The following is a 55,916-nucleotide window of genomic DNA, read 5'->3' as shown; positions in this document are numbered from 1 at the left end:
CGCTCCGTTCCCGCCCGGTCCCGCAGGTCGGCGGAGCAGCACGACGCCCGCGGCTGCCGACACGGCGCCGAGGAGCATCTCCAGTGCGCCGAGCAGCGGCGCCGCCCGGACGTGCAGCGCCGGCACCACCACCGATCCGAACACGGCGGTCATGACGACCGTGACGACGAAGACGCCCGAGGTGTAACCCGCTGTGTAGAGCACGGCGGGACCGGCGCCGCGCCCACCCAGGAGCAGCGTGAGCACGCCGATGACGGGGACGGAGCTCAGGGCACCCGCGATGACGAGGGGCAGCATCTGTCCGATCGTCGCGAGCATGCGTCGACACCGATCACGAGGTCGTCCTGGTGACGTCCCCGGCCTTCCAGGTGCGGTCGAAGTAGGGCTCGAGGGGGCCGTAGAACCGCAGGTACGAGAACCAGTGCCGCCCGGGGATGGTCTGCACCCAGTTGCTGGCTCCTGCGGCGGGTTCGGTCGGCCCGAAGTGCAGCACGACGGAGCCGTCCGGTTCGGTCACGAGGTCGTCGTCGCGACTGCCCCGGTCACCGCGCTGCTGCTCGTTGTCGATGAGGCACCGTGTGGCGACGTCGTAGACGGTGACCGACCAGAAGAGGGCGGCGGGCACGTCGGCAGGAACGGTGAGCGTGTAGTCGACGCCCCCGTCGAGCCAGGCACCGTCCGCGTCGACGTACGCGCCGAGGTAGGCCTGGCCCTTGCCCGGGACCGTGCTCTTCATCGCAGCCGAGAAGCTCACCGCTTCGTAGAACCAGGAAGCCCGCTCGAGCAGCTCGTCGTACCAGGGCCCGCGCTGGGACGAGTTGGTCAGGACGACCGCGGTGTCCCACTGCCGGTCCGGCCAGTACTTCGCTCCCGGGAACCGCTTGGCGAAGGTGTTCGCCTGCGCCATCCGCTCGCCGTCGACGGTTGCCCGCTCGAGGATGCGCCGCAGGCGGTCGTCGGGCGCGAACGGCGTGCCGGGTTCGATGCCGAGCTGGCGCAGCACGGCGAGGAAGAACCGGTCGCGTTCGTCGACGACCTCGGTCTGGTAGATCTCGTGCAACCGTTCCCAGTAGGCGATGCCGCGTGGCTGGTCACCCGACCATCGCCGGCCACCGGGGGAGACCAGCCGCGTGGTCGGTGGATCCGCGTGCACCGCGAGCGGATGGACGCGCACCGCCTCGGCGAGGGACGCGCTCCGATCCGGGTCGGGGTCGAGGGTCCGGAAGCCGAACATCACGTTGACACCGGTGCTCTCGACGACCGTCCAGTCCGACGGGTGGTCGGGGACGTCCTGGCCCGGTCCGACCACGAGGGTCGTCCCGCCTCGACCGGCGTCCGCTCCCATCTCACCCAGCACCGCGACCTCCCGTTGCCAGAAGTCGGAGATCCCGCCGGCAGTCGGGCCGGGTGGGAGCTCGATCACCAGCGGGCCGGTCGCGGACAGGTCGAAGAAGTTCAGGATGTACGGCGTCGTCGCGTTCGCGGTGATCAAGCCGAGCCGGTCCTGGTAGGTGAGGTAGCGGACGAGGTCGTGGTCGGTCGCGCCGAAGACGTCGCGGTGCTGTGTCCGCCACTGGGCGTAGGACACGATCGGCAGCGCCCAGAGGTACGCCTGGCACGCGAGCTGGTGGTCGAGTTCGTCGAAGATCCCTGCGAGGTCCTCGCGGGGCGGGATGTCGGCGGCCGTGGGCGAGACGTCAGTGGTCATCCCCGGATCGTCGTCGTCTCCGCCGTGCACGGCATCACCCGGGGTGGGTGAGCCAGACCCGCCGACCGGATCACCCCGTTGGGGTGGTCCTGCGGGCCCGGCCGGCCGGGTAGACCTGCTCCCATCAACCGCGGAGGGAACCGACCATGGACTTCTGGACCACGTTCTGGGCGATCGTCTGGTACGCATTCTTGGCATTCACGTTCGTCGCGGCGCTCATGGCGCTTTTCTCGGTCATCGCCGACCTGTTCCGGGACCGCGAGCTGAGCGGGTGGTGGAAGGCCGTGTGGGTGCTGTTCCTCGTGTTCGTCCCGTTCCTGACGGTGTTCGTCTACCTCATCGCGCGCGGCCGGGGCATGGCCGAGCGGAGTGCTCGAGCGGCACACCAGGACCAGCAGGCTGCCGAGGGGTACATCCGGCAGGTCGCCGGGACGTCACCGGCTGACGAGATCGCGAAGGCCCAGGCACTGCTCGACGCGGGGACGATAACGTCGAGCGAGTTCGCGAGCATCAAGGCACACGCCCTCAGCACGACGCGCACGTCCGCGACCGCCGGGGCGGTGTGAGCGATGCGCACGTTCACCTACGGTCCCGCCGAAGCCTTCGTGGTCCTCCACGACGGCAACCTGCCGGACCGTGCCGTCCTCGGGGCGCTCACCGACCTGATCGCGACGGACACCCTGCGGCTCCTCGACATCCTGCTGATCAGTCGCGCTCCTGACGGCTCCGTCCGGGTGCGCGAGATCGACGACGTCACGGACCCCGGGCTCGCCGGACCGATCGTGCTCGAGGCTCGTGGTCTCGCCGCCAACGACGACGTGGACGAGATCGCCGACTCGTTGGCACCCGGGACCTCGGCGGCGATCGTCGTCGTCGAGCACGTCTGGGAGAAAGCCCTCGCCGAACGGTTCGCCGCGAGCGGTGGGCAGCTGCTCTGGAGCGCGCGCATCCCGGCACCGGAGCTCAACGAACTCGCCGCCACGGCACACATCGGCTAGGAGCGACGACCATGTTGTTCAGACGTTTCGGTCGACCCGGACTCCTCGGCCTCGCCGCTCGCACCGCGGTCGTGGCCGGTACCGCCGGCGCGGTGGGCGGCGCGATCCGCACCCACCAGCAGGCAGCCGCGCAGGAGCGTGCAGCTGCCGACGCCTGGGACGCCGAACAGACCGTTCCCGTCCCACCGACGCCCCCGGCACCGCGGGACGACGGCGGGAACCTGCTGCGCGAGCTGGAACGGCTCGGCCAGATGCACCAGCAGGGGCTGCTCGACGACGCGGAGTTCGCAGCCGCGAAACAGCGGCTCCTCGCCGGCTGACCACGACCGACACCACCGAACCACCCAACGGAAGGAACACCATGGCAGACCTCATCGTCATCTCGTTCGACGACGACGCCCGAGCCACCGCAGCGTACGACGAGATCCAGCAGTTGCAGGACGACCTCGTGGTCGAGCTCGCCGGCCTCGCACTCGTGCACGTCGACGACAAGGGCAAGACACACGTCGAGACCCCGGGACCGGTCGGGAACGTGGGCGCCGGCGCAGCCGGGGGAGCGCTCTTCGGCACGCTCCTGGGCCTGCTGTTCTTCGTGCCGTTCTTCGGCCTGGTCATCGGCGGGGCGCTCGGCGCCCTCTTCGCCGGACTGGACAAGACCGGCCTGAACGCGGAGTTCCGCGACCGCGTGAAGTCCGCGGTCGCGGACGGGCGGTCCGCGGTCGTGGTCTACGCGACCAAGATCACCGAGGACAAGTTCGGCGAGGCGCTCTCCCGGTTCGGCGGCGCGGTCGTGCAGACGTCGCTGTCCGAGGCCGACGAACACGAACTCGCGCACGACATGACGGGTGCTCGCTGAGCTCCCTCCGGTGACGCGCCGCCGGTCCTGGACGGGCGGCGCGTCACCATCTCCTCCGACGACACGGAAGGGTCCGGGCCATGGGCGTACTCATCGCCGACCTCATCGCCCCGGCGCTCGGTATCCTCCTGAGCCCGCTGGCGATCATGGCCCTCGTCGCGGAGCTGCTGTCCCGGCGGAACCGTGCCAACGGCATCGCCTACTCCGCCGGCTGGCTGCTGGGTGTGATCGTCGGGGTCGGGGTGTCGGTCGCGGTGTTCACCGCGGTCGACTTCCACCCACGGACGGACACGTCGTCCTGGTTCGCCCTGGTCCGGCTCGTGATCGCGCTCGTCCTCCTGCTCACCGCCGTGTGGGTGTTCCGTCGCGGCGGCAAGGACCTGCGGAAGATGGCCGCCGCTGCGACTCCTGAGCAGATCGCTGCCGCTGCTCCACAGCTCCCCGGCTGGTTGCAACGGGTCAGCGAGTTCACCCCGGGACGGTCGTTCGCGCTCGGCTTCGGACTGTTCGTCCTCAATCCGGTCGACGCCTCGTGCGCGATCATCGCCGGGCTCGACATCGCGAGTGCACCGGTGGGCACGGCTGCCGGTGCAGCGGTCGCCGTCGGGTTCGTCGTCGTCGGCGTGGCACCGATCGCCGTCCCGGTGTGCTTCGTCGCGGTCCGTGGCGCCGCGGCCGCACCGGTCCTCGAAGGACTCCGGACCTGGATCGCCGGGCACACCAGCGTCCTGAACGGTCTCCTCATCCTCGTCATCGGTGCGCTGCAACTGCAGAAGGCCCTCGCAGCGCTCATCCCGTGACGCCACGTCGAAGGGCGCATCCATGACCAGCACCGCCGACGAACTCACGACCCTCCGCGCTGAGAACGCCGCACTCCGTGCGCGGTTGGCTGCCCGCGACGGAACGTCGACCCACCCTGGACCACGACGGCGCTGGCGACGGGCCGTCCCCGCTGCCGCGCTGATCATCATCGGCGCGCTGCTCGCCCCCGTGACGGTGGTCGCCGTCTGGGCCGAGCGCGAAGCGTCCTCGACCGAGGCCTTCGTGGAGACGTTCGCCCCGCTCGCTCACGACGGCTCGGTGCAGGCCCTCGTCGCATCGAGGACGGTCGCGGTGATCAACGAGCGACTCGACGTGTCGCAGCTCACCGGAACGGTCTTCGACGGGATCGCCCAGCTCGACCTCCCACCACGCGCGAAGGACGCGCTGGGCGCGCTGCAGGCGCCTGCGACCGCCGGCATCGAGGGACTGATCACCAGCACCGTCGACCGGTTCGTGGCGTCCGAGCAGTTCGCCGAGCTCTGGGACCGGCTCCTGCGGACCGGGCACACCCAGATGGTCGCCTCCCTGCGAGGAGACCGGGACGCCGCCGTTTCCATCGGTGGAGACGGCGCGATCGGCATCCAGCTCGGTCCGGTCGTCGCCGAGGTGAAGAGTCGACTGATCGAGCGCGGGCTCACGTTCGCGGTGCGGATCCCGAGCGTCGACCGGACTCTCGTGATCGCGACCTCGGACGCCGCGGTGCGGGCGCAGACAGCGTTCGCGGTGGTGCAGATCGTGGCCGGGTGGCTGCCGTGGATCCTGGTCGCCACCATCGGACTCGGCGTCGTCACGGCAACCCGACGAGCACGCGCGCTCACGCTCGCAGCGGTCGGCGTCGCCGTGACGATGATCGTGACCCTGGTCGCCGTCGGGGTCGGGCGGGTGCTGACCGTCCACGCCCTTGCCCCTGACCTGATGCCCAGGAACGCCGCTCGGACGATCTACGACAGCGTGGTCGCCTTCGTCGCGAGCGCCGCCGTCGCCGGAACGGTCCTCGCCCTGTCCGTCGCACTCGTCGCGTGGTACGCGGGCTCGTCGTCGTCCGCGCGGACGGTGCGCGGGTCGTTCGTCCGCGCCGCGGGATCGCTGCGTGCCGCCGCAGAACGACGTGGTCTGTCGACGGGGCGGGTCGGCGTGCTGGTCTGGCGGGGACGCGTCGTCATCCGGACACTGCTCGCGATCGCAGCGGCCGCGGTCATCGTGACGCACCGTCCGCTCACCCCCGGGCTCATCGCCTGGACGCTAGTGGCTGCGCTCGTCGTCGTCGCCGCCACCGAACTCGTCGGGCGACCCTCGGCGCCGCGCACCGGGGTCTCACCCGGAACGGACGATCCCGCGCCCTCGTCCGCTCACTAGCGTCCGACGTGGTGGTGCGCAGCGCATCCCGGCAGCAGGGAGAGGGCACGATGCCGTTCTGGAAGCACCACGCTCAGCCGACGCCGTCACCGTCACCGACACCGACACCGACACCGGGGTCGACCTCCGGGTCCACACCTGTGACTGGAGGGGAGCAGGGAGCCACCCCGGACCGGGGGCTGCGGATCATGCTGGGTCTCGCCGCCGCGGTCGTCGTCGCCGTCGGCTGCGCCCGGTTCTCGGGGATCATCGCCCCGACCGTGCTCGCGCTCGTCGTGACGATCTGCGTGCAGCCCGCCCGGGTGTTCCTCGAACGGCTGGGGTTCGCCCGCAGCCTCGCCTCCGCCGTCGTGATCGTCGTGATCCTGGTGCTGCTCGTGGGCTTCTCGGCCGCCCTCGTGCTCTCCGTGGCCCAGTTCGCCACGTTGTTCCCGCAGTACGCAGCCCAGATCCACGCCTTCGAGGAGCAGCTCGGCGACTGGCTGACGTCCCTCGGCATCGGGCAGGAGCAGGTCCAGGCGCTCCTCGCAGGACTCGACCCCGGGAAGGTCGTCGGTGCCGTCTCGGGTGTCGTGGGCAGCGTGTTCAGCCTCGGCGTCGGACTCCTCGTGGTGCTCGCGCTGATCGTCTTCATGACGCTCGACGCCGGGTACGGGCGACTGATCGCAGACCGCGTCCGTCCCGGACGACCGCAGCTCGTCGACGCGCTCGCGTCGTTCACCGCGAGTGTCCGGAAGTACATGGTCGTCACGGCGGTGCTCGGTGCCGCCGTGGCCGCCCTCGACGCCCTGGCACTGGTCGTGCTGCAGGTCCCCGGCGCCGCGCTCTGGGGGCTGCTCGCCTTCATCACCGGGTTCATCCCGAACATCGGGTACTGGATCGGCATCATCCCGCCGGTCGTGCTCGCGCTCCTCGCGAACGGGTGGGGGAGCGCCGTCGCCGTCATCATCATCTACGCCGTGATCAACGGAGTCATCCAGTCCGGCCTGCAGCCCCACATCGTCGGCTCTGCGGTGTCGCTCAACCAGACGATCGCGTTCCTGTCGGTCGTGTTCTGGTCCGCGGTCCTCGGCCCGCTCGGCGCCGTGCTGGCGATCCCGCTGACGCTCCTGGTCCGGGCGCTCCTCGTCGACGCGAACCCGGACGCCCGGTGGATCCGGCCGGCGCTCGGCGACGTCGCCGGTCTGTCACCGCCGACGTCACGGGAGCGTCGTCGGCGCGAGCGGAGCACGTCCCACCACCCAGACAGGAGCACACCGTGAACTTCGCGTCCCTCTTCGGCGAGATGCTGCCGCAGGCAGTCACCATCGCCATCAGTCCGATCCCGATCATCGCGGCGATCCTCATGCTCCTCTCGCCACGTGCGCGCACGGTCGCACCCGCGTTCCTGGTCGGGTGGGTCGCCGGAATCGCCGTCGCGGTCGTCGTCGTGACCCTGCTGTCCTCGTCGATCCCGGCGGCGGACCCCGACGCGTCGAAGCCGGTGGCCGGCATCGTCAAGATCGTGTTGGGCGTGCTGCTGCTGCTGCTCGCCGTCCACCAGTGGCGCGGTCGACCGCAGCGCGGGACGACCCCGGCGCCGCCGAAGTGGATGACGGCCATCGACACGATCACCCCGGCCAAGGCCGCCGGCCTGGCGTTCCTGCTCGCGGCGGTCAACCCGAAGAACCTCATGATGGCCGTGGCGGCGGGCGTCACCGTCGGCACGAGCGCTGCCGCCGGCGGCACCGTCGTGTGGTCGGTGGTCGTGTTCGTCGTGATCGCCTCGCTCAGCATCGGGATCCCGGTCCTCGGCTTCCTGGTGGCGGGGGACCGGGTCGCGGGTCCGCTCGAGAACCTCCGCGACTGGCTCACCGACAACAACGCGACGATCATGGCCGTCCTGCTGCTCGTGATCGGCGTGACGACCGTCGGCAAGGGGATCGGGGCGTTCTGATGCGGATCCTCCCGGGCGTGACCCGTCGCTCCTGGCGGACCGAAGCCCTGGCGGGCATCACCCTCGCGGCGATCGCCATCCCGTTGAACATCGGGTACGCGCAGATCGCGGGTCTGCCACCCACCGCCGGCCTCTACGCACTGATCGTGCCGGGCGTCCTCTTCGCCCTCCTCGCGTCGTCCCGGCAGCTCGTCGCCTCGCCCGACGCGGCAGCGGCGGCGTTGGTCGGGTCGTCCCTGGCCGGGCTCGCGGTGGCCGGCAGCGGTTCCTACCTGCAGTTCGCCCTCGCGCAGGCACTGATCGGTGCGGTCGTGTTCGCGGCCTGCGCGGTGCTGAAGCTCGGGTTCCTGGCGAACTTCCTGTCGGCGCCGATCCTGGTGGGGTTCGTCGGCGGCCTCGCGCTCGACATCCTGCTCAGCCAGGTCGCGAAGATGCTCGGTGTCAAGGTCGACAGCGGCGACGAGTTCATCCCCCGGCTGGGCGAACTCGTCAGCGGTCTGGGGCACCTGAACGTCTGGTCCGTGTGCATCTCGGTCGCGTCGGTCCTCGTCCTGGTGGTCGGGCGCCGCTTCCGTGCGGTGCCGTGGGCGCTGGTGGTGCTCGTCGTCACCACCGTCGTGCTCGTGCTGTTCCGCCTCGACGACGCCGGCGTCGCGGTCCTCGGGGAGGTCCCAGCCGGCCCGCCGACCTTCACCTGGCCGCAGATCTCCTGGCAGCAGTGGCTGCAGCTCGTGCCGAGCGCCGTCGCGCTCACCCTCGTGGCGATGGCCGAGGGGCTGCTCGTCGCACGTCGGTACGCCGAGCAGCACAGCTACGCCGAGGACGCCAACCGAGACCTGTTCGCCTTCGCCGCGGCGAACGCGGGATCCGGACTCACCGGCGGTTTCACGGTCGGCTCGTCGGCGTCGCGGACCGCAGCGATGGACCAATCCGGGTCGAGGACCCAGCTGCCCTCCGTCGTCGCAGCCGTCCTGACCCTGCTCGTGGTCTGCTTCGGCACCGCGCTGCTGCAGGACATCCCGTCGCCGGCCATCGGGGCGATCGTCGCCGTCGCCGTCACACCGTTGCTCGGGATCGCGGAGTTCGCACGGCTGTGGCGGCTCCGGCGCTTCGAGTTCGTCGTCGCCGCCGTCTGCTTCGCAGCAGTGCTCCTGCTCGGTCCGATCATCGGCGTGCTCATCGCGTTCGTCCTCTCGCTGGTGAACGTGGTCCGTTCGGCGGCGAACCCGCCGGTCGACGTGCTCGTGCCGAGCGGCGAGCCGGTCGACGTGTTCCGCGCGGCCGAGGACGGTCGAGTGACGACGGCGCCCGGTGTGGTTGTCCTGCGGTTCGCGGGGCCGCTCTTCTTCGGGAACGCGCAGGTGTTCTCGTCCGCCGTGCACTCGGCGGTGACCGCCGGACTCGCCGACGGGGCACGCGCACTCGTCATCGACTGCGAAGCGGTCACCGGGGTCGACACCACCGCGGCCGACGTTGCGGGCGAGGCCATCGAGTGGGCGCGGGCACAGGGCGTCACGGTCGGGTTCAGCCGCGTCCGCTCGGCGACGCGGGCGGAGCTCGAACACTTCGACCTGCTCGGTGACAGCGCCGTCTACACGAGCAACCGGGCGGCGGTCGAGGCGCTGACGTCACGGTGACCGGCGCCTCGGCCGATCACCGTTCCTGGCGGAGTTCGGCGATCTCGAGCCCCAGCTCGGCGATGCGGGCGAGCAGCGCGTGCAGGGCGGTCTGGTCCTCGAGCGTCCCGATCAGCAGGGTCTGGGCCGGAGCCACCTGGACCAGTTCGAACTCGGGGAACGCCGCCTCGAGCGTCGGCGACGACGCGTAGGGCAACCGGACTTCGTATCGGCTCATGGCGACCTCCTGCTCCAGGCCGAGCATCGCACCGAGGAGCCGACGGCGAGTCCCCTGAACCGGGTGAAGTCGTCGTGGACCGGCCGCTCAGAGCAGCCCGTGCAGTCGTGCCGCCGTGACGGCCTCGGTACGGCCGGAGGCGGACAACTTCGCGTACACGCTCCGGAGGTGCGTCTTGATCGTGTTGACGCTGAGGTGGTGCTTCGCGGCGATCTCGGCGATCGTCTGGTGGGCCGGCAACTCGAGCAGCAGCTCCTGCTCCTTGGCGGTCAGCGCCACGGCCATCTGCTGTTGGCCGGTCCCCGCGTCGCCCGCGGCCGTGGCGGCGAGCGACGTGATGTGGGACGCGTAGTCCTCGAGCGGGCCGAACGAGCCACGGAGTGCGCGGACGAGGTCCGCTCCGGCGTTCCGCGACGCCAGGAACTCCCGGGCGAAGCCGAACTCCTCACTGATGTCCAGTGCCCGTCGGACGCGGTTCGCAACCTCGAGGGGCCGGACCTGCTGCTCCGCGTGGGCGGCGAGGGCGAGATGGGCGTGCACGACGCTGACCCCGGTCCACGCTGCGTCCCGGCCGTCGACGGCTTCGGCGACCGCGGCCGATGCGAGGTGGTCGGTGCGCCCGGCCGCGAGCAGCCGGAGCGTGTTCGCCTCGAGTGAGTCGGGGCCCAGGATCCCGGCGACGAGACGACGGATGTCCGCCGCCGCTGCCGGCCCGTGCAGGGTCTGCGACCAGGAGTGCAAGCGCGTCGAGACCGCTGCGACCGTCCGGGGGTGAGCACGCCCGTCCGTCCGGACGAGCTGCACGAGTCGGGCGAGCGGCTCGCGGGGAGCCGCCGACGCATCGACCGCCGCGACGCAGAGCACCACCCGTACCTGGAACAGCAGCCCGAGCTCGGCGCCGGTCGGGTCTGCTGCTTCGATGCGGTGCAGCGCAGCGAAGGAGACCGGCTCGCACCGCGCGTAGGCCTGCATGGTCGTCAGCAGCATCGCGCGTGCGGTCGCCCGGTTGTAGGGCGGCGTGGTGTCGAACCGGACGATGTTCATCCGCTCCTCGTGCGCACTGGCCGTCCGCCAGTCGCCGGCACGGACCGCGAGGGTGGCCGAGGCGTCCACCGCGATCACGTAGAGCCATCCGTAGCCGGCGCGGAGGGCGGCTGCCTGCACCGACCGGAGCAGCTGTTCGGCGTCGTCGCGCTGCCCCGTCGCGATGAGGCACCAGGCGACCGCTGCGCGGAGGACCAAGGCGGTGTCGAGGGACGGGATCGGCGTTCCGCGGAGGAACTCGCCCAACTCGCGCAGCCGGGCCCCGGCAGCGACGTCGTCCGTGATCAGGAACGTGCTGAGCGCCAGGACCACCGGTCGCCAGCGCCGGTCCTCCGTCGCGCTGGCGGTCGCCAACAGTGACTCGGCCCGGGTGAGGCACTCCTCGGCCCCGATGCGGTCCGGGAACGCCGGGGCGTCCATCGCGAGCCGGATCGCCGCGACCGGCAGCGTGTCCCGCCCGTGGGGGAGTGCGCTGAGCGCCGTCCCGACCAGGGTCGTGCGTCCCTGCATCAAGAGGACGCTGCCGGAGCGTTCGACCTGTGTCGCGATGGTCAGGGGATCGCGGGAGAGCAGCGCCTGTTCCATCGCGAGGTCGTGGGCGCCGAGTTGCTCGTACCACTCGGCGGCCGTCGCGTGGTTGCGCACCGCGCTGCACTCGTCACGGCGACGGAACTCGGCCCGCATGTACGCGGCGAGGACCGGGTGGATCCGGAACCCGTCGCCGTCGGCTGCAGACTCGACGAAGAGGTGCCGGGCGCTCAGCCGTTGCAGGACTGCCCCGACGTCGTTGCGGCCGGTGAGCGTCACGGCGAGGTCCAGCGGCACCTCGGACGCGACTGCCGCGCGCATGACGACGGCGCGGTCGGCTGCGCTGAGGGTGTCGAGGATCCGCACCGTCAGGTAGTCGGCCACCTGGTGGTGGTCACCGCCGAACCGGGCGACCGCGGCGGCACGGTCCGTCTGGGTGAGCAGGAACGGCATCGCCAACACGACACCGGCGGCCCACCCGCCGGTGCGCTGCGCCAGCGTCTCGGCGTCCTGCACCGGCAGGACGAGGTCGAAGCGGAGCGCGAGGGCGAGGGTCTCGTCGACGGTGAAGGCCAGTGCCGCGGGCGGCACCACCATCTGACCGCCCAGCGTGTCGACGACCGAGCCGAAGCCCGTCGGCTCGAAACGCCCCGCAACGACGATCCGCGCGCCGGCCCGCGCCATCGACAGCAGTCGACGGAGTGGTGCTGGGCACTGCCCGCCGAACAGGGTGTTCACGTCGTCGACGAACCACCAGTCCACGGTTCCGTCGCCGTCGAGCGGCACGTCCGCGTCGAGCAGCAGGTCTGCTTCGTTGAGCCACCGCACGCGGGCACCGTCCGATTCGAGCGCTGCCGCCCACTCCGCCAGCGCGGTGGACTTGCCAGCCCCGGCCACCGCCCAGAGCGTGAGCAGGCGCAGGTCCGTCCGCGTGAACTGCCGGAGCGGTTCGAGCAGTCGCGGACGCCGCACCGTCCCCTGGTGTCCTGCCGGCTGCGGTGGCGCGGTGGACCCGCCGGGCTCGGGCCGGAGCCTGGTGCGCGGCGGTGTCCTGGTCTCTCCGATGGTCTGCACGTGTGGCCTTCCCCTGAAAAGGCTGATGTGGTGCACACGCTACGGCGCACTGGTCCGTTTTGCGCAGTGAAGATCGTCACGCCGCGTGACAATCACCCGAAGAGGGTGAGGGGTGCTCACCCGTGCAGCGGGATCGTCCGAGCCCACCGCCGGATCGCGACGTACGCACGATCGCGGACGGCGGGCTCGGAGAGCATCACGTCGTGGAGCGCGCGGTGCACCCGGACCACCGTGACGTCGTCCCCGAGCGACAGCGACCGGTGTGCCACTGCGTCCACGTTGAGGGCGACGTCGGAGTGGGTCATCGCGTCCGACCACCGGGGGCCGAGGTTGCTGTGCGTGCTGAGCAGCACGAGCACGGGGATGTCGAGGTGCAGCCCGCGCGCCACGGTGTCCTGACCGGCGAACACCGCCGCGAGCCACCCCGGGTGCAGCGGGAAACCGTGCACCGGGCGCCAGTGCTGGTCGTACGTCCACGATCCCTCGGCCTCGCTCGACACCGTGCGCGTGTAGTGACCGGGGTCGACGACGGGCATCGGCGCGAGCGGGTTCCGACGGGCGCCGAGCTTGACGAGCGGTGTGAGCACCTCGCGTCCGAGCGCGCTGGCCTGGAACTCGAGCCACGGACTGTTCAGGACCAGCCCGTGGGCGCGGCCCGGGTGCCGTGCTGCCCACAGTGCCAGGGTGAGGCCGCCCGTGGAGTGTCCGAGGAGCAGGAGACGACGCCTCGGTCTGTCGGACGCACCGTGCCCCATCACGGCGAGCGCCGCCTCCAGGTCGGTGTCGTAGACCGTCAGGTCGTCGGTGTACCCGGGCGTCTGCCCGGTCAGCAGACTGCGGCCGTACTTGCGGAGGTCCACCGCGTGGAACCGTGCGCCGAGCGCTTCGAGGTGTTCGGCCAGCTCCTGCTGGAAGAAGTAGTCGGACCAGCCGTGCACGTACAGGACGTCGGCTCCGCCCAGCGGGTGGCGGTCGCTCCGTCGGGTCAGTGCGCTGGACCAGACCCCCGGTGGTCGGTGCGACGACGTCCGCCGCACCAGCGTGGCGACGACCGGCCCCTCGGCGTCCGGCTCGAGGTCGAGTCGGAATGCCTCGTAGTCGGGGCCGAGCACGTCCGGGCGCCAGTCCGGGAGCGCCCCGGTGTCGGACCGGAACGGCTGGTGGTCAGTCGAGCGCATCGCGCACGGCGATCGCGGAGGGCGGCGGGTCCGACGAGACCGACGACACCAGCCCGGCGGCGGCGAGCGCTTCGGAGACAGACCGGACGGCGGCCGAGCGGACGTGCTCTCGGGCACCCCAGGGCGACCAGAAGCGGACGGTGACGTCGACCGAGGCCGGCGTGACGGTGTGCACGAAGACCTCGGGCGGGCGCTCCGACCGGTGGCCGAGCGCGGAGACCGCGGCGAGCACCGTGGTGGTGACCGCCTCGACGTCCGGCGGCTCGCGGACCCGCAGGCGCACCTCGTTCCGGACCGCGCCGGACTCGCTGGCGTTCCACAGCGGGTTCTCGAGCAACATCGTGTTCGGCAGGCGGACGGTCCGGCCGTCCGCCGCGCTGAGCAGCACGGAGCGACCGGTCATCTCGATGATCCGACCGGAGATCCCCTCGACCTCGATCCCGTCCCCGATGCGCACCGGTCGACGCGCCTGGATCACCAGGCCCGCACCGAAGTTGGCTGCGATCCCGCGGAGCGCGAGGAACGCGACGGCGCCCACGATCACGACAGCGGCGAGCACCGGCTGCAGCGGCGCCCCGAGCGCCGTCAGCACGATGCCGATCGTGAGCAGGAGGATCGAGTACCGGACGAGCCGGGCGATGAGGTTGGTGGGGCCGGGGCCGAGGCCGCTCCACTTCGACAATGCCGCCGCGACCCCTCGCCGTGCCCACCCGGAGGCCAGCCAGCCGACGACGAGGACCACGGCTGCGAGGACCACGTCCCAGACGCCGAACGACGAGCGCTCGATCAGGGTGTTCAGGAGGTCCTGCACGACAGTGCCCGACCGTCGTCAGCCGGTCAGCGGGCGTCGACCGCTGCGATCGGCGGCGGGAACCACGTGCCGTCGAGCGCGGGCCTCCGAGCCACGTAGAGGCGCAGGTTGAGCGAGAACCCGCGGCCGGCCGGTGTCGGGAGCCAGTTCGGTTCGCCGGCGTCCGACGGGCGCTCCGGCGCGAGCCAGATGCTCGTGCTGCCGTCGTCGTTGCGCACGAACGACGCCTCGGAGTTCACGTCGTAGCGCTCCAGGTCGTTCGGGACCACCCGGTAGTCGGGGACCGAGTAGAGCGTCAGTGACCAGAACGCGTCCACCAGGGCGTCCGGCTCGCCGGGCGCGAAGCGGACCTCGTACGTCCTGCTGCCGTCGAGCAGCGCGCCGTCGTCGCCGAGCTGCCCCACGTAGTAGATGGCTTCGTCCACGACGTTCGCCCAGAGTCCGCCGTAGTCGACGATGTCGCGGGCGAGCACGTCGTTGCCGAACCGTCCGGCTGCGAACGCGACGGACCAGCCGTTGCGTTGCGTCCCGAAGCCCTTGGTGCCGGCGAGGAACGCGGGCCAGGCCTGCGTCCGGATCACCCTGTCGACGTGCTCCGCCGCGTCCGGCCCCGAGGCGGCGAAGTCCGCGACCGCCGAGACGAGCGCGACGTACCGCGGGGCGTCCGGCATCGCGTCCGGCGCGGTCTCGAGCAGGGCCGGGCCCACGCGGAACGCCTCGACTCCGGGCAGTTCGGCGTTCGTGAACTCGGGGACGGCCGGAGGCGGTGCGATGTCGATCCCCGCGGGTGCGTCGATCCTGAAGCGTCGTTGGAGCGCGACGGCTTCGTCCGGGGTGTCCTGCAGCTCGACCCTCGCGAGGATCTTCGCCTTGGGGCCCGGCAGGTCGACGACGAGTGCACTGTCGTCGATGATCGGGTCGGTGCCCGCGAGGCGGAACGCCACCGTCCCGGACGGGTGGTCCGGGAAGTTCCGTTCGTTGACGTTGACGATCACCTCGCCCCAGACGTCCATGACCTGCACGGTGAAGTACCGGCCGTGGATCTCCGGCACCTCGAGGAGCACCGCGTGGTCTCGGTCGACCGCGATCCATGCCTCGAGGTACGCGACGTCGAGGTTCGGGTTCACGAACTCGGCGGACCCGACGGGGTTGTACTTGATCCGGTTCCACCCGACTCGTTCCACCTCGATGTCGTGGTGTTCCTGCCGAGCCACGAGCAGGCGCCCGAACAGGTAGAGGTAGGCGTCGACGACGTCCTGGTCGGTGGGTGTCGTGGTGCTGACGTCGCTGGTCATGTCCGTCCCTCGGTCCGTGGCGCCCGCGGTGCGGCGGGTACCGGCAACGATCGTGGTCCTTGCGGGCGACTGGCTCGCCCCATCGGGGTGATATCCCCCTGCGCTGCGGGTCTGCGGGTCGGCGGGCATGCGGGCAGGCGGGTCTGCGGGTCTGCGTGTCTGCGGGTCGTCGTCCGGCCGTGACCGAGCAGGGTCGGAGTTCACCCGGTCCGGGGGAGACGTGCTCGGCTGCGCGCTGCAACGCTCGTGCAGCGGGTCGGCGCCGTCGTGGATGCCGACCGTCTCGTCGACGAAGGGAACGACAGTGGGCATCTCGGACGACACCGCGCGGGACGCGTACCTCTACGGGTACTCGATGGAGAAGGCGTACGAGTTCCTGTACGAGACGACGATCGAGCCCGGAGTCCGGCTCAACGAGTTCCAGAAGCTCCGCGACCTCGCTGACGACACGTACACGGCGCACCCGACGATCAACAACGACACGCTGCACCTGCAGGGGTGGTTCGACGTCGCCGCGGAACCCGTCGTGGTGCGCGTCCCGGACGTGGACGGCGACCGTTACTGGATCCTGCACACGATGGACATGGGGCACTACACGACGGCGATGATCGGCTCTCGGACCCGTGGGGCTTCCGGCGGCACGTTCCTCTTCGCGGCGCGCGACTGGGCCGGCGAGGTCCCGGACGGCGTGGACGAGGTGATCCGCTCCGACTCGAACCTCATCAAGGTGATGGGGCGGATCATGACGACGGGTGGTGCGGACCTCGAGATCGCCCGCTCGCTCCAGGACCAGTGGACCCTCGAGACCTTGTCGGAGCACGGAGGCACCCGCGCACCGGCGCCGGTGGTCCGGGACTTCCCTGACCCCGCCGCGACGACGTGGTTGCACCGAGTGGACTTCCTCCTCGCGGACGGATCGATGGCCCGGGCGGACGCCGCCTGGCTCGTCGGCCTCGACGCCGTCGGCGTCGAACCCGGTCGGACCGAGTTCTCCGACGACCAGCTCGACGCCGCCGCGCGCGGCGAAGCACTCGGGATGCAGCACCTGACGGAGCTCGTCCCCACGGTGTCCAGCTCCAAGGGCGTCCTCGGCACTCGTGACGAACTGCAGGACGCGCCCCGGGACGTCTTCGACATCGGGACACTCGTCGGACAGTGGGGACTGCCCGCAGTCGAGTCGGTGTACGTCAAGATCGAGTCCGCTGCGGGGTCGAACGAGTACATCAACGGGTCGGGGGGACGCGAGTTCCGCGCGAGCTTCCCCGCTCCGGACGTCTCGGAGTTCTGGTCGGTCACCGTGTACGGGGAGGACGACCGCTTGATGGCCCACAACAGCATCAACCGCCACAGTCGCGGTGACCGGACGCTCACACCGGACGAGAACGGCATGTACTCGATCCTGCTCAGCGCCGACGTCGACGCGCACGCCGACGACCCGGAGTTCCTCCCGATCCCCGAGAAGGACTCGTACCTCATCCTCCGTCTCTACGGACCGAGCACAGCCATCCAGGACGGTGACTTCACGCCTCCGGTGTTCACACCGGTGCCGGCGATCAGCACACCCTGAGCGGCCAGGATCAGCGGGGCCTCCGCACTTGCTCCGCGTCCTCCCTTCGTCGTATGGTCAGCGCATGCTGACCATTGCCTCGAGGCACGACGTGCTGAACCGTCTCGGGCGGGCGCTCTCCGACCCCACGCGTGCGCGGATCCTGCTCCGGCTGCTCGACGGACCCGGCTACCCAGCGCGGCTCGCCGAGGAACTCGAGTTGACGCGGACGAACGTGTCGAACCACCTGGCGTGCCTGCGCGGCTGCGGGATCGTCGTCGCCGTGCCCGAGGGGCGTCGGACCCGCTACGAGATCGCGGACCGCAACCTCACCCGCGCGCTCGAGTCCCTGGTCGACGTGGTGCTCGCGGTGGACGTTGCCGACGACGACGGATGCGAGGTCGAGCGGTGACCACGGCCGCGGTGTCGCTCACACCGGCTCGTGTCGGCGTGCTCCGGCGACGGATCCGGTGGATCGTCGCGGCGACCATCGCCTACAACGTGATCGAGGCCGGCGTGGCGATCGCCGCCGGTTCGGTTGCCTCGTCCACCGCGTTGATCGGCTTCGGGCTCGACTCGATCGTCGAGGTCCTGTCGGCAGCGGCCGTCGCGTGGCAGTTCGCCGGGCGCGACCCGGAGGCCCGGGAACGAACGGCACTGCGGGTGATCGCGGTCTCGTTCTTCGGGCTCGCCGTCGTGGTCAGTGTCGATGCCGTCCTGACCTTCACGGGTGTCCGGTCGCCGGAGCACAGTCCGGTCGGCATCGTCCTGGCCGCGGTGAGCCTGGCCGTCATGCCGTTCCTGAGCCTCCTCGAACGGCGGACCGGACGCGAACTCGGTTCGGCGTCGGCGATCGCCGACTCGAAGCAGACTTTGATCTGCAGCTACCTGTCGGCGGCGGTGCTGCTCGGCCTGCTGGCGAACAGCCTGTTCGGCTGGTGGTGGGCCGATCCGCTCGCCGGACTCGTCGTGGTGGTGTTCGCCGTGCGCGAGGGACTTGAAGCCTGGCGCGGTGACGCGTGCAAGCAGCCGGTGTCGGCGCTGACGGGGGAGCGCGAGGGCGACGGCTGCGACTGCTGTTGAGCGAAGTCTGCCCGCGGACGGCGGTTCAGTCGGCTTCGGTCTCGCGGACGTGGCTGACCGCATCGCCGACGATGTGCGCGATGTGCTCGTCGTGCAGCGAGTAGACCGCGTTCCGCCCGATGCGCTCGACCTGCACGATGCCCGCGAGCCGCAGCGTGCGGAGGTGCTGGGACACCAGGGGCTGCGACAGCTCGGTCGCTTCGGCGAGGGAGCCGACGTCGGAAGGCTGGGAGATCAACGCCGACAGGATCCGGAGTCGGGCGGGCGAGGACAGCGCCTTGAAGAGTTCGGCTGCTGCTTCGATCCCGTCTGACATGGACTCATGTAAGCGCAGGCGCATACGTGCATGCAACACGACGGCCCCGGCGCGGTGCGTCGGGGCCGTCGTGCAGGTCCGTCGATCGGTGCTGATCACAGGCCTGCGCTGATCAGGAGATCAGTGCTCGTCGTAGTGGTCGCCGTGCTGGGCGTGCTTGTGTCCGTCGTGGACGAAGTCGACGTGGTCCTCGTGCTGGACCGTCTCGTGGCCGCAGCCGTCCTGGTGGGTGTGCTCGGCGACGGTGTGTTCTGCGCTGTTCTCGTGCTCGGCCATGGTGACCTCCTGCTGATCGTCGGTTGGGATGCCCTCAGCGTAGATCACGTATGCAGAAGTTGCAATACATTTATAGATGAGAACGGATGTCAGCCCGGGAACCGCTGGGTTCCCGCGACGGCCGACGTCGGCAACGCGTCCGCGGGGATCGCGACGCCGGCGGTGAGTGCCGACGTCCACTCCGCGGTCGGTGCGACGGCGGCGAGGTTCGACTGCAACAACGCCATCAGGGTGCGGTGCACCGTCTCGGCGGACACGGCCCCGCCGGCGTTGACGATGTTGATCGCGCCGGTCGCGTCGGACAGCACCTCGACCGAGACGCCGAGTGCCTCCGCCTCGGCTGCCGAGGCGATGATGCAGTTGTTCGTCATGAAGCCGACCAGGGTGACCGTGTCGATCGACCGCTCCTGCAACCAGGCGAGCAGGTCCGTGTGGGCGAAGACGGAGCTGAACTGCTTCGTGACCTGATGCCACTCGGGCGTCCGTCGCCGCTCGATCTCGGGGTGCAGGGCGAACGCCTCCGTCGTCGGGTTGAACACCGGCGCAGCGTCACCGGCGGTGTGCTGGACGACGACGATCGGCGTGCCGGCAGCGGTCGCGGCGTCGATCGCGGTCGTGATCTGCGCGAGCGCGTCGCGGACGGGCGGGAACCGGACCTCGAGTGGACCGCTGAAGTACTCCAGCTGGATGTCGACGAGGACGAGGGCGCGCTGGGGATCGGACACGGGAGCTCCTTGGGTCGGTAGGCGTACTCGACGATCCTCGTCCGCCGATGCGCTCGGTGCGATTGGCACGCGTGCGTCGGTACGATGGATCCAGGCCAAACCGGAGGAGTCCCGCGTGCGGATCGCCATCTACGCCTTCGACGGCATCACGATGTTCCACCTGTCGGTCCCGCAGATGGTGTTCGACGAGGTCACCCGGCTCGGTCTCGCCGACTGGGAGACCGTCGTGTTCTCCGACCGGCACGGTTCGGTCCGGACCGCCGAGGGACTGACGCTCGGTCCCGTGCAGGGGCTCGACGCCGCGGCGGAGGCCGACCTGGTCGTGGTGCCGTCCTGGACCGACGACGGCACCCGACTGCCGGCACCGACGGAGCGGGCGGTCGTCAACGCGCACGCGCGGGGTTCGGTCGTGGTCGGTCTGTGCCTCGGGTCGATCGCGGTCGCCGGTGCCGGGCTCCTCGCGGGACGCAGCGCCGTCACGCACTGGCGCGAGGTCGACCGGCTCGCCGCCGCACACCCCGACGTCACCGTGGACGCCGACGTGCTCTACGTCGACCACGGTGACGTGCTGACCTCGGCGGGCACGGCGTCCGGGCTGGACGCGTGCCTGCACGTCGTGCGGACGCGGCTCGGCGCCGAGGCAGCGAACCGGGTCGCGCGGAGCCTGGTCGTCGCGCCGCACCGCGAAGGCGGGCAGGCCCAGTACATCGAGCGGCCGGTCGTGCAGCGTCGGGGCGACGACCCGGTGGCGACGGCATCGGCCTGGGCGGTGGAGCACCTGGACGAGGAGCTCGGCGTCGACCGACTCGCTGCGGCGGCCCACATGAGCCGCCGCAGCTTCGTCCGGGCCTTCAGGGCGTCGACCGGCACCACCCCGGCGGCCTGGGTACGGAGTCGCCGTCTGGACGAGGCCCGTCGGCTGCTCGAGACCACCGACCTGCCCGTCGACCGGATCGCCGCAGCGTGCGGGTTCGGCAACCCGGTCACGCTGCGGCAGAACTTCGCCGTGGCGTTCGGCAGCACACCCTCGAGCTACCGCCGACGGTTCGACGCGAGGCCCTGACCGGCCGGCTGAACGAGCGCGTTCCATCCCATGACGGCTGCAATGGGAACGCGGAACGGGCATACCTAGTCGGAACGACCGACCGGGTACGCCCGATTCGACCAGGTGTGCCCGGGGCCGCCCTACGACGACGTGGGCGGTGACGCTACCGATTCGATGCCGTCCAGCCGCGCCTCTTCCGCGTCGTACCCGGCACGCACCTGACGCAGCACCAGGTCGTCGATCTCGTCGGCGTCCCGCAGGCGCAACAGGGTGTTCGCCTTGTGCTGGACGAGTGCGAGCTCGAGGGCGACCGCGTTGTCGTGCCGCTGCAGCGCGGGGTGGTCGTCGTCGTCCCCTTCGCGGGCCTCGATCACGTCGAGGTGCGCCTCGTACTCCTTCCGCAGGCGATCGACGGTGGCACGATCGGCTCCGGTCGACCGTGCGAGGCGGGGGAGCGCATCGAGCGCCTCCTCGATGGCGGTGCGTTCGGCGTAGCGACGTTCCTCGCTGACGGACTCGTCCTCGGGCAGCGCGGCGCGACGCAGGACGGCCGGCAGCACGAGCGCCTGCCCGACGATCGTGACGATGACCACGCCGGCGGTGACGAAGACGATGAGGTCCCGCTCGGGGAAGTCGCCGCCGGACTCGAGGGTGCGCGGCACGGCGACGGCCATGGCGAGCGACACCGCGCCCCGGAACCCGGCGAACCCGCTGACGAGCCGGTCGCGGTGGCCCTCGCGGGGTTCTCCGCCGGTGCGTCGGGTGACGAGCCAGATGGTCCCGCCCGCGGCGTTGAGGAACGCGAACCGCACGATGACGAGCAGCACCGCGACCGCGAAGACGATGCCGGTCCCGCGCAGCAGGTCGGCGGGGTCGAGTGCACGTGCGGCGACCATCGCCTCGATGCCGACCAGGACGAACAGCGCGCCGTTGAGCAGGAAGGTCAGGAACGACCAGAACGCGCGCACCTGCTGGCGGGTCTCGGCACGGTCCAGCTTGGGACCGACCTGGCTGACGACGATGCCGGCCGCCACGACGGCGAGCACGCCGGAAGCGCCGATGGCCTCGGCGGCCAGGAAGGCTGCGAAGGGCACGAGCAGGGTGACGAGGTTCTCGAGCACGACGGTGTCGACGCGCCGCAGCACCATCGTCCCGATCCACGCGGCCGCGAGCCCGGCGGCGACCCCGCCGATGTAGGACAGGACGAGCATGCCGGACACGCCCCAGAACGTGAGCTCCTGCGTGCCGACGGTGACGGCCACCGCGATGCCGTAGACGACGAGGGTGGTGCCGTCGTTCACCAGGCTCTCGGCGCGGAGCACCGTGACGTTCCGCCGCGGCAGCATCTTCGTGAGCACGCCGACCGCGGTCGCGTCGGTCGGGGCGACCGCGGCGCCGAGCACCCAGGCCGGTCCCCACGGCATCCCGAGCAGGTGCAGCAGGACGGCGACGGCACCGGCGGTCACCACGACGAGCAGGGTGCCCATCAGGACGATGCCGCGCAGGTTCTTCCGGATCTCGCGGAGCGACGTCGTCAGGCTCTCCCAGTAGAGCAGCGCCGGCAGGAACAGCAGCAGCACGGCCTCGGCGGGGAGCTCGACGTCCGCGAACTCCGGCACGAGCCCGAGCAGCGCGCCGAAGACCAGGAGCAGCACGGGTGGTGCGATCCGGATCCGGTCGGCCACGGCCGCCGTCAGTGCGATGGCGAGGCCGAGCACGACCACCAGTTCCGGTCCCAGCACGTGCACTCCGATCGTCGTCCGACCCGCCAGTCAACGCCGATCCACGGTGGATCCTTCCAGAACAGCCGGACGACGCGCCGCACACAGCCGGACGACGCGCCGCGCACAGCCGAACGACGCGCCGCACCACACCGCACGACGCGTCACGAGCGCCCGCTCACACCGCCCGCGGCCGCCGCACCACCCGCCGCCACCACGCGCGCCACGGCAGGGAACTCACCAGCGCCGACCCGATCACGACGGTCCCGAACCACCCCACGACGACGCCCGGGATCGGCACGAGCAGACTCGCCCACAGCAGCACCGACAGCACCCCGAGGACGTACGCCGCCCCGGCCTTCAGGTACCGCAGCCGCTTGAGCCCCGCAGCCTGGTCGACCCGCGAGGTCAGGCGGGCCAGGAACACCGCGCCCACCCCGATCGCCCCGATGGCGACCGCGGCCTGCTCGAGCGCCCCGAGCCCGTCCGACCCGAGCGGCCCGGACCCGGACAGGCTGTACACGCCGTCGAGGATCTCGAAGAGCATGAACACGACGAGCCCCCGCTCGAACACGACCGTCGACGCGTACAGGTGGATGCGCCAGGCTCCCCGGCCCACGCCGATCGACGCCGTGTCCGACCCGCCGCCGGGGCCACCGCGAAGCGCCCACGCCGCGGTCCGCTTCGACACGAGGTACGCGGCGATGCCGGCCACCCCACCGAGCGCGACCGGCAACAGCGCACCGGCGGCCCAGCCGGAACGCGACCCGACGAGCACGGAGGTCACGACGACCCCCGTCGCAGCGGTGACCAGCGACCAGACGCGCGGTCGCGCGACGGAGGCGAGCCGCGCCTCCAGGCTGCCCAGCCACGACCTGCGGGACGCGCGGTCGGTGTTGAACAGGTACTCGGCGAAGACCTGCCAGATGAACGCGGCGCCGAAGGCGGCGAGGGCGGGACGCACCTCGGCCAGGTGCGCGGAGAACGAGCCGGGCGCGAAGACGGCTTCCTCCACCGAGCTCGCCGGGTCGGTCGCGTCACCGACCGCGACGGCGGCCGGCGGCAGGAGCAGGCGCATCGCGAGCACGCCCGCGACGATTCCGAGCGACAGGAACAGCCGCCGGGCGGGGGAGTGCAGCCGGCCGGCGATGCCGGCCATCGGCACGGACGAGTCCGCGGCCATCGCGATCTCGAGGAACGCGAGGGCGACGAAGGCGAGCGCTGCGGCGGGGCCGAGCACCAGCCAGGCCGCCGCGGCGGCCGCGACGGTGATGAGCAGGGGGACGGTCAGGAGTGATCTCGTGGCCATCTGCCCATCCAGCACGGTCGGGCTGGGCGGCGCATGGAGCGCTCCTGGGCATCGGCCTGGAGGCCCGTGGGGACCCCGCAGAACGGGTGACGGCCCGTCCCCACTTGCGGGGACGGGCCGGTCGGGGGAAACGCAAAACACCGGTGTTCGCGTGCTGAACCGCGGTCTGCGCGTGTTCAACCGGCGAACACCGGTGTCTTGCGGGGGTTCAGCGTCAGTCGTGGAACGTCTCGATGGACGCGCCGAGCGAGTTGAGGCGCTCCTGCAGCTGCTCGTAGCCACGGGCGATGATGCCGACGTTGCGCAGGACGCTCTCGCCCTTCGCCGCGAGCATCGCCAGCAGGATCACGACGGCGGGCCGCAGCGCTGGCGGGCAGCTGATCTCAGCGCCGGAGAAGTGCGTCGGGCCGGTCACGTCGAGGCGGTGCGGGTCACGCAGGGTGACGCTCGCGCCCAGGCGGGTGAGGTCGAGCAGGTGGATCGCCCGGCCCTCGTAGACCCAGTCGTGCACGAGCGTGGTGCCCTCGGCCATGGCCGCGATGACGACGAAGAACGGCAGGTTGTCGATGTTCAGGCCGGGGAACGGCATCGCGTGGATCTTGTCGATCGGCGCGTGCAGTTCGGACGGGTACACCGTGATGTCGACGAGGCGGGTGCGGCCGTTGGCGGCGGCGTACTCCTCGGTGACGTCGAAGCGCAGGCCCATCTCGGCCAGAGTCGCGAGCTCGATCTCGAGGAACTCGATCGGCGCCCGGGTCACGGTGAGGGTCGACGCGGTGACGATGCCGGCGGTCAGCAGGCTCATCGCCTCGACCGGGTCCTCGCTCGGCCAGTAGTCCACGACCTCGTCGATGCGGCTCTTGCCGGTGATGCGGAGCGTGGTGGTGCCGATGCCCTCGATCTGCACCCCGAGCAGCTCGAGGAAGAAGCAGAGGTCCTGCACCATGTAGTTGGGGCTGGCGTTCCGGATGACGGTCTCGCCGTCGCGGGCCGCGGCGGCGAGGATCGCGTTCTCGGTCACGGTGTCGCCGCGCTCGGTGAGCACGACCGACTTGGTGGGGACGGCCTGGTTCGCGACGTCGACCTCGTACCAGCCGGAGGTCGCCTCGACGTCCACGCCGAACGGACGGAGCGCGATGAGGTGCGGCTCGACCGTGCGGGTGCCGAGGTCGCAGCCGCCGGCGTATGGCAGGCGGAAGGACTCGTACCGGCCGCTGAGCGGGCCGAGGAACATGAGCACGCTGCGGGTGCGGCGGGCGGCGTCGGCGTCGATCGCGTCGAGGTGCAGGTCGTCGGGGGCGACGATCTCGAGGGTCTCGCCGTCCTCCGACCAGGTGACGCTCGCGCCGAGGCTGCGGAGCACGTCGATGATGCGGTCGACCTCGACGATCCGGGCGACCTTGTGCAGCCGGGTCACGCCGCGGTTGAGCAGCGAGGCGCAGAGCAGTGCCACGGCGGCGTTCTTGCTCGAGTTCACCGCGATGGAGCCGCTGAGCTTCCGGCCGCCCTGCACGCGCAGGTGGGCACGCTGCGGGGCGCCGCCGATCGAGACGATCTGCTGGTCGAGGGCGTCGCTGATGCGGGTGAGCATCTCGAGGGACAGGTTCTGCCCGCCCTGCTCGATGCGGTTGATCGCGCTCTGGCTGGTGCCGACGCGTTCGGCGAGCTGGGCCTGCGTCATGCTGCGGCCCTTGCGGGCGCCCCGGATCAGGGCGCCGACCTCACGGAGGGGTGCTGCGGTCGCCGGAGATGCCGGCGAGACGACGGTGGTGGTGTCGGTCATGCGCGCCACGCTAACACGCTCATGAGATAAAGCGGTGGAAGATCGACACCCGTCGCGCGTCCTGAGGTCTCGAATACGTCACAGTTGGGAATTTCGGGGGACGACGCTCAGGCATCGGTCAGGCGGCCGTCGACGACGGTGACCAGGCGGTCGAGCGCGTCGCGGTGGACGAGATCGTGCGTGACGAGCATCGTCGCCGTGCCCTGCTCGTGCGTGAGGCGCGCGATCAGCGCCATGATCTCGGCGCCTCGCTCCTGGTCGAGCGCGCTGGTGGGTTCGTCGACGAGCAGGACGGACGGGGTGTTCACCAGGGCTCGGGCGATGGCGACCCGTTGCCGTTGGCCGCCGGAGAGCTGCGCGGGTCGCTTGCCGCGGTGCTCGGCGATACCGACCGCTGCCAGCAGCGCATCGGCACGGGTGCGCACCGCGGTCCGGTCTCGGCGGCCGCCGCCGAGCTCCGCCATGACGAGCAGCTGTTCCCGCGCGGTGAGCGACTCGATGAGGTTCGACTGCTGGAAGACAATGCCGACCTGGTCGCGGCGGAGCGTCGTCGCCTCGTTCCGGCTCAGGGTCGCTGCGTCGACGTCGTCGATCCACACGTGCCCGGAGTCCGGGCGGATCAGGGTCGCCGCGACCGCGAGCAGTGAGGACTTCCCGGAGCCGGAGGGCCCGGTGATGCCCGTGACGACCCCGCTCGGAGCGGTCAGGGACACGCGGTCCACCGCCGTGATGCGGGAGTCGCCGTCGGGGAAGGTGAGGGTGACGTCGTCGAGGGTGATCATCGGTTGCTCCCGAGTGCGGTGAGGGGGTCGGCCCTGGTGACGGTGCCGAGTGCGACGGCGGCACCGGCGAGGCCGAGGATGACCATCACGGCGGCCGGCAGCAGGGTGGTGAGCGGGCTGAGCAGGAACGGCAGGACACCGTTCGCGAGCGTCCCCAGGACCGCCACGAGACCGATCCCGACCCCGACGCCCGCGGCCAGGACGACGAGTGCCTGGCCGAGGGCATCGAGGACGAGCGACGCGTCGGAGGCGCCGAGGGCCTTCAGGACGGCGATGTCGTCGGCACGCTGCAGCGTCCACACGGTGAAGAACGCCCCGACGACGAGCGCGGAGACTCCGAAGAGCATCACGATCATGAGTCCGAGGGACCCGACCTCCGACTTGAACGTCTCGAGCGCGGTGAGGCTGGCGAGCGGCGACACGGCGACGGTGCGCGTGCGGTCCGCCGTGCTGCCCCAGTCCGGCGTTCCGGAGACGGCGAGCGCGGTCGCTTCGCCGTCCCCGCCGAGGCGCCGGTCGGTCGACGCCCACGCCGTCGGGGAGAGCGCGACGACGGGGGTGTGGCTGTACCACGCGTCTCCGCCGACGGTGGCGACCCGGTAGGTCGTCCCGGTGATCGTGACCGCGTCCCCGACGGCGACGTCGAGGTCCTTCGCTGCGCCGGCGGACAGGCCCACCGTGTCGTCGGACCTCGGAGCCAGGTCGGTCACCGTCGACGTGGGGGCTCCCCGTGGGACGCCGAACAGGGCGACGGCGACCGCTGGTGCGGCTTCGGCGTGCACGGCGGCGCGCCCCTGTGCGATCCCGATCGGCGTGACGTGCTCGACGCCGGAGGACTCCCGCCACGCGGACACCGTCGCGGCGTCGATCGTCGACTGCGAGAACGATGGTTGCCCGGTCGAGGGCTCCTGCAGCACGAGCCGGTTCCCGGGGAGGCCGAGGACCGCGGACACGTTCTGCGCGGCGAGGCCGCCGGTCAGGCCGGCGAGGAAGCCGACCAGGAGGGTGATCAACGACACCACGGACCCGATGAGCACGAACCTGCCACGGGCGGATCGGAGGTCGCGCCAAGCGACGAACACGATGGTTCCTTCCCGACGGCGGGGACGCTCCCTGCCGTCCAGACGAGCCTCGCCATCGCGGGTCCCGGTGCCATCGCCGGGAGGTTGACTGCTGTCGTCCGACTTCTGGTTGATGTCCGGTGGGTCGTGGCCGCCGTACGCTGCAACGGACATGGCACACAGCACCCTCACGCCCGTGTTCGTCGGGCTCCGCACCGGACTGCACGTGCTGTTCGCTGCGCTCGTGGCACTCGTCGTCGTCCGGGTCCTCGTCGTCCGTGACCCGACCATGTGGGCGGCGATCGCCCTGGTGGTCGGGTTCGCCGTCCTGTACCTGCTCGGCGCCGGTGTCGCCGCCGCGCCGGAGGCACGCCGAGCCGTGGTGGGAGCGGCCTGGATCACCGCCTTGACCGCCGTGTGGGTGGCGTTGCTCGTCCTGGTGCCGGAAGCGGCGTACCTGGTGTTCCCGTTGTTCTTCCTCTACCTGCACGTCCTGCCCCGGATCGTCGGGCCGGCCGCCGTGGTCGCAGCGACCCTGATCGCGGTCGTCGCCCTGGGCCTGCACGGCGGCTTCACCGTGGGCGGGGTGATCGGGCCCCTCGTCGGTGCCGGGGTCGCGTTGCTCATCGGCCTCGGCTACCGGGCGCTCGCCCGCGAGTCCGTCGAGCGGGAGGCACTCCTGGCGGAACTCCTCGCCACCCGCGACCGACTCGCCGCGACCGAACGGCAGCAGGGGGTCCTCACCGAGCGCGCCCGCCTGGCACGCGAGATCCACGACACCGTCGCGCAGGACCTCTCCAGCATCCAGATGCTCCTCCACGCCGCCGAAGCAGCCGACGGCGGCCGGCCGGGCATCGAGCACATCCGCCTCGCACGCGCCACAGCGGCCGACGGCCTCGCCGACACGCGGCGCTTCATCCGGGAGCTCGCACCGCCGTCCCTCGATGCCGGTCTCCCCGCGGCACTGCGCCGCCTCAGCGACCAGTGGCACCGTGAGGGGCTCGGCATCACCGTGACGGCCGCACCCGAAGCGTCGGGGTTGACGATGGACGTGCAGACCGCTCTGCTGCGCATCGCCCAGGGGGCCGTCGCGAACGTCGCCCAGCACGCCGGTGCCACAACCGTCGACATCACCCTCGACGTCAGCGCGACGCACGCGTCCCTGCGGGTGGAGGACGACGGCTCCGGCTTCGACCCCGACCGTGTCGGCACCGGCTCCGGCACGTCCGACGCGTTCGGGCTCCGCGCGATGGGTGAACGTGTCGACCAGCTGGGTGGCCGTCTCACCATCGACAGCGCACCCGGGGACGGCACGACCATCACCGCGACCGTAGAGGTCGGTCGCCCGTGATCCGACTCGTCATCGCGGATGACCACCCCGTCGTCCGCGCCGGCCTGCGCGCACTCCTCGACGGGGCGGTCGACATCGACGTCGTCGGGGAAGCCGCGACACCCGACGAAGCCGCCGCGCTCGTGGCGTCCCTGGACCCCGACCTCGTGCTGATGGACCTGCAGTTCGGGCAGGACCGCACCGGTGCCGACGCCACCCGGCAGATCCGGTCGACCGACGCCGCGCCGTACGTCCTCGTCCTCACCAACTACGACAGCGACGGCGACATCCTGGGCGCCGTCGAAGCGGGCGCCAGCGGGTACCTGCTCAAGGACACGCCGCCCGACGAACTGCTCGCCGCGGTCCGCGCCGCAGCCGCCGGTGAGAGCGCCCTCGCGCCGGCGGTCGCCAGCCGCCTGATGGCACGGATGCGTGCGCCACGGGTCAGCCTGTCCGCTCGTGAGATCGAGGTCCTCCGGCTCGTCGCCGAGGGTGCCTCGAACGTCGATGTTGCGGCACGCCTGCACATCACCGACGCCACGGTGAAGTCACACCTGGTGCACGTGTTCTCCAAGCTCGGCGTCGGATCCCGGACCGCCGCGGTGTCCGAAGCCCGGGCGCTCGGCATCCTCCGCTGACGGAGCTGACGGAGCTGTCCCGCTCGCGGACACCAGGGCCCGCACGGCTCAGGGATCGGTCAGGGTGCCCCGGACGATCGAGTCACCGGAGTGCGCCGGATCACCGTCGTCGGCCTCGGCCGAGACGTCCACGACGGGGAACTCCGCGGTGTCGACGCCGTCGGGCACCGTGAAGCGGCCCTGGTCGCCGTCGAGGTAGCCGACGCTCACCAGTCCGCCGAGGTCCGACCGCATCATCCAGACCTCGCGCAGCGGACCGGTGCCGGAGCGACCGCGCTCACCGTGCAGGTCGACGAGCAGGGTCACCCGGCCGTCCTGGTCACGTTCGAGTTCGGCGCGGCCGGTCGTCCCCGACCAACCGGGCAGCGCTGCGAGCTCGGTGTTCGCCAGGACGGTCTCGGTGTCGCCGCGGGGGAGTCCGGGGACGACCCCCGACGCCACACCGATGCCGAGGACGACGGCGAGGACACCGACGCCGGCGATCACCAGCGCCAAGGCACGGCGACGACGCGGACGGGATCGGGGTCGGCGTGCCACGGCGTGGTGCTGCGCGTCGGACGTCGTGGCGGCGGACGCGCGTTCGGCCGCTCGTCCGGGGTCGGCCGCCGGCGCCGCAGCCTGCTGCGGCGTCCGTGCGATCTCGGCGGCGATCCGGTCCCACACGTGCTCCGGGGGCGCGGCCAGCGTGACGTCCTCGGACGCCCGGGTCACCGCGGCGACCCGCTGCAGCGCGGCCACCTCGTCGCGGCACCGGTCGCAGGACGCCAGGTGCTCGGCGACGTCGTCCGCGGCGACCTGGTCGGAGACCGCGAGCATCGCCAGCGTCTCGTCGTCGACGTGCTTCATTCGATCACCTCCAGACGTGTTCGGAGCCGAGCCAGACTTCGGTGGATGTGGCTCTTGACGGTGCCCAGCGGCAGTTCGAGCCGTTCGGCGATCTCACGATGGCTGAGGTCGTCGTAGAACGCCAGTCGCATCACGCGCCGTGGGACCTCGTCGAGCCGCTCGAGCTCGCCGGCGACCAGTGCGCGTTCGGCCAGGTCGAAGGCCGGTTCCGGCGCCGGGGTGGTCTCCTCGACCACGTCCGGGTCGGCGGCGCTGGCGTGCCGTCGGCGCTCGTTCTGCGCGTCGGTGATGCAGTTCCGGGTGATGCCGACCAGCCACGCGCCGAGCGGGGCGCGGCCGGGGTCGTAGCTCGTGCTGCGCTGCCAGGCCTTCACGAAGACCTGCTGCGTGACGTCCTCCGCGGCGGCCGGGTCGGCCAGGGCGCGCAGGGCCAGCGAGTACACGAGCGACGACCACCGTTCGTAGACGGCTCGCAGGGCGTGCTCGCCCCCGGCGCGGAACGCGTCCGAGAGCTCGCTGTCGTCCGGGAGGATGGTCGTCACGTCTTCCTGTCGCTGGCGCGGTCGTCGTCGACCACGATCCGATCGTAGGGGGCGGATCGTCGCCACGGTCAGGCCGGGACCGCGGTGACGACGAGGTTGCTCTCGTAGTGTCCGGTGGCTGCGTCGAACGTCCCGCCGCAGGTCACCAGGACGAGCCGTCGTGGTCCGTCGTCACGGAACACCTCGCCCCAGGGGAGTCCCTGCTTCTCGAGCATGCTGACGGAGTCGATGCGCCACGCGGTCTCGGCACCGTCCGCGTCGGTCAGGGTGACCCGGGTGCCGGTCGGGGCGTCGCCGAGCCGGGAGAACGGGCCGATGCCGTAGCCGACCGCGTCGACGTGGGCCGCGATGACGACGGTGCCCTCGGTGGACGACGGTGCGGCACCGAACCGGTACCAGCCCGCGGTCGCCGGGTCGGGCGGGAGCGCCATCGCGCCGTCCTCGTCGACCCCCTCGGGGCGGATCGGCGCGCTGATCCCGGCGTGGTCGACGGTGATGGTGGTGGGGGCGGGGGCGTCCCGGACCGGGGGGATCGTGGCGGCCTGCTGCGGGACCTCGGTCGAGAACGCCGACGGGACCGGTGTGGGGGTGGTGGTCGGCAGGACGGACGGCTGCCCGCCGGGGGTGGTCCCGGCCGACGAGCACCCGGTCAGGGCGGCGGCCGCCACGGCGACGACGAGCGTCACCGTGGCGGACCGCACGGGGCGTGGCACGTTCAGCGGCGGGTCGCTGCGTGCCGGCGGCGGAGCACCACGGCCCCGATCGCGGCAGCGGCGGCCAGTGCGGCCGCCGCTGCGCCGACCAGGGGCAGGGGGTCCTGGTCGTTCGTGGCCACGAGACCGGCGTTCCCGGCGGGGACGCCGTTCGGCGTGCCACCGAGGTCCGCGATCGTCTGCGTGGCGAGGGCGAGGTTGTCGTCGTCCAGGCTGCCCCAGGCGTAGACGATGGTCGACGAGCCCGCGGTGACCGCGACGTCCGCCGGGCCGATCACGGGGTCGGTGGTCCCGGTGGCGGCGACGGTCGCCGACACGGTGCCGGCCGGCAGCTCGAGTGCCTGCTCGTCGGGGTTCGACAGGTTCGACACGACGGCCTTCCCGCCGGCGAGGACGTCGACTGCCGGTGCGGCGGCGACGTGCCGGACGACCAGGCGTCCCTGGCCGGCCGCGACGGCCGAGGTGTCGTTGGTGAACACCGTGGCGGTCGGCGACCCGTCCGTGGCGTCGTGGGCGACGGCGGTGTAGTTGCCGCCGGCGTCGAACGAGACGTCCGCCGGGCCGATGATCGGCTTCGACGCGTCGGCTGCGTCCGAGGCGGTGATCGCGAGCTGGTGTGCACCGGCCGGCACCATCATCGGGCCGGCGAGGGTGCCCGGGGTGAAGTCGTCGATGGCACGTTCGCCGTCGAGGTAGACGTCGACGGTGACGTCCGGGACGGCGTGGAGGACCGAGAGCGTCGCCTCGCCGGTGGCGGCGGTCGCAGCGGTCGCGGGCAGTACGGCCGCAGCGGCGGCGAACAGGACACCGGCGCTGAGGCCGGTGGCGAGTGTCTTGCGCATGACGTGTCTCCTTCGGGCCTGTCCGGGCCGGTGCGGACGACGTCGTCGTCGACGTCGTACCCCCACTACCGCCGGAGCACCCCGATCGGATGCAGCGATTTCCTGGGGATCAGCTGAGACGGCGCCAGACCCCTGCGTTGCCCGGACGCGACCAGGTCTCCGGATCGCCCGTGACCGCCTCGTCCCCTCCCCGGTCGGTGAGCCGGTACGCGGAGTCCGGCGTCCACCCCGCGACGACGCTCGCGCGGCTGCCGTCGACCGGCACGGCCAGCCCGGAGGTGCGGAACCAGCCCGCGACGGTCAGGTGCACGACGTCGTACTCGGTGGCCACCGCGGACCAGTCCGGCAGCACCCAGTCACCCTGCCGTCCGGTCGCCACGGCCCAGTCGTTCCGTCGGGTCGTCCGCGTCACGTCGAGCGGCCAGCGTCGGCACAGCGCAGCCCAGTCGGCGGGACCGTCGACGGTGCACACGCGCGCGGCGGCATCGGCGGGCACGGCCGAGACCACGGCGCGTTCCTGCCCGAAGGAGTCCTCGACCGCCCACAGCGCCAACGGCCCGGCGGACGGGAACGGCGCTCGCGTGTGCTGCGCGAGCGGCCACGGCGGCGTGGTCCACCACACCCCGCTGGCCACCCCCGGGTTCCCCTCGGCGTCCTCGCGGCGCAGCTCCCGGGACCAGTCGGCGAGCGCCTCTGCCGCTCCCGGACGTCGGGGCTGCTCGTCCTCGTCGAACTCGACGGTCCGTGCTCCGCCCTGCGGGTCGAAGAGCCTGCGCACGACCGGGCTGTCGACCGCCCACCGAGCGAGCCGCCGGAGCGCGGCCAGCAGTTCCGTCCGGGCGAGGAGCGCGTCCAGCGCATCGGGCTGCTGCCACCACAGCGCGCTCTCCGCAGTCGACTCGAGTGCGACCACGACGTCGTCCTCGCCCACGGACGGCAGGGACACCGCCTCGAGTGCGCTCGCCACCGCTGCGAGGTCCGGAGCCGGATCGGGTTCGACCGGACCACCGATGCCGAAGAGCGTTCGGTCGTCGCCGCGTTCGACGCCGAGGTGGTGCTCCGCCCAGAAGAGCAGGTGGCCGAGCTGCACGACGGCCGGGTCGTCGGAGTCCTGGACACCCCTGACGAGCTCCATGCAGAAGCGCCGGCCACGCGGGTGGGCGAGCAGGTCCGAGGCATCGATCACCGATCCAGGCTAGTGACGGTCGCTAACGCACCCGTCGCACCCGCCGATAGTCCTCCGTGCAGGCCCACGGACGGGCCCGCATCCCGCCCCACGGACGGCGGCGGGACGATCGAGAACCAGGACGGGCCATGATCGTCGTCACACGACTGAACGGCAGCGGATTCGCTGTGAACCCCGATCTCGTGGAGCGCATCCAGGAGACGCCGGACACGACGCTCATCATGGTCGACGGTGCGAAGTACATCGTGCGGGAGTCGATGGCCGACGTCATCGACCTGATCGCCGCGTACCGCGCACGCATCGTCGGCATGGCCTACGGCACCGACCAGGCCCCCCGCTCGAGCACGAACACCGGCCCGCAGCCGACGCTCGCCCCGGTCGCCGCACTCCGCTCCACGCAGCACGGCCGCGCGCTGGACGGGGGTCGCTGACGTGGACATCGCAACGATCGTCGGCATCCTGCTCGCCTTCGGCGCCCTGTTCGGCATGGTCCAGATGGAGCACGTCGAGCTCGGTGGACTCTTCCTGCCCGCCCCGATGCTGCTCGTGTTCGGTGCCACCATCGGCTGTGGCATCGCCAGCACCACACTGAAGGACGCAATCGCCAGCTTCAAGGCCGTGCCGAAGGCGTTCACCGGAAAGGTCACCCCGCCGGCGTCGGTCATCGACGACGTCGTCGGGCTCGCCGAGACCGCCCGCGCCAACGGCCTGCTCGCCCTCGAGCAGGAGGCCGACAAGCACGACGACCCGTTCATGAAGAAGGCGCTGCAGAACATCGCGGACGGCACCGACGGCGACGAGCTGCGGATCCTGCTCGAGGACGAGATCGAGTCGAACGCGGCCCCGACCCGGAGCGCGAGCGCGTTCTTCATGGGCCTCGGCGGCTTCGCCCCGACCGTCGGCATCATCGGCACCGTGGTCTCGCTGACCCACGTGCTCGCGAACCTCGGCAAGCCCGACGAGCTCGGACCGCTGATCGCCAGCGCGTTCGTCGCCACCCTGTGGGGCCTGCTGACCGCGAACTTCATGTGGCTGCCGATCGGTGGCAAGCTGCGCAAGCTCGCCCAGCTCGAGTCGGACCGCCAGACGCTCCTGATGGAGGGGCTGCTCGCGGTGCAGGCCGGCAGCCAGCCCCGCCTGCTCGGTGAGCGGCTGAAGGCCATGGTCCCGCCCGCTGCACGCGCCGACACCGGTGGCAAGGCCGGCAAGGCCGGCAAGAAGGCCGACGCGGCCGACGACCAGCAGCTGGCGGCCTGACCGTGAGCGCCAACCCCCGGGGCCGCGGCCGCGGTCGCGCGAAGAAGTCCCACGACGAGGCCGAGCACCCCGACGAGCGCTGGATGGCGTCGTACATGGACATGATCACGGTGCTGATGTGCATGTTCCTCGTGCTCTTCGCGATGTCCACCGTCGACCAGGAGAAGTACATCCAGCTGAAGCAGTCGCTCGCCACCGGTTTCGGCGAGGTCGACTCACAGAAGATCGACACCGCGAGCGGCACCGTCGTGACGAAGGACCAGGTCGAGGACGGCTCCGGCTACTCGACGGACAAGTCCCAGGCCGACCACTCGACCGCGTCGTCGGGCACGAAGGACACCAACGTCGACCCCGCGTCGACGGTGGTGCCGACGACGGCGAGCAAGCAGGACCTCGCCGAGGCGAAGCGCGAGCTCGACGACCTGACGAAGCTGGAGCGTGCGATCCAGCGCAACCTGGCGAAGGCGGGCCAGACCGAGAACGTCCAGTTCACCGTGGACGCCCGCGGCCTGATCGTCCGGTTGATCGGCAGCGAGACGTACTTCGGCACGAACAGCGCGGACCTGTCCGACCAGGCGCGGTCGATCATGGACGCCATCGCGCCGGTGCTGAAGACCTCCGCCCACGACGTCAGCGTCGAGGGGCACGCCGACCAGCGGAACTCGACCGCGCCGTACGCCACCAACTGGGAGCTCAGCGCGGCGCGGGCGACCGGGGTCCTGCGCGACCTGGTCGAGCGGGGCGGGATGCCCGGCGACCACGTGCAGAGCGTCGGGTTCGGGTCGAGCCGGCCGCTGGCGAAGGGCGGCACGGACCGCGACCTCGCCCTGAACCGGCGGGTCGACATCGTGGTCCTGTCGAACGCCGACCAGGACGTCAGCGCCCTCATGCCAGCGCTGGCCAAGGCGCAGGACGGAGCACAGCAGGGCTGAGACACGCAGCGCAACAGGGCTGGGACACGCAGCGCAGCAGGGCTGCGACACGCAGCGCCCGGAGGGCACCAGCGCTGCCGCCACCGCCCCACTACGGGGTACAGCACTGACGGGTGCCCCACAGGTGACCGATAGACGCACCCGTGACCGAGACCCTGCCAGCGCCCGAGGTGTACGACTTCGCGCGCCCGTCGACGCTGGCCCGTGAGCACGCCCGGGTCCTCGAGCTCGCCTTCGAGACGTTCGCGCGCCAGTGGGGCACGCAGCTGACGGCGAAGGTCCGCGCGGTCAGCCAGGTCACCTGCGAGCAGGTGGAGATGACGACGTACGACGAGTACGCCGCGTCGCTGCCCGCGCTCACCGGCATGGTGCTGCTGCCGATCACCGGCCTGACCCCGAAGGGCGTGCTGCAGGTCCCGCTCGACGCCGCGCTGACGTGGGTGTCGCACGCGCTGGGCGCCTCGAAGCCGCTGCCGACGCCGGACCGCACCTTCACGCCCATCGAGCAGGCCCTGGTCCGCAAGATCGTCGAGGACGCCCTCGACGACCTCCGCTACTCGTTCGGCGGGCTGCTCGCGCAGGACGTCACGGTCGGCGGGTTCCAGTTCAACAGCCAGTTCGCCCAGGCCGCGCAGAAGGGCGACCTGATGATCGTCGCCTCGTTCTCGATCCGGGTCGGCGACCGCATCGCCCCCGGCACGCTGGCCCTGCCGGCCGAGGCCGTCTTGCCGCAGCTCGGCGAGGCCGCCGCGCACGTGTCGCCCGCCGACGCCCGAGCCCTGCTCGACGCGCAGCTCGAGAGCGTGCCCGTGGGCGTCAGCCTGCGCTTCGCCCCGGCCGCGGTCCTGCCGACGCAGGTCCTGCGGCTCGCCGTCGGCGACGTCCTGCCGCTGCCGCACCCGCAGCACCGGCCCCTCACCATCGCGGTCGACGGCGAACCCGTCGGCACCGCCGCGGTCGGCGCGAACGGCTCGCGCCTCGCCGGCATCGTCGTCACCACCACGAGCACGGAGCAGCACTGATGACCGAAACGACCACCCTCCACACCGCAGCGGCCGAGTCGCTCGCGGCGCAGCTCCCGACGGCCGCCCCCTTGACCGCGGTGCTCCTGCCTGGAGGCGCGACACCGGTCGTGCTCGACGCGGCGACGGACGCCGTGGTCGCCTCGTTCGTCGGCGGCCTGTCGGCCGACCTGGCGCTCGTGCTCACCGACCTCGAGTCGATCACGGCCGCCGGAGGCACCGACCACGGCATCGTGGCCGTCACGGACGTCCTGCGTCCGTCACTCGAGGCCGCGGCCGGGGTCCTCGGCGTCGGGGTGCTCGGCGAGGCGAACCGCGAGTCGGCCGCGTCGCTGCTGGCCGACCCGGACACCGTCGTGTTCGAACTGACCGCCGGTGGCCTGCCCGCCGGGTGGTTCGGCATCCGGATCCGCGAGAACGGCACGGTGTCGGCGCCCGTCGTGGCGAACCTGCCCGCCGGCAACCTCGGCCGGATCAACAACGTCGAGATGACCCTGACGGTCGAGATCGGCCGCACCCGGATGTCGGTCCGCGACGTGCTCGGCATGGAGCCCGGCGCCGTCGTCGAGCTCGACCGCAGCGCCGGTGCCCCCGCCGACGTCCTGCTGAACGGCCGCCTCATCGCGCACGGCGAGGTCGTCGTCGTCGACCAGGACTACGCGGTCCGGATCACCCGCATCCTCGACGTCGCCGAAACGGTCTGACCCGCACGTGGACACCCTCGTCGTCACCCTCCGCGTCGCGCTCTCGCTCGGCGTCGTGCTCGCCCTCATGTGGGTGCTGCACCGCGCGAGCCGCAAGCGCTTCTCGGGCAAGCCGTCGGGCCGTCGTGCCGCGACCGTCGAGGTCGTCGGTCGACAGGGCATCGGTGGCAAGGCGAGCGTCGTCGTGGTCGACGTCGAGGGGGAGCGGCTCGTGCTCGGCGTGTCCGAGCACGGGGTCAACCTGCTCACCAGCGGGCAGGCGCCCGCGCCGGAACTCACCATCGTGACCGGACCGGTGGCGCTGCCCGTGCGTCCCGCCCCGTCGGCCGACGCGTTCGGTCGGGAACTCGCGCAGCAGTCGGACGCCACCACGGGCCTCCCGGCAGACACGGACGACGTGACGCGCGACCGACGCGACCAGCGCCGTCGCGCCGCTGCCGATGCGCCCGCGCAACCGTCGCCCGCAGCGCGCCGTGCCGAGCGCGCAGCAGCTGCAGGGCTCGATCCTGTCGGTCGACACCTGGCGCCAGGCCGCCGCTGCGCTGCGGAACCGGCGGGCCGGGTGACCGCGGCAGGGCCGCACCGGCTGGCACGGTCGGGTCGACTCGTCGCCCTCGTCCTGCTCGGCCTGGCGGTCGTGGCCGGGTTCCTGATGCTCACGACGACGGGTGCGCACGCCGCCGGTGTCGTCGAACCCACCGCCCCGGCGACCCCGACCGCCCCCGCGACCGGTGACTTCAGCGTCAGCGTGAACGGCCCGGACGGCACCCCCTCGTCGGCCGTGGTGACGCTCATCGGCATCACGCTGCTGAGCGTCGCACCCGCGCTGATGCTCATGATGACGTCGTTCACGAAGATCTTCGTCGTGCTCGCGATGACCCGGAACGCGCTCGGGCTGCAGTCGATCCCGCCGAACCAGGTGATCGCCGGACTGGCGCTGTTCCTGTCGCTGTTCGTGATGGCACCGGTGCTCGGGCACATCAACGACGACGCCCTGCAGCCCTACCTGGCCGGGCACCTCGACTTCAACCAGGCCGTCGAGATCGGCACGAAGCCCCTGCGGACCTTCATGCTCCACCAGACCCGCGACGAGGACGTCGCCCTGATCACCCGCGCCGCCGGGCTCGACAACCCGAAGTCGATGGCGGACGTGCCGATGACGACGGTGATCCCGGCGTTCATCATCTCGGAGCTCCGGAGCGCGTTCATCATCGGGTTCGTCATCTTCATCCCGTTCCTGGTGATCGACCTCGTCGTCTCCGCAGCCCTGATGTCGATGGGCATGATGATGCTCCCGCCGGTCATGATCTCGCTGCCGTTCAAGATCCTGCTCTTCGTGCTGGTCGACGGCTGGGGCCTCATCATCACGTCGCTCATCGAGAGCTACCACGTTGTCTAGGGGGCACGCATGAACCAGCAGGCAGTCATCGACCTCGTGCTCCAGGCGCTCCTGGTGTCCGGCAAGCTCGCCGCCCCGGTGCTCATCACCTCGCTCGTCGTCGGCTTCGCGATCTCGCTGTTCCAGTCGGTGACGCAGATCCAGGAGGTCACGCTCTCGTTCGTGCCGAAGGCCGTCGCCGTCGCGATCGCCCTGGTGGTCTGCGGCAACTGGATGATCTCGGAGATGATCGCGTTCACGCACGTCGCCTTCGACATGATCCCGAAGCTGCTCGGGGCCGGTTGATGGAGCTCAGCATCGACGCCGACCGTCTGGAGGCGACCATGCTCGCCGGCGTCCGGCTCGTCGCGTTCTTCGTCATCGCGCCGCCGTTCTCGTACCGGGCGTTCCCCGGCACAGTCAAGGTGATCCTCGGGCTGGGGCTCGCCATCGGCGTCGCACCGCGCGTCGCCGTCGGCTACGAGTCGCTCGACACGGGGCCGTTCCTGCTCGCCCTGCTCACCCAGCTCGTCGTCGGGCTGTCCCTCGGGTTCCTGGTGTTCCTGGTGTTCGCCGCCGTCCAGTCGGCGGGTGCGCTCATCGACCTGTTCGGCGGGTTCACGCTCGCGCAGGCGTTCGACCCGCAGTCCCAGGTCAACGGCGCCCAGTTCACCCGCCTGTTCCAGATGACCGCGCTCGCGCTGCTCTTCACCTCGGGCGGCTACCAGCTCATCGTCGGCGGTCTGGTGCGGTCGTTCGACGCCGTGCCGCTCACCGGCACCTTCGCGGTGGACGGGCTCGCGTCGATGCTCGTGACGGCGATGTCGCAGATGTTCCTCGCCACCCTGCAGATCGCCGGACCGCTGGTCGTCGTGCTGTTCCTGGCCGATGTCGGCCTCGGGCTGCTGACCCGCGTGGCACCGGCGCTCAACGCGTTCCAGATGGGCTTCCCGATCAAGATCGGCCTGACCGTCCTGTTCGCCGGCGCGCTCTTCATGGCCCTGCCCTCGGTGGTGTCCTCGCTGACCGGCGACGCCGTCGAGGCGATCACGGGACGGGGGTGACGACGTGTCCGACAGCGGAGAACGTTCCGAACAGGCAACCCAGCAGCGGATGCGCGAGGTCCACGAGAAGGGCCAGATCGGTCGCTCGCAGGACCTCGGCGCGTGGATCGGGATCGCCGTCGCGGCGCTCATGATCCCTGCCGCGATCGGCAACGCCGCGGCCGCCGGGCAGGACCAGCTCCTCGCCGTGCAGCGGGTCATCGAGGACCCCGAGCTCGGTGCCGTGCAGGCCCTGCTCGCCGACGCCCTCGGTTCGATGGGTGCGACCCTCGGCCCGATGCTCGCGGTCGTCGCGGTCGCGGTGCTCGCCGCCGCCGTCACCCAGGGCGGGGTGCACTTCCGCAAGATGACGCCGCAGCCCGACCACTTCGATCCCGTCGCCGGACTGAAGCGCGTGTTCGGCACCCAGGCGCTGTGGAACGGGGCGAAGGCGCTGCTGAAGACCGCCGTGGTCGGGCTCGTCCTGTGGTTCGCGGTGCAGGGGCTCATGCCGATCCTGATGACGAGCGGCTCGCTGCCGCTGTCGGCCGTCCTCGAGGCCGCCGCCGCCGGGTCGGGCACCCTGCTGCGCGCCGCGATCGTCGCCGGGCTCGTCCTCGCAGCCCTCGACGTGTTCGTGGTGATCCGCCGCAACCGGAAGCGCACGATGATGACCAAGCGCGAGGTCAAGGACGAGAACAAGCGGAGCGACGGCGACCCGCTGGTGAAGTCGCAGCGTCGCTCCCGTCAGCTCGCGATGAGCCGCAACCGGATGATCCAGGCCATCGGCACCGCGGACGTCGTGATGACGAACCCGACCCACTACGCCGTCGCGATCAAGTACGAGCCGGGCAAGTCCGCGCCCCGGGTGGTGGCGAAGGGGGCCGGCCCGGTCGCCGACGTGATCCGCGCCCGTGCCGAGGAAGAGCGGGTGCCGATCGTCCGCGACGTCCCGCTCACCCGGGCCCTGCACGCCGCGTGCGAGCTCGGGCACGAGATCCCCGTCGACCTGTACACGCCGGTGGCCCGGGTCCTGTCCTTCGTGATGGCGCTCAAGGCCCGCGGCACCGCTGCCGGCACGCACGCACCGCCGCGGCCGACCACTCCGGACGAGGTCGCGAGCGTCATCGACCCCGCCACCCTGACCGGTGACCTCCGCCCCCGCAAGCTCCGCGTACCGCGCACCGCAGAGAACCAGACCGAAGGACTCCCCGCATGAACCGCAAGGACCTGCCGAAGCTCGTCGTCCCGGTGTTCATCGTCGGCATCATCCTGCTGCTGATCCTGCCGGTGCCGTCGTTCCTGCTCGACTTCCTGATCATCATCAACATCCTGCTGGCGCTGGTGATCCTGCTCACGACGCTCTTCGTGAAGAAGCCGCTCGACTTCTCGGTGTTCCCGTCCCTGCTGCTCGTCGCGACGCTGTTCCGCCTCGGCCTCAACGTGGCGTCCACCCGGCTGGTGCTCGGCGAGGGCTTCGCCGGTGACGTCATCCAGGCGTTCGGCCACGTCGCCGTCTCCGGGTCGATCATCATCGGCGCGGTCATCTTCCTCATCCTCATCGTCATCCAGTTCGTCGTGGTGACGAAGGGTGCCGAGCGCGTCGCCGAGGTCGGGGCACGCTTCACCCTCGACGCGATGCCGGGCAAGCAGATGGCGATCGACGCCGACCTGAACGCCGGGCTGATCACCGACCAGGAAGCCAAGGAGCGCCGTGCCGCGGTGTCCGCCGAGGCCGACTTCTACGGCGCGATGGACGGTGCGTCGAAGTTCGTCAAGGGCGACGCGATCGCCGGCATCCTGATCATCATCATCAACCTGATCGGCGGCATCGCGATCGGCATGCTGCAGAACGGACTGTCCGCCACGGACGCGCTGTCGAAGTACGGCATCCTGACGATCGGCGACGGCCTGGTCACGCAGATCCCGGCGCTGTTGATGGCGGTGTCGACGGGCATGATCGTCACCCGGTCCGGCGCCGAGTCCGAGATGGGGTCATCGGCCGCGACCCAGCTGTCGCAGTCGCGGAACGCCCTGATGATCGCCGGTGTCGCCGCGATCGCGATGGGCTTCATCCCCGGCATGCCGATCCTGCCCTTCCTGCTCGTCGGCGCGACCCTGCTCTTCACGGGCTGGCGCATCGGCCGGAACGCCGCCCGGGCCGAGGCCGACGCCGCCCAGCAGCAGGCACTCGCGGCCGCGGCACCGACCGGCGACACCCCGGAGGACCTGCTCGAACAGATGCGCGTGCACGCCCTCGAGATCCTGCTCGCCCCCGACCTGGTCGACATGGTGTCCGGCGCCTCCGACGACCTGCTCGGCCGGGTGCGCGCCCTCCGCCGCAAGATCGCGATCGACATGGGCATCGTCGTCCCGCCGGTCCGCACCCGCGACTCGATCGACCTGCCGCCGTCGACGTACGCCATCCGCATCGCCGGGGTCGAGGCCGGTCGGGGCACCGCGCCCGCCCGCAGCGTCCTGGCACTCGGCGACCACCTCGACGGCCTGCCCGGCACCTCGACCGTCGAGCCGGTGTTCGGCCTGACCGGCAAGTGGGTGCCCGCCGAGCTCCGGCACGCCGCCGAGATGACCGGCGCGACCGTCATCGACCGGGTCTCCGTGCTCGTCACCCACCTGCAGGCGGTCATCGGCGACAACGCCGCGCGCCTGCTCACCCGCGAGGACGTCAAGGTCCTGACCGAGGGGGTCAAGCAGGTCAACCCCGCCGCGGTCGAGGAGCTCGTCCCCGGCATGCTCTCGATGGCCGAACTGCAGCGGGTGCTGCAGGGCCTGCTCGCCGAGCGCGTGCCGATCAACGACCTCGGCCGGATCTGCGAGGCCCTCACGCTCCGCGCCAAGGTGTCGACCGACCCCGAGGGGCTCGTCGAGTCCGCCCGTGCAGCCCTCGGACCGGCCCTCGCCGCCCGGCACACCGATGCCGGCACCCTCCGCGTCATCATGATCGACCCGATGCTCGAGCAGTCGATGCTCGAGGGGCTCCGGCCGTCCGAGCAGGGCAGCCAGATCGTGCTCGACGCGCACCGCATCGAGCAGGTCCTGGGCTCCGTCCGCGACGCCGTGCGCTCCGTGGAGGACCAGGGGCTCTCCGCCGTCCTGGTCTGCGCCCCGCAGCTCCGCCCGGCCGTGCACCGCATGGTCGCCGCCCAGTCGAACGGGCTCCCGGTGCTGTCGTACCAGGAGGCCACCGCCGCGGGCTCCACCATCGAGACCGTGGGAGTGGTCCGTGCCGCCGACCCGATTGCAGCGTAGCGGCGCCACGCTCGAGTCCCTCCGCGACGCGGTCCGGACCGAGTTCGGTGCGGGTGCGCGGATCGTCGCGGCCGAACGCGTGACCACGCCGGGCTTCGGCGGGCTGTTCCGCAAGGCGCACGTCGAGGCCACCGTCGAGGTGCCGGAACCGGGGGACCAGCCCACCGCCCGGGTGGTCATCGCCGACTCGCCCGTGCAGCGCGTCGGCATCGCCGCGCTGCTCGCCGACGCCGAGGCAGCCGAGGCACGCATCGCCGGCACCGACGGCACCGCGACGACGCGCGCCGACGCCTTCGCGTCGGTGCTCGACGGGTTCCAGGCGGACGGCATCACGCCGAGCACCCCGCGCCCGACGCATGCGCCGTCCCAGCCGGACGCGCCCACGGGGGTCGACCCGCGCCTCCAGGCCGCCGCCGACGCGCAGACGGTGGCCGACACGCAGGCGGTGGCCGTCGCGCAGCCGGTCGTCGAGCCCCGGTCGGGAGGCCCGTCCCGCGTCCTCGACGCGCCCTCGCCTGCTCCGGTGGCCCGGTCCACCGCGCCCGCCGTACGGTCCGCGGACGGCGACCTGGTGCTCCTGGTCGGGCGGCCGAACGACGTCGACGCGGCGGCCGGGCTCTTCGCGGTGCGGCACGCGCTCCGCCCGACGGACGCCGCCGACCGCCGTGCCGCGATCCTGGCGCGGGCCGACGGTGTCCGGGACGGTCACGCGGTGCTCGCCGTCGCCGCGTGGGGTGACCGGGCGACCGGCGACGCGCTGCAGGCCGACCAGGTGTGGGTCGTGGTCGACGTCGGGCGGAAGCCGGCGGACTCGGCCGCGATGGTGTCCGCGGTGGCCTCGCGGCTGCCCGTGGTCGGTGTCGTGGCGATCGGTGCGGGGGAGACCGCCACGCCCGGGTCGGTGGACCTGCTGGGGCTCCCTGTCGTGTCGCTAGGCTGAACGGGTGCTGGTACTCACGCGGAAGGTCGGCGAGCGGATCCTCGTCGGCGACGACATCGTCATCACGGTGCTCGACTCCCGGGGCGACGGCGTCCGGATCGGCATCGACGCCCCGCGCGGCGTGAAGATCCAGCGCGAAGAGGTCGTGCGTGCGGTCGCCGAGGCGAACGCCGAGGCCGCGGCTGCCGGTGACGACGCCGAGGCGCAGCTGCGCGCGGCACTCGGGGCACGTGGCGGCGCTGCCGCGGACGGCTCGACCCCGTCGGGACCGACCGACTCCTAGCCGTCCCACGCAGCCACGCCCGTCACGGGCGCGGCTGCTCGTCGATCACGGCTGCGGCTGTGTGTCCGTCACGGGCGGGGCTTCTTCTCCTGTTCGGGCAGCCGGCCGGCGGCGGCCTCGGCGGCGAACCAGGCGCGTGCCTCGTCCTGTCGGGCCTGCTCCGCACCGAGCGCGATCGGTGCGCGGACGTGACCGGGCTCGTACCCGAAGGTCTCGATCAGCTGCGGCACGATCGGCCGGACCCGGGCGACGAGCCGGTCGATGTACGCCGACACCGCACGGGCACGCTGCGCCGACAGTCGGCCGTGCAGCAGGTACCAGTCCAGGTGCTGCTCGAGCAGGCCGAGCGCGAACAGGTCGCGCAGCCACACGAGCACGCGGCGGGTGTCGCCCTCGGTGACCTCGTCGAGCGCCTCGGTGAAGGCATCCCACTGCATGAGCTCGGCGTGCGCCTTCGACGCCTCGATGAGCTCGTGCTGCGAGCGGTTCAGCAGTCGGGCGGCGCGAGCGCGGTCCTTGCCGGCCGATGCCAGCCGCATGCCGATCTCGGCCACCATCGTGTCGACCCGACCGGCGAGCAGTTCGCGCTGCGTGCGGGGGTCCTGCAGGTCGGCGACGCTGGCGGCCAGGGAGCCGCGGTCGGCCACGGTCTGGCCGAGGCGACGGATGCCGGACGCGTCGGCCAGCTTCGACGCCGCGACGGCCGCCACGAACTTCGCGGTGGACGCCGGGTCCTTCGGGGCCTTCGCGCGGAACTCGGTGAGCAGGCGTTTGCCGACGAGCTGCAGCAGCACGGTGTTGTCGCCCTCGAACGTCACGTAGACGTCGAGGTCGGCGCGGAGCCCGGTCAGACGGTTCTCGGCGAGGAACCCGGCACCGCCGCAGGCCTCGCGGGCCTCCTGCAGGGTGTCGAGCGCCGACCAGGTCGACATCGACTTGAACGCCGCGGCCTGGGTCTCCAGGTCCTCCCGGCGCTCCGGGGTGTCCTGTCGCCCGCTGAAGACGTCGTCGAAGGTGCGCAGGAGCTTCTCGTGCGCGAACGACTGCGCGAACACCGTCGCCAGGCGCGGGATGAGCCGGCGCTGGTGCCGGCCGTAGTCGAGCAGCACGCCCTCGGTGCCGTCACCGGTGGGGAACTGGCGGCGCTGCATCGCGTAGGTCAGGGCGATCTGCAGCGCGATCTTCTGGGCGACGACCGCGGCGCCGTCGAGCGACACCCGGCCCTGCACCAGGGTGCCGAGCATCGTGAAGAACCGGCGGCCGGGCGAGGCGATCGGCGACGAGTAGGTGCCGTCCGCGGCGACGTCGCCGTAGCGGTTCAGCAGGTTCGTGCGGGGGACCCGGACGTGGTCGAACGCGAGCCGACCGTTGTCGATGCCGTTCAGCCCGCCCTTGGGGCCGTCGTCCTCACCGCTGACGCCGGGGAGGAACGCCCCGTCGGCGTCGCGGAGCGGGACGTAGAACGCGTGCACGCCGTGGTCGACACCGGCGGTCACGAGCTTCGCGAACACGACGGCGGCGTGCCCGTGCAGGGCCGCGTTGCCGATGTAGTCCTTCCACGCACCGCGGAACGGCGTGTGGATCTCGAACTCCTCGGTCGCGGGGTCGTACGTGGCCGTCGTGGCGATGCTCTGGACGTCCGAGCCGTGGCCGGTCTCGGTCATCGCGAAGCAGCCGGGGACCTCGAACGAGACGATGCCCGGCAGGAACTCGCGGTGGTTCGCCTCGGTGCCCAGGTGGTGCACGGCGGACCCGAACAGGCCCCACTGCACCCCGGCCTTGATCTGCATCGACGGATCGGCGGTGACGAGTTCCTCGAACGCCGCCAGGTTGCCGCCGTGGTTGTCCTGGCCGCCGAACTCTGCGGGGTACGGGCGCTGGATCGCCCCGGCGTCGACCAGGGTCCGGAGCTGCTCGAGCACGCGTGCCCGGTGCTCGGGGATCGGCTGGCCCTCGATCTTCTGCATCGCGGGGTCGAGCGCGAGCCGCCGGGAGATCCGGCGGTCCTCGGCCCAGCGTCCGAGCAGGAGCTCCTGCACCAACTCGACGTCGATGCGGACGTCGGTGTCCGTCCCGGCCGTCGGGGTGCCCGCTGCCGGGTCGCCGGCGGCGTCGGCGTTCGGCGCGGCGTTCTTCGCGTCGACGTCCGGCGCGGTGTCGCTGCCGCTGGCGGGGGTGGTGCGCTGGGCGGGTGCGGTGTCGACCATGGGCGGAGTCCTCCTGAACTGCGGTGTCCGTGTTGCACCGTCCACGCTAGACACCGGTGCCGACAGTGGCGGGAACGCCGTGCGGGCCGCACAACCCCGTGTCGCCGGTGCCGTCACGAGGTCGTGGGAACCCTCCAAAGACATGAGCGGGGTTCGACGATTGGGCGTGCCCACCCGGCCGGGGGCAGACTGGCCGCCATGTCACGTACCACCCCCGCGGACCGCGAAGGCCGTCCCGGACGCACCTTCTTCGGGCAACCGTTCGAGCTCTCGACACCGTTCGCCGTGGAGCTCTGGGAGCGGTTCTCGTTCTACGGGATGCAGGGCATCGTCCTCATCTACATGTACTACACGGTCACGCAGGGCGGCCTGGGGATCGACAAGGGCATCGCCACCGGCATCATGGGTGCCTACGGCGGCGCGGTGTACCTGTTCACGATCATCGGGGCGTGGATCGCCGACCGGCTGATTGGCGCGGACCGGACCCTGTTCGGCAGCGCGATCGTCGTCATGCTCGGGCACATCGCCCTCGCGCTCATCCCCGGGGTGGCCGGGGTCGGGGTCGGCCTCGTGCTCATCGCGCTCGGCTCCGGCGGGCTCAAGGCCACCGCCACCACGATCGTCGGCGGCCTCTACAGCCGCGAGGACCCGCGCCGCGACGCCGGCTTCTCGCTCTACTACCTCGGCGTGAACCTCGGGGCGTTCTTCGGACCGCTGCTCACCGGGCTGCTGCAGAGCTCGCTCGGCTTCCACTGGGGCTTCGGCCTCGCCGCCGTCGGCATGGCGGCGGGCCTGGTGCAGTACGCGATCAGGCGGAAGAAGCTGCCCGAGGTCGTCCGCCACGTGGCGAACCCCGTCGACCGCCGGCGTCTGCCGCTCATCGGAGCCGGCGTCGTCGTCGCGCTCGTCGTCATCGTCGTCGCCGTGCTGACCGGCCTGCTCAACGTCGGCAACCTGCCCACCGTCGTGGTGGCGGTCGTCGTGCTGGCCACCATCGGCTACTTCGTGGTCATCCTGTCGAGCGGCATCACCCGTGACGAGCGGTCGCGGGTCTTCGCGTTCATCCCGCTGTTCATCGGCAGTGCCGTGTTCTGGTCGCTCTACCAGCAGCAGTTCACCGTCGTGACGGTCTACTCCGACGAGCGCCTCGACCGCTCGCTGTTCGGCTGGGAGATGCCGGTGTCGTGGGTGCAGTCGATCAACCCGGTCTTCATCATCGTGCTGTCCGGCGTCTTCGCGGCGCTGTGGACCAAGCTCGGCGACCGCCAGCCGTCCACCCCGACGAAGTTCGCTCTCGGCACCGGGATCATGGGGCTCGCGTTCCTGCTCTTCCTGCCGTTCACCGGCTCGGGCGAGAACGGCACGCCGCTGCTGGCGCTCGTCGGCATCCTGCTGGTCTTCACGCTCGCCGAGCTGCTGCTCTCGCCCGTCGGCCAGTCCGTCGCGACGAAGCTCGCGCCGCCGAAGTTCCAGACGCAGATGGTCGCGCTGTTCTTCCTGTCGGTGTCGCTGGGCACCGCCGTCACCGGGGTGCTGTCCCGCTACTACGACCCGGCGAACGAGGCCCCGTACTTCACGATCCTCGGCCTGGTCGCCGTCGTGGTGGGCGTGGTCCTGCTGCTCCTGGCCAAGCCGGTGCTGCGGCTCATGCGCGGCATCCGGTAACCTGAGCGGAGCCACACGCCGACGCAACCAAGGAGTCACCACCCATGCTCGAACTCATCGCAGGGATCATCATCGGCGTCGGCGTCCTCGGTGGCGTCGGGTGCTGCATGGCCGTCGCGGCCATGATGAAGAGCGGCTCCGAGGAGTACTGAGTCCCTGACCCGGACTACTCGCCGCTGTCGGTCGTGACCGGCACCAGCTGGCGACTCAGGACGGTCGCGCGCTCGAAGGGGCCGCGGCCGTCCTTCGTGTACGCGGGCTCATCGAAGGCGACGGTCCACGTGCGCGGTGTCCCGCCGATCTGACTCCCGCCGGGAGCCACGATCACCCCGATCGGCTCGTCGGCCCACTGCTCACCACCCCGATCGGTGTCGATGACCTGCACGAGGGCACCGATGCCGAGACCAGGAGCATCGTCGGGGCGGGGACTGGGGGAGCGGCGGCGTCCGAACACGCCATCACCGTAGCGGCGAGTGGTCACGGAACGTCTGTGCGGCACCTGTCGACACGCTGACGGACCGGCCGCCGGGTGGTCAGGACACCCCGCCTGCCGCGCGTCGAGTGGTCGCGAACCGTCGGCTGCGCCGCCGCCAGGCGACGCGTCGTGACCAGCGCGCGGAGGTGAGCGGGGTGTTGCGACCGGCGGGACGACGGCCGGGAGGCCCGTGGCGGGCCCGCACCGCGCCTCCAGGCCGCTGTCGGTCGCGTCCAGAGCGCGGGCCGGGTGATCAGGACACCCCGCCTGCCGCGCGTCGAGTGGTCAGGAACCGTCGGCTGCGCCGCCGCCAGGCGACAGTTCGTGACCCCTCGGCGAACCCGAGCGGGGTGTCTTGACCAGCCGACCGCCCCGCGACCAGACCCGGCCCGCGTCAGACCGCGGCCGGCTCCACCCGGGCGATCTCGGTGATGGACGAGTGGCCCGTCTCGGGGTGCTTGCGCATCGACAGCAGCCGCTCCATCGACGGTTCGAGCGCCGTGACCTTGTCGAGCGGCGCACTCACGACGAGCTGGAACCCGAGCCGGAGCCACGCGGTGACCGCACGGCCGGCGAACTCCGAGTCCGCCTTGATGAACGCCTCGTCGAGGAACACCGGCGCGAACCGGGGCCGTGGGCGGGTCTCGTCACCGAGCTGGTAGCGCAGCGCGGCGCCGACGATGAACGCGACGAGCTCCTGCGTCTCACCACCGGACTTGTCGCCGAGCGACGAGTACACGCCGAGGTCGTTGCCGTCGGTGTCGTACCGGACGGCCGTGATCTCCATGTGCCGCCGGACGTCGAGCACCGCGTCGCGCTGGGTGGTGCGGCCGCGGGCGGCGTCCGGGTCGGGCCGGATGACCGCCATGAAGCGCCGGAGCCGCCGGAACCGGGTCTCGAGCACATCGTCGGTCAGCTCGGTGTCGACCGAGGCGGACAGCGCGCGGAGCTCCCGACGGAAGGCGGTGACGTCCTCGCGGGTGACCCGGCGGATCTGGATCTTCAGGCGGTCCCGGTTCGCGCCGAACGGCAGCTCCCGCAGGATCTCGTTGACCGGCTCGAGGCGCTCCTCGATCTCGACGACGGCACGGTCGAAGGCACCGGCGAGCGGGACGAGGTCCTCGCCGCTCCACTGCGACAGGCGTCGACGCCACTCGCTCCGACGCGCGTGCAGGCCGGTCGCCACGATCTGGTCGAGGATCGCGTGGTAGTCCGGGTACGACGCGACGCCGGTGCCGAGGTTCGGGTCGGGCCAGGCGTCCTGGTACCGCTGGAACGTCAGCGTCAACGAGGTCGAGGCCGCCGCGGCACCGTCGAGTGCCTGCGTGAGCCGCTCCTCGAGCCGGCGCTTGAGTCGTCGGGTCGCGTCGTCGAACCCGTCGACGCCGTCCGGGGCGCCGATCTCCTCGAAGGTCTCCTCGAGCAGGCGGGACTGCTGGTCGTCCGGCAGCGAACCGGGCGAGGAGTCGAAGCGCTCCAGGATCTCGGCGGCGGCGTCCTGGCCGTCGACGAGCACCGCGTGGCGCTCCTCGAGCCGCTGGACGGACAGCCGTGCGGCGGAGCGACGGTCGGCGGCCTCGTCGAGGGACTTCCGGAGCCGGGCGACCGAGGCCCGCAGCGTCCGGAGGCCGTCGTCGGCGGCGAGTAGCGCCTGCCGTTCCTCGTCGAGCCGGGCGAGGGAGGTCCCGAGCCCGTCGACGTCGATCACGGCCCACGTGACGTCGACCACGTGCTGGTGCGCGGCGCGGAGCACGTCGAGCGCGGTGAGGTCCTGCGCGACGTCGGTGCGGCGGGCCTCGAGCGTGGCGAGGTCCTGCGCGATCGAGGCGAGCTCCTGCTCGACCGCGGCGACGCGGGCCTCGTTCGTGAAGCCGATGACGTTCGACTGGCGGCGGTCACCGTGCGCGCCACGACGACCGTCGCGCAGCTGCCCGGACTCGGTGACCCGGCGGCCACCTCCGCCGAGGTCCGACGCCGAGGCGACACAGCGTGCGTCGGTGCGGTCGGACTCGATCCGTTCGCGCACCCAGGTGCTGAACGGCGACGGCTTGATGGCGAGCTTGCCGGAGACCATCGCCGGGTCGCCGTCGAGGTCCAGGTGCGGGCCGGTCGGCACACCCTCGAACTGCACGCGGACGGGCAGGCGCAGTGCGTCGATCGCCTCGCTGAAGTCGCCGAGGCGGTCCTGGTCGACGAGCAGCGTGCGGGCGACGGGGGCCAGGACGGACTCGATGGCCGTGCGCCAGCGCTCCTCGCCGGGCAGCACGTCGAGCAGTTCCGCCACGAAGGGCAGCTCGGCCGGGTCGATGCCGGCGGCGCGGGCCATCGCGAGCCGGGCCTCGTGCATCGGCAGCGGCATGGCGCCCTGCCGGTGTTCGAGCGACTGGCGCTCCTGCCGCAGGGACCGCTCGCGGTCGAGGAGCGGGTACTCCTCGCGGGTCAGGGCGTCGCGGCGTTCGTCGAGGGCGGTGCGCGCGTCGGCGTACGACCCGAGGAACTCGTGCGAGGCGCGCTGCGCGACGGTGAAGTCGGCCTCGGTCGCGACGGACGTGCCGAGCACCGCCGTGCGCTCGTCGAAGGTGCCACGGGTGCGCACCACGGCGTCGCGCTCACGGGTGAGCCGTTCGATGCGGTCCTCGAGCTGGGCGAGCGCGTTGCCGCCCTGGTCGCGGAGCCGGGCCTCGGCGTCGCGCAGCTCGATCTCGACGGCGGCGTGCCGGGCCTCGGCCGCGGCGACCTCGGCGCGCGATGCCGTCCGCTCCCGGGCGTTGCGCGCGACCTCGGCATCGAGCAGATCGCGCTTCCGCGAGGCCGTCCAGTGCGCGAACGGCGACACCTCGGCGCCGGTCGCGATGCCGTCCAGGGCCGCTGCGGCCTCGGTCGCACGCGAGATCTCGTCGTGCAGGTCGGTGATGGGCGAGAGGATGCGGACCTTGCGCTCCTCGGTGTCCATCGCCTCGTACGCCTCGTCGAGGGCGGAGAAGTGCGCGAGGGCCCGGTCGGCCGCCTCGTACGTGCCGGGGGTCTCGAGCACGAGCGACTTGTACAACGCGTCGACGGTCGGCAGGTGCTGGCCGGCCTGGATCCGGGCGAGCAGGCGCATCGCCCGGTTGCCGCCGCCGGAGTCACCGATGCCCAGCCGGGTCTGCAGCGTGTACGCGAGCTCCTGGTAGGTGTCGCGGATGACGAGCCCCGGCACACGGCCGGTCAGCTCGAGGTGGTGGAACCGCGACGGCACGAACTCCTCGAGCCGGCGCAGGTCGAAGGTGTCGTCGACCGTCGCCATGGTCATCTGGATGTCGCCGACCCCGCGGGCGCGCTTCGGCACGATGTACGCACGCAGCACCGTGAAGCGCCGCTCGTCGTCGTTCCGGAACGTGACCGCCGCCGCACCCCAGGTGGTCTGGTCGTCACCGCGCAGGTTCACGTCGCGCAGACTGCCGGTCTCCGGGTCGCGCCGGGTGTCGACCTTGCCGCGCAGGTACGTGAGCAGGTTGCGCTGGTCGGCGCTGCGGGCGCGGCCGGTGGTGGCGTCGTTCGAGGCGCCGTTGAACGGCACGTCGGACGGCATCATCACGGCCAGGTAGGCGTCCATCAGCGTGGACTTGCCGGTGCCCGAGGCGCCGGAGATGAGCGTCGCCGTGCCGGACAGCTCGACCTGCCGGTGGCCGTGGAAGCCACCCCAGTTGACGACCTGCATCGACTCGGCGCGCCACTGCGCGACCGTGTCGAAGAGCGCCGGGATCTCGAACGTGTCGGTCACGCTTCCGTCTCGCCTTCGTCGTCGGTGTCGGTCTCGGCTTCGCCGTCTGCCTGGAGGGACGGGTCGTCCCCGTCGGTCGGCTCGCCACCTGGGGCGGTCGCCTCACCCTGCGCGGTGGTGGTCCGCAACCAGGCGTCCAGTTCGAGCAGGCGCTCCAGGGGGAGCAGCACCTCGACGACGCTCGCCACCCGGAAGCGGTCCGGGTCGGAGGTGCGGATCAGGATGCGTGCGGTCACGAGGCGCTCGATCGCCTTCGCGACCCGGCCCTCGTCGCGGGTGCGGTCGGTCGCGGTCGCCGGACGGAAGCCCGCCACGTGCCCGAGGATCTCGGAGCGGTCCACGACGACCTGGTCCGGGCCCGGTCGGGCGTCGGCGCGCAGGCGCATCCGCAGGTAGACGAGGACGATCGTCTCCTCGCGGGTGTACGGCAGGTCGCGGAGCAGGGTCGGGAACGTGCGGCGCTGGCTCTCCGACCGGGCCTGGCGCTTCCAGGCGACCTCGCGGTCACGGTCGACGTGCAGCTCGAGGAACAGGTCGTTCAGGCGGGACCGCAGCTGGTACTCGGCGTCGAGCACCGCGCGCCACTCGTCGGGGTGCGTGCGGGAGCTGACGTACGAGTGCCGCAGCAGTGCCACCAGGGCGCGTCGCTGGTGCTCGTCGAGCCGGCCCTCGTCGCCCTCGAAGAGGGCGAAGCTGGACTCGTCACGCTCGTCGTCCTGCATCACCGATGCGGGGTCGTCGTAGGGGACCGTGTCGTCGACCGGTGCCGGCGTCGTGTCGCTCACCGTGCCTCCTGTGCGTTCTCGTCGTGTGCGTCGCCGACCGGAGTGCGCTCGTCGTCGAGCGCAGCGGTGGGCATGTGGAAGGTGATCGCGGTGCCGTCGGGGCGGACCGTCCGGTGCTCGGCGACGTGCGCGGCCGACTCGAAGTCGTCGCGCCCCGTCAGCAGGTGCGCGAGGCCGAAGAGCTCGACCGGTCGGCGCTGCTCGGGCGGCAGCCCGTGGAACGCGTCGACGCTCGAGTCGGCCTCGGCGGAGCGGAGTGCCGCGCGCAGCTCGGTCAGGAGCGGCCCGCCGTGCATGCGGAGCATCTCGACGTCGAGGTCCTCGAAGACGTCGTCGTCGGGTTCCTCGATGGGCGGCGGCACGGACTCGGCGTCCGGGTCGTAGAAGCGCTCGCGCAGCGTGCCGACCTCGGCGGCCGCCGGTAGGAGCGGCAGCGGGATCCGGTCGCGTGCGCCGCCCTGGTCCATCAGGGTGGCGAGGCCGCGGTTGATCGAGCGGAGCACGGCGTCGAGCTCGCGGTCGCGCACCACGTCGTGGGCGACGATCTGGTCGCGGAGCGTGGCGGTGAGCTGACGGCGCTGGGCGAGGACGTCCTCGATGCCCTGGCGCAGGATCGTCACGGTGTTGCGGAAGGCCCGACGCTCGCCGGCTCCGAGGCCCTGCGCGAACGGGTGCGCCAGGATCGTCGCGATGTCGTCCCGGAGCCGCAGGAGCAGGGCGTCGTCGCGCAGCAGTTCGAAGGCGCCCTCGAAGGCACGGCCCTCGGGCGTCGCTTCCATCAGGTTGTCCGTGCGCGCCAGGTAGTCGTCGAGGATCTCGCCGATCGGGCGGACCTCCTGCCGGAAGTCCTCGACGATCGAGCGGTGCATCGTCGCGACCGCTTCTTCCACGCGCTTGAAGTCACTCGGCAGCTGCCGGATCAGGTCGGAGATGTTCGTGTACCCGTCGCGCATCCGGTCGTCGTCGACGGCCACGACGTCGTCGCCGTGCTCCAGGCGCTCCCGCTCGGCCTGCAGCTCGGCGATCTGGGCGTCGATCCGGCGGATCTGCACGTCGGGGTCGGGTTCGGCCCGGGCGGCCCACCGGTGCACGGCGTCGACGATCATCGCCAGGCGGCTCTCGCTGATCAGGGCGCGGTCGGCCGACAGCGCGTCGACGAGGCTCAGGGCTTCGAGGGCGTGGCTCGTCAGGGAGTACTGCTCGTCGCCGTCGGGGGAGTTCGAGCGGACGAGCCACTGGGCGCCGACCCACTCGCGGCACAGGGCGCGGCCGTTCGGGCGGGCCTCCTGCTCGCCCTCGGTCTGCTCGCTGTCGGCCTGCGCGCTGGCCGCCGGCACCGGCTGGTCGCTCGCGGGCACACGGGCACCCGCGGCCTGCAGGCGCGCGACGTGTTCCTCGACCTGCAGGTGCATGCGGTCGGCGGGGACGTACTGCACGTCGCGATCGAAGACCGTGCGGAACACGGCCAGGACCGTGGCGCTGGTCGGCCGGGACATGAGCCGCAGGGTCGGACGGTCGAGGACCGCTCGGACCCGGGCGAACTCGAGGTCGACGTCGGTCATGCGCCCCTTCGTCCGATCGTGCTGGTGGTCTGGCCCGCGTGCTGCGGCCTGATGAGATGACAAGAGCCCGACGCTGCTGCGTCGGGCTCTTGTCGGTGGTGTGTGTTGCTGTGTGGGCGATACCAGACTCGAACTGATGACCTCTTCGGTGTGAACGAAGCGCGCTACCAACTGCGCCAATCGCCCCCTGCACTGTTCGTGCGGATCGATACTAGCGGAAGTCCGGCGGTGCATCGAACACGTCGCGCGCCCGGGTGTGGCGCGCTGCCCGCAGGGGGTGTCGAACCGCCCCGATCCGCATGAACTCGGGGGACACGCCCGGTGAACGGGGAGGATTTTGGTGGAAGTGCCCCGGTGCGTATAGAGTTTACGTCGTCGCCGCGACAGCGGAACGACAGGTGCGGATGTGGCGCAGTGGTAGCGCATCACCTTGCCAAGGTGAGGGTCGCGAGTTCGAATCTCGTCATCCGCTCGAGTGTGGGTCTTCTCGAAGGCCCGCGACTCACCAGAGGGTATCCCACCGTTCGGGTACTCACGGAGACGTGAACCTCGATGGTGGGGTGGCCGAGAGGCTAGGCAGCGGCCTGCAAAGCCGTCCACGCGGGTTCGAATCCCGTCCCCACCTCCAGATCCACCCTCCAAGACCTTGATGGACTCCGGTCCACGCAGGGACTTGGGCGATTGGCGCAGCGGTAGCGCGCTTCCCTGACACGGAAGAGGTCACTGGTTCGATCCCAGTATCGCCCACCACCACGAAGCCCCCGGCAGGACCACCAGGTCCGGCCGGGGGCTTTCTTCGTTCCGGTCTGCTCGCCGTTCCCAGTCCGCCAGGTCCGCGATGTTCCGTGCACCCCGCCCGGTACGGTGGTGGTCATGCAGATCGGCCGGAGGCGGAAGCGTGCCCGACGCGGCACCACGCCCGTGCTGTTCCACAAGGTCTGCGAGTGGCAGCGGAACGATCGGGACCCCGGAGACGTCGTCGTCGAACGAGGAGTCTGGCTGGCGTTCACCGCGCGCCGAGTCGCGGTCTACGAGTTCGACGGCCGTGACACCCACGCTGCCGTGCTCGAACTGGACGAAGTGCTCGGTCCGACGTGGCAGGAGATGATCGACGAGGCGCCGGCAGAATGGCTCCTGACGCACCTGGAACGATTCGCGCGCGGTGTGGACGTCCGCCGGGCGGTGTTGGACGACTACGCCCTCCGACACGGCGGCGGAGCACCGCCGACCATCGAGTGGGCGATCCGGCTGTAGCGACGGAGTTCCCTCGACGGCGACTGGAATGGCCCAGATCGAGTCAGCCGGCCTCGTCGCAGGGCGCGCGGCGTTCGCTGGCCCGCGTGTCGACCACGAGGGGCTGGTGGACCAGAGCGCGGTCGGCCAAGGTGAGCACGTGACCGCCTCGTCGACGACCACTGCCCCTCGG

General features: G+C 71.6%; 55 protein-coding genes, 4 tRNA genes and 1 pseudogene (2 of these 60 cut by a window edge). 34 read left to right on the top strand and 26 right to left on the bottom strand.

All coding sequences use genetic code 11. From position 1 onward, the window contains the following. Positions 1–318, bottom strand: the 5' end (the start) of a protein-coding gene (locus DEJ09_RS07360) for a GAP family protein (protein ID WP_111088073.1). It extends 354 nt beyond the left edge of the window; 318 of the gene's 672 nt are visible here — the first part of the coding sequence; the start codon lies at positions 316–318; its stop codon lies beyond the left edge, outside the window. 13 nt (positions 319–331) lie between these two features. Beyond that, positions 332–1,708, bottom strand: a complete 1,377-nt coding sequence (locus tag DEJ09_RS07355; RefSeq protein ID WP_111088072.1) for a DUF1254 domain-containing protein — start codon at positions 1,706–1,708, stop codon at positions 332–334. 146 nt (positions 1,709–1,854) lie between these two features. On the opposite strand from DEJ09_RS07355, the gene DEJ09_RS07350 reads away from it, so the two are divergent. The 9 genes from DEJ09_RS07350 to DEJ09_RS07310 all read left to right on the top strand — a co-directional run bounded on the left by DEJ09_RS07350 (position 1,855) and on the right by DEJ09_RS07310 (position 9,313). Beyond that, complete coding sequence (locus DEJ09_RS07350) at positions 1,855–2,274, top strand: PLD nuclease N-terminal domain-containing protein (protein WP_111039534.1); 420 nt, start codon at positions 1,855–1,857, stop codon at positions 2,272–2,274. 3 nt (positions 2,275–2,277) lie between these two features. Continuing rightward, a complete protein-coding gene (locus tag DEJ09_RS07345; RefSeq protein ID WP_111088071.1) occupies positions 2,278–2,706 on the top strand; it encodes a DUF6325 family protein in 429 nt (142 codons plus the stop codon). Positions 2,707–2,717: 11 nt separating this feature from the next. Then, entirely contained in the window at positions 2,718–3,026 is a 309-nt protein-coding gene (locus DEJ09_RS07340) for an SHOCT domain-containing protein (RefSeq protein ID WP_111088070.1), read from the top strand. Positions 3,027–3,067: 41 nt separating this feature from the next. Further along, positions 3,068–3,562 (top strand): DUF1269 domain-containing protein, encoded by a 495-nt coding sequence (locus tag DEJ09_RS07335; protein ID WP_111088069.1) that lies wholly within the window; start codon positions 3,068–3,070, stop codon positions 3,560–3,562. Positions 3,563–3,642: 80 nt separating this feature from the next. Next, entirely contained in the window at positions 3,643–4,362 is a 720-nt protein-coding gene (locus tag DEJ09_RS07330) for a GAP family protein (RefSeq protein WP_111088068.1), read from the top strand. A gap of 22 nt (positions 4,363–4,384) precedes the next feature. Continuing rightward, on the top strand, positions 4,385–5,740 hold the full coding sequence (locus DEJ09_RS07325) for a hypothetical protein (protein WP_111088067.1): 1,356 nt from the start codon (positions 4,385–4,387) through the stop codon (positions 5,738–5,740). A 188-nt stretch (positions 5,741–5,928) separates the two neighbouring features. Then, on the top strand, positions 5,929–7,002 hold the full coding sequence (locus tag DEJ09_RS07320) for an AI-2E family transporter (protein WP_164941102.1): 1,074 nt from the start codon (positions 5,929–5,931) through the stop codon (positions 7,000–7,002). Next, a complete protein-coding gene (locus tag DEJ09_RS07315; protein WP_241660355.1) occupies positions 6,999–7,676 on the top strand; it encodes a GAP family protein in 678 nt (225 codons plus the stop codon). The genes DEJ09_RS07320 and DEJ09_RS07315 overlap by 4 nt, the downstream gene beginning before the upstream one ends. A 17-nt stretch (positions 7,677–7,693) precedes the next feature. Then, positions 7,694–9,313, top strand: a complete 1,620-nt coding sequence (locus DEJ09_RS07310) for a SulP family inorganic anion transporter (RefSeq protein ID WP_258373823.1) — start codon at positions 7,694–7,696, stop codon at positions 9,311–9,313. Positions 9,314–9,329: 16 nt separating this feature from the next. On the opposite strand, the gene DEJ09_RS07305 is transcribed toward DEJ09_RS07310, so the two are convergent. The 5 genes from DEJ09_RS07305 to DEJ09_RS07285 all read right to left on the bottom strand — a co-directional run bounded on the left by DEJ09_RS07305 (position 9,330) and on the right by DEJ09_RS07285 (position 15,460). Beyond that, entirely contained in the window at positions 9,330–9,530 is a 201-nt protein-coding gene (locus DEJ09_RS07305; protein ID WP_128779853.1) for a hypothetical protein, read from the bottom strand. An 87-nt stretch (positions 9,531–9,617) separates the two neighbouring features. Then, entirely contained in the window at positions 9,618–12,074 is a 2,457-nt protein-coding gene (locus DEJ09_RS07300) for a LuxR C-terminal-related transcriptional regulator (protein ID WP_111088064.1), read from the bottom strand. Positions 12,075–12,292: 218 nt separating this feature from the next. Next, complete coding sequence (locus DEJ09_RS07295; protein WP_111088063.1) at positions 12,293–13,354, bottom strand: alpha/beta hydrolase; 1,062 nt, start codon at positions 13,352–13,354, stop codon at positions 12,293–12,295. Continuing rightward, the gene (locus DEJ09_RS07290) at positions 13,341–14,165 is read right to left on the bottom strand and encodes a mechanosensitive ion channel family protein (protein ID WP_111039545.1); all 825 of its coding nucleotides are present in this window, start codon (positions 14,163–14,165) and stop codon (positions 13,341–13,343) included. The genes DEJ09_RS07295 and DEJ09_RS07290 overlap by 14 nt, the downstream gene beginning before the upstream one ends. A 26-nt stretch (positions 14,166–14,191) precedes the next feature. After that, complete coding sequence (locus DEJ09_RS07285; RefSeq protein ID WP_220034919.1) at positions 14,192–15,460, bottom strand: DUF1214 domain-containing protein; 1,269 nt, start codon at positions 15,458–15,460, stop codon at positions 14,192–14,194. Positions 15,461–15,764: 304 nt separating this feature from the next. Between DEJ09_RS07285 and DEJ09_RS07280 the strand changes: the two genes are divergently transcribed. The 3 genes from DEJ09_RS07280 (at position 15,765) to DEJ09_RS07270 (ending at position 18,089) form a co-directional block, all read left to right on the top strand. Beyond that, positions 15,765–17,027 (top strand): DUF1254 domain-containing protein, encoded by a 1,263-nt coding sequence (locus tag DEJ09_RS07280; RefSeq protein WP_220034918.1) that lies wholly within the window; start codon positions 15,765–15,767, stop codon positions 17,025–17,027. Positions 17,028–17,091: 64 nt separating this feature from the next. Beyond that, entirely contained in the window at positions 17,092–17,418 is a 327-nt protein-coding gene (locus DEJ09_RS07275) for a helix-turn-helix transcriptional regulator (RefSeq protein WP_111088061.1), read from the top strand. Then, complete coding sequence (locus tag DEJ09_RS07270; RefSeq protein ID WP_111088060.1) at positions 17,400–18,089, top strand: cation diffusion facilitator family transporter; 690 nt, start codon at positions 17,400–17,402, stop codon at positions 18,087–18,089. The genes DEJ09_RS07275 and DEJ09_RS07270 overlap by 19 nt, the downstream gene beginning before the upstream one ends. Positions 18,090–18,114: 25 nt before the next feature. Here DEJ09_RS07270 and DEJ09_RS07265 read toward each other — a convergent pair whose 3' ends face one another. The 3 genes from DEJ09_RS07265 to DEJ09_RS07255 form a co-directional block, all read right to left on the bottom strand. Then, positions 18,115–18,405: a helix-turn-helix transcriptional regulator gene (locus DEJ09_RS07265; protein WP_111030022.1), complete on the bottom strand. Its 291-nt coding sequence runs from the start codon at positions 18,403–18,405 to the stop codon at positions 18,115–18,117. 120 nt (positions 18,406–18,525) lie between these two features. Continuing rightward, on the bottom strand, positions 18,526–18,681 hold the full coding sequence (locus DEJ09_RS07260; RefSeq protein ID WP_017887460.1) for a hypothetical protein: 156 nt from the start codon (positions 18,679–18,681) through the stop codon (positions 18,526–18,528). Positions 18,682–18,770: 89 nt separating this feature from the next. Beyond that, on the bottom strand, positions 18,771–19,406 hold the full coding sequence (locus DEJ09_RS07255) for an isochorismatase family protein (protein WP_111088059.1): 636 nt from the start codon (positions 19,404–19,406) through the stop codon (positions 18,771–18,773). Between the two features lie 115 nt (positions 19,407–19,521). Here DEJ09_RS07255 and DEJ09_RS07250 point away from each other — a divergent pair, with 115 nt between their 5' ends. Next, positions 19,522–20,469, top strand: a complete 948-nt coding sequence (locus DEJ09_RS07250; protein ID WP_111088058.1) for a GlxA family transcriptional regulator — start codon at positions 19,522–19,524, stop codon at positions 20,467–20,469. Between the two features lie 122 nt (positions 20,470–20,591). On the opposite strand, the gene DEJ09_RS07245 is transcribed toward DEJ09_RS07250, so the two are convergent. The 5 genes from DEJ09_RS07245 to DEJ09_RS07225 form a co-directional block, all read right to left on the bottom strand. Beyond that, a complete protein-coding gene (locus tag DEJ09_RS07245; protein WP_071404013.1) occupies positions 20,592–22,193 on the bottom strand; it encodes a Na+/H+ antiporter in 1,602 nt (533 codons plus the stop codon). A 157-nt stretch (positions 22,194–22,350) separates the two neighbouring features. Next, positions 22,351–23,481, bottom strand: coding sequence for a DUF475 domain-containing protein (locus DEJ09_RS07240; protein ID WP_111030026.1), 1,131 nt, complete (start codon positions 23,479–23,481; stop codon positions 22,351–22,353). 214 nt (positions 23,482–23,695) lie between these two features. Next, a complete protein-coding gene (locus DEJ09_RS07235; protein ID WP_181431587.1) occupies positions 23,696–25,264 on the bottom strand; it encodes a UDP-N-acetylglucosamine 1-carboxyvinyltransferase in 1,569 nt (522 codons plus the stop codon). Between the two features lie 107 nt (positions 25,265–25,371). Continuing rightward, positions 25,372–26,046 (bottom strand): ABC transporter ATP-binding protein, encoded by a 675-nt coding sequence (locus tag DEJ09_RS07230; protein WP_111088057.1) that lies wholly within the window; start codon positions 26,044–26,046, stop codon positions 25,372–25,374. After that, the gene (locus DEJ09_RS07225) at positions 26,043–27,128 is read right to left on the bottom strand and encodes an ABC transporter permease (RefSeq protein WP_111088056.1); all 1,086 of its coding nucleotides are present in this window, start codon (positions 27,126–27,128) and stop codon (positions 26,043–26,045) included. The genes DEJ09_RS07230 and DEJ09_RS07225 overlap by 4 nt, the downstream gene beginning before the upstream one ends. Positions 27,129–27,279: 151 nt before the next feature. Between DEJ09_RS07225 and DEJ09_RS07220 the strand changes: the two genes are divergently transcribed. Both DEJ09_RS07220 and DEJ09_RS07215 read left to right on the top strand, forming a co-directional pair. Beyond that, a complete protein-coding gene (locus tag DEJ09_RS07220) occupies positions 27,280–28,458 on the top strand; it encodes a sensor histidine kinase (protein WP_111088055.1) in 1,179 nt (392 codons plus the stop codon). Beyond that, complete coding sequence (locus tag DEJ09_RS07215; RefSeq protein ID WP_111088054.1) at positions 28,455–29,075, top strand: response regulator transcription factor; 621 nt, start codon at positions 28,455–28,457, stop codon at positions 29,073–29,075. The genes DEJ09_RS07220 and DEJ09_RS07215 overlap by 4 nt, the downstream gene beginning before the upstream one ends. A gap of 48 nt (positions 29,076–29,123) precedes the next feature. Here DEJ09_RS07215 and DEJ09_RS07210 read toward each other — a convergent pair whose 3' ends face one another. The 5 genes from DEJ09_RS07210 to DEJ09_RS07190 form a co-directional block, all read right to left on the bottom strand. Continuing rightward, the gene (locus DEJ09_RS07210; protein ID WP_111046115.1) at positions 29,124–29,921 is read right to left on the bottom strand and encodes an anti-sigma factor; all 798 of its coding nucleotides are present in this window, start codon (positions 29,919–29,921) and stop codon (positions 29,124–29,126) included. Further along, complete coding sequence (locus DEJ09_RS07205) at positions 29,918–30,463, bottom strand: RNA polymerase sigma factor (protein WP_111088053.1); 546 nt, start codon at positions 30,461–30,463, stop codon at positions 29,918–29,920. Before DEJ09_RS07205 ends, DEJ09_RS07210 begins: the two co-directional genes overlap by 4 nt. A gap of 68 nt (positions 30,464–30,531) precedes the next feature. Then, positions 30,532–31,164: a class F sortase gene (locus DEJ09_RS07200; RefSeq protein ID WP_181433296.1), complete on the bottom strand. Its 633-nt coding sequence runs from the start codon at positions 31,162–31,164 to the stop codon at positions 30,532–30,534. Between the two features lie 14 nt (positions 31,165–31,178). Further along, positions 31,179–32,018: a DUF4397 domain-containing protein gene (locus DEJ09_RS07195; RefSeq protein ID WP_111031791.1), complete on the bottom strand. Its 840-nt coding sequence runs from the start codon at positions 32,016–32,018 to the stop codon at positions 31,179–31,181. Between the two features lie 109 nt (positions 32,019–32,127). After that, positions 32,128–33,204 (bottom strand): hypothetical protein, encoded by a 1,077-nt coding sequence (locus tag DEJ09_RS07190; RefSeq protein ID WP_111088051.1) that lies wholly within the window; start codon positions 33,202–33,204, stop codon positions 32,128–32,130. Positions 33,205–33,332: 128 nt separating this feature from the next. Between DEJ09_RS07190 and DEJ09_RS07185 the strand changes: the two genes are divergently transcribed. The 13 genes and pseudogenes from DEJ09_RS07185 to csrA all read left to right on the top strand — a co-directional run bounded on the left by DEJ09_RS07185 (position 33,333) and on the right by csrA (position 44,033). Further along, the gene (locus tag DEJ09_RS07185) at positions 33,333–33,635 is read left to right on the top strand and encodes a flagellar FlbD family protein (protein WP_110863815.1); all 303 of its coding nucleotides are present in this window, start codon (positions 33,333–33,335) and stop codon (positions 33,633–33,635) included. A 1-nt stretch (position 33,636) separates the two neighbouring features. Beyond that, entirely contained in the window at positions 33,637–34,461 is an 825-nt protein-coding gene (locus DEJ09_RS07180) for a motility protein A (protein WP_071244627.1), read from the top strand. Between the two features lie 2 nt (positions 34,462–34,463). Then, positions 34,464–35,393, top strand: coding sequence for a flagellar motor protein MotB (locus tag DEJ09_RS07175; protein WP_110863814.1), 930 nt, complete (start codon positions 34,464–34,466; stop codon positions 35,391–35,393). A gap of 143 nt (positions 35,394–35,536) precedes the next feature. Beyond that, entirely contained in the window at positions 35,537–36,415 is an 879-nt protein-coding gene (locus DEJ09_RS07170; protein ID WP_084740413.1) for a flagellar motor switch protein FliM, read from the top strand. Continuing rightward, positions 36,415–37,119: a flagellar motor switch protein FliN gene (fliN, locus tag DEJ09_RS07165; RefSeq protein ID WP_111022848.1), complete on the top strand. Its 705-nt coding sequence runs from the start codon at positions 36,415–36,417 to the stop codon at positions 37,117–37,119. Before DEJ09_RS07170 ends, fliN begins: the two co-directional genes overlap by 1 nt. A 67-nt stretch (positions 37,120–37,186) precedes the next feature. Then, a pseudogene (locus DEJ09_RS18295) lies at positions 37,187–37,375 on the top strand (flagellar biosynthetic protein FliO); the annotation flags it as partial. 306 nt (positions 37,376–37,681) lie between these two features. Continuing rightward, positions 37,682–38,518, top strand: a complete 837-nt coding sequence (gene fliP / locus DEJ09_RS18290) for a flagellar type III secretion system pore protein FliP (protein WP_027465540.1) — start codon at positions 37,682–37,684, stop codon at positions 38,516–38,518. 9 nt (positions 38,519–38,527) lie between these two features. Next, positions 38,528–38,803 carry a flagellar biosynthetic protein FliQ gene (locus DEJ09_RS07155; protein ID WP_027465541.1) on the top strand — a complete coding sequence of 92 codons (276 nt, stop codon included), beginning with the start codon at positions 38,528–38,530 and terminating at the stop codon, positions 38,801–38,803. Beyond that, positions 38,803–39,561: a flagellar biosynthetic protein FliR gene (locus DEJ09_RS07150; protein ID WP_071403902.1), complete on the top strand. Its 759-nt coding sequence runs from the start codon at positions 38,803–38,805 to the stop codon at positions 39,559–39,561. The genes DEJ09_RS07155 and DEJ09_RS07150 overlap by 1 nt, the downstream gene beginning before the upstream one ends. 4 nt (positions 39,562–39,565) lie before the next feature. Next, positions 39,566–40,759, top strand: coding sequence for a flagellar biosynthesis protein FlhB (locus tag DEJ09_RS07145; RefSeq protein WP_111088049.1), 1,194 nt, complete (start codon positions 39,566–39,568; stop codon positions 40,757–40,759). Beyond that, complete coding sequence (locus tag DEJ09_RS07140) at positions 40,756–42,810, top strand: flagellar biosynthesis protein FlhA (RefSeq protein WP_027465543.1); 2,055 nt, start codon at positions 40,756–40,758, stop codon at positions 42,808–42,810. Before DEJ09_RS07145 ends, DEJ09_RS07140 begins: the two co-directional genes overlap by 4 nt. After that, on the top strand, positions 42,785–43,750 hold the full coding sequence (locus DEJ09_RS07135; RefSeq protein ID WP_146245691.1) for a hypothetical protein: 966 nt from the start codon (positions 42,785–42,787) through the stop codon (positions 43,748–43,750). Before DEJ09_RS07140 ends, DEJ09_RS07135 begins: the two co-directional genes overlap by 26 nt. A gap of 4 nt (positions 43,751–43,754) precedes the next feature. Further along, positions 43,755–44,033, top strand: a complete 279-nt coding sequence (gene csrA / locus DEJ09_RS07130) for a carbon storage regulator CsrA (RefSeq protein ID WP_071403899.1) — start codon at positions 43,755–43,757, stop codon at positions 44,031–44,033. A 68-nt stretch (positions 44,034–44,101) separates the two neighbouring features. Here csrA and DEJ09_RS07125 read toward each other — a convergent pair whose 3' ends face one another. Further along, positions 44,102–46,240, bottom strand: coding sequence for an acyl-CoA dehydrogenase (locus tag DEJ09_RS07125; RefSeq protein ID WP_111088047.1), 2,139 nt, complete (start codon positions 46,238–46,240; stop codon positions 44,102–44,104). Between the two features lie 198 nt (positions 46,241–46,438). Between DEJ09_RS07125 and DEJ09_RS07120 the strand changes: the two genes are divergently transcribed. Then, the gene (locus tag DEJ09_RS07120) at positions 46,439–47,905 is read left to right on the top strand and encodes a peptide MFS transporter (RefSeq protein ID WP_181433121.1); all 1,467 of its coding nucleotides are present in this window, start codon (positions 46,439–46,441) and stop codon (positions 47,903–47,905) included. 166 nt (positions 47,906–48,071) lie between these two features. On the opposite strand, the gene DEJ09_RS07115 is transcribed toward DEJ09_RS07120, so the two are convergent. From DEJ09_RS07115 to DEJ09_RS07095, 5 genes are all read right to left on the bottom strand, one after another. Further along, positions 48,072–48,359 (bottom strand): hypothetical protein, encoded by a 288-nt coding sequence (locus DEJ09_RS07115; RefSeq protein ID WP_146245690.1) that lies wholly within the window; start codon positions 48,357–48,359, stop codon positions 48,072–48,074. A gap of 415 nt (positions 48,360–48,774) precedes the next feature. After that, positions 48,775–52,143 carry an ATP-binding protein gene (locus DEJ09_RS07110; protein WP_111088045.1) on the bottom strand — a complete coding sequence of 1,123 codons (3,369 nt, stop codon included), beginning with the start codon at positions 52,141–52,143 and terminating at the stop codon, positions 48,775–48,777. Then, entirely contained in the window at positions 52,140–52,928 is a 789-nt protein-coding gene (locus tag DEJ09_RS07105; protein ID WP_111088044.1) for a DUF4194 domain-containing protein, read from the bottom strand. The genes DEJ09_RS07110 and DEJ09_RS07105 overlap by 4 nt, the downstream gene beginning before the upstream one ends. Further along, positions 52,925–54,490 (bottom strand): DUF3375 family protein, encoded by a 1,566-nt coding sequence (locus tag DEJ09_RS07100; protein ID WP_111088043.1) that lies wholly within the window; start codon positions 54,488–54,490, stop codon positions 52,925–52,927. Before DEJ09_RS07100 ends, DEJ09_RS07105 begins: the two co-directional genes overlap by 4 nt. 113 nt (positions 54,491–54,603) lie before the next feature. Next, a tRNA-Val gene (locus DEJ09_RS07095) sits at positions 54,604–54,676 on the bottom strand. A gap of 214 nt (positions 54,677–54,890) precedes the next feature. Here DEJ09_RS07095 and DEJ09_RS07090 point away from each other — a divergent pair. From DEJ09_RS07090 to DEJ09_RS07070, 5 genes are all read left to right on the top strand, one after another. Further along, a tRNA-Gly gene (locus DEJ09_RS07090) sits at positions 54,891–54,962 on the top strand. A gap of 82 nt (positions 54,963–55,044) precedes the next feature. Then, positions 55,045–55,118: transfer RNA gene (locus tag DEJ09_RS07085), tRNA-Cys, on the top strand. 47 nt (positions 55,119–55,165) lie between these two features. Continuing rightward, a tRNA-Val gene (locus DEJ09_RS07080) sits at positions 55,166–55,240 on the top strand. 123 nt (positions 55,241–55,363) lie between these two features. Then, a complete protein-coding gene (locus DEJ09_RS07075) occupies positions 55,364–55,744 on the top strand; it encodes a hypothetical protein (protein WP_146245689.1) in 381 nt (126 codons plus the stop codon). A gap of 139 nt (positions 55,745–55,883) precedes the next feature. Continuing rightward, positions 55,884–55,916: the start of an MFS transporter gene (locus DEJ09_RS07070; RefSeq protein ID WP_181433295.1), read on the top strand. Its footprint extends 1,152 nt past the window's final position; 33 of the gene's 1,185 nt are visible here — the first part of the coding sequence; it begins with the start codon at positions 55,884–55,886; its stop codon lies beyond the right edge, outside the window.

This window comes from Curtobacterium sp. MCLR17_055 (genome assembly GCF_003234305.1).
In the GTDB taxonomy this organism is placed as follows: Bacteria; Actinomycetota; Actinomycetes; order Actinomycetales; family Microbacteriaceae; genus Curtobacterium; species Curtobacterium flaccumfaciens.
Note: the sequence above shows the minus strand (reverse complement) of the source record. Positions and strands in the feature narration are given on the sequence as shown.

Excerpts from the sequence above, each read along its gene's own strand:
- DEJ09_RS07230 (WP_111088057.1), bottom strand. The coding sequence starts at position 26,046 with ATGATCACCCTCGACGACGTCACCCTCACCTTCCCCGACGGCGACTCC.
- DEJ09_RS07285 (WP_220034919.1), bottom strand. The coding sequence starts at position 15,460 with ATGACCAGCGACGTCAGCACCACGACACCCACCGACCAGGACGTCGTC.
- DEJ09_RS07330 (WP_111088068.1), top strand. The coding sequence starts at position 3,643 with ATGGGCGTACTCATCGCCGACCTCATCGCCCCGGCGCTCGGTATCCTC.
- DEJ09_RS07260 (WP_017887460.1), bottom strand. The coding sequence starts at position 18,681 with ATGGCCGAGCACGAGAACAGCGCAGAACACACCGTCGCCGAGCACACC.
- DEJ09_RS07340 (WP_111088070.1), top strand. The coding sequence starts at position 2,718 with ATGTTGTTCAGACGTTTCGGTCGACCCGGACTCCTCGGCCTCGCCGCT.
- DEJ09_RS07355 (WP_111088072.1), bottom strand. The coding sequence starts at position 1,708 with ATGACCACTGACGTCTCGCCCACGGCCGCCGACATCCCGCCCCGCGAG.
- DEJ09_RS07345 (WP_111088071.1), top strand. The coding sequence starts at position 2,278 with ATGCGCACGTTCACCTACGGTCCCGCCGAAGCCTTCGTGGTCCTCCAC.
- DEJ09_RS07335 (WP_111088069.1), top strand. The coding sequence starts at position 3,068 with ATGGCAGACCTCATCGTCATCTCGTTCGACGACGACGCCCGAGCCACC.
- DEJ09_RS07120 (WP_181433121.1), top strand. The coding sequence starts at position 46,439 with ATGTCACGTACCACCCCCGCGGACCGCGAAGGCCGTCCCGGACGCACC.
- DEJ09_RS07275 (WP_111088061.1), top strand. The coding sequence starts at position 17,092 with ATGCTGACCATTGCCTCGAGGCACGACGTGCTGAACCGTCTCGGGCGG.
- DEJ09_RS07155 (WP_027465541.1), top strand. The coding sequence starts at position 38,528 with ATGAACCAGCAGGCAGTCATCGACCTCGTGCTCCAGGCGCTCCTGGTG.
- DEJ09_RS07265 (WP_111030022.1), bottom strand. The coding sequence starts at position 18,405 with ATGTCAGACGGGATCGAAGCAGCAGCCGAACTCTTCAAGGCGCTGTCC.
- DEJ09_RS07295 (WP_111088063.1), bottom strand. The coding sequence starts at position 13,354 with ATGCGCTCGACTGACCACCAGCCGTTCCGGTCCGACACCGGGGCGCTC.
- DEJ09_RS07100 (WP_111088043.1), bottom strand. The coding sequence starts at position 54,490 with ATGACCGACGTCGACCTCGAGTTCGCCCGGGTCCGAGCGGTCCTCGAC.
- DEJ09_RS07075 (WP_146245689.1), top strand. The coding sequence starts at position 55,364 with ATGCAGATCGGCCGGAGGCGGAAGCGTGCCCGACGCGGCACCACGCCC.
- DEJ09_RS07195 (WP_111031791.1), bottom strand. The coding sequence starts at position 32,018 with ATGCGCAAGACACTCGCCACCGGCCTCAGCGCCGGTGTCCTGTTCGCC.
- DEJ09_RS07185 (WP_110863815.1), top strand. The coding sequence starts at position 33,333 with ATGATCGTCGTCACACGACTGAACGGCAGCGGATTCGCTGTGAACCCC.
- DEJ09_RS07235 (WP_181431587.1), bottom strand. The coding sequence starts at position 25,264 with ATGACCGACACCACCACCGTCGTCTCGCCGGCATCTCCGGCGACCGCA.
- DEJ09_RS07210 (WP_111046115.1), bottom strand. The coding sequence starts at position 29,921 with ATGAAGCACGTCGACGACGAGACGCTGGCGATGCTCGCGGTCTCCGAC.
- DEJ09_RS07125 (WP_111088047.1), bottom strand. The coding sequence starts at position 46,240 with ATGGTCGACACCGCACCCGCCCAGCGCACCACCCCCGCCAGCGGCAGC.
- fliN (WP_111022848.1), top strand. The coding sequence starts at position 36,415 with ATGACCGAAACGACCACCCTCCACACCGCAGCGGCCGAGTCGCTCGCG.
- DEJ09_RS07140 (WP_027465543.1), top strand. The coding sequence starts at position 40,756 with ATGAACCGCAAGGACCTGCCGAAGCTCGTCGTCCCGGTGTTCATCGTC.
- DEJ09_RS07320 (WP_164941102.1), top strand. The coding sequence starts at position 5,929 with ATGCTGGGTCTCGCCGCCGCGGTCGTCGTCGCCGTCGGCTGCGCCCGG.
- DEJ09_RS07350 (WP_111039534.1), top strand. The coding sequence starts at position 1,855 with ATGGACTTCTGGACCACGTTCTGGGCGATCGTCTGGTACGCATTCTTG.
- DEJ09_RS07305 (WP_128779853.1), bottom strand. The coding sequence starts at position 9,530 with ATGAGCCGATACGAAGTCCGGTTGCCCTACGCGTCGTCGCCGACGCTC.
- DEJ09_RS07150 (WP_071403902.1), top strand. The coding sequence starts at position 38,803 with ATGGAGCTCAGCATCGACGCCGACCGTCTGGAGGCGACCATGCTCGCC.
- DEJ09_RS07325 (WP_111088067.1), top strand. The coding sequence starts at position 4,385 with ATGACCAGCACCGCCGACGAACTCACGACCCTCCGCGCTGAGAACGCC.
- DEJ09_RS07240 (WP_111030026.1), bottom strand. The coding sequence starts at position 23,481 with ATGGCCACGAGATCACTCCTGACCGTCCCCCTGCTCATCACCGTCGCG.
- DEJ09_RS07220 (WP_111088055.1), top strand. The coding sequence starts at position 27,280 with ATGGCACACAGCACCCTCACGCCCGTGTTCGTCGGGCTCCGCACCGGA.
- DEJ09_RS07270 (WP_111088060.1), top strand. The coding sequence starts at position 17,400 with ATGCGAGGTCGAGCGGTGACCACGGCCGCGGTGTCGCTCACACCGGCT.